The 57671-nt window shown below is 45.7% G+C and carries 62 protein-coding genes (2 of these 62 cut by a window edge); 43 read left to right on the plus strand and 19 right to left on the minus strand.

The features are described 5' to 3' along the window. On the minus strand, positions 1-722 hold the beginning of the coding sequence (gene gntK / locus KHQ79_RS12895; protein WP_148982269.1) for a gluconokinase. Its footprint begins 820 nt before the window's first position; only the first 722 of its 1542 coding nucleotides appear in the window; it begins with the start codon at positions 720-722; the stop codon falls past the left edge of the window. Then, positions 715-1446, minus strand: coding sequence for a gluconate operon transcriptional repressor GntR (gene gntR, locus KHQ79_RS12900; protein WP_060399914.1), 732 nt, complete (start codon positions 1444-1446; stop codon positions 715-717). Before gntR ends, gntK begins: the two co-directional genes overlap by 8 nt. Before the next feature lie 196 nt (positions 1447-1642). Between gntR and KHQ79_RS12905 the strand changes: the two genes are divergently transcribed. After that, entirely contained in the window at positions 1643-2791 is a 1149-nt protein-coding gene (locus KHQ79_RS12905; RefSeq protein ID WP_225515463.1) for a glycerate kinase, read from the plus strand. 93 nt (positions 2792-2884) lie between these two features. Beyond that, positions 2885-3916: a polysaccharide pyruvyl transferase family protein gene (locus KHQ79_RS12910; RefSeq protein ID WP_019259976.1), complete on the plus strand. Its 1032-nt coding sequence runs from the start codon at positions 2885-2887 to the stop codon at positions 3914-3916. A gap of 41 nt (positions 3917-3957) precedes the next feature. Here the strand turns inward: KHQ79_RS12910 and KHQ79_RS12915 are convergent, their stop codons facing one another. Together KHQ79_RS12915 and KHQ79_RS12920 are read right to left on the minus strand one after the other, a co-directional pair. Next, entirely contained in the window at positions 3958-4650 is a 693-nt protein-coding gene (locus KHQ79_RS12915; RefSeq protein ID WP_003236432.1) for an LrgB family protein, read from the minus strand. Further along, positions 4620-5024: a CidA/LrgA family holin-like protein gene (locus KHQ79_RS12920; protein WP_003236431.1), complete on the minus strand. Its 405-nt coding sequence runs from the start codon at positions 5022-5024 to the stop codon at positions 4620-4622. The genes KHQ79_RS12915 and KHQ79_RS12920 overlap by 31 nt, the downstream gene beginning before the upstream one ends. Positions 5025-5247: 223 nt before the next feature. Here KHQ79_RS12920 and KHQ79_RS12925 point away from each other — a divergent pair, with 223 nt between their 5' ends. After that, positions 5248-5679: a MarR family transcriptional regulator gene (locus KHQ79_RS12925; RefSeq protein WP_003236430.1), complete on the plus strand. Its 432-nt coding sequence runs from the start codon at positions 5248-5250 to the stop codon at positions 5677-5679. Positions 5680-5727: 48 nt separating this feature from the next. On the opposite strand, the gene KHQ79_RS12930 is transcribed toward KHQ79_RS12925, so the two are convergent. Further along, entirely contained in the window at positions 5728-6801 is a 1074-nt protein-coding gene (locus KHQ79_RS12930; RefSeq protein WP_225515465.1) for an SDR family oxidoreductase, read from the minus strand. A 129-nt stretch (positions 6802-6930) separates the two neighbouring features. Here KHQ79_RS12930 and yxaF point away from each other — a divergent pair, with 129 nt between their 5' ends. From yxaF to KHQ79_RS12945, 3 genes are all read left to right on the plus strand, one after another. Beyond that, positions 6931-7506 (plus strand): transcriptional regulator YxaF, encoded by a 576-nt coding sequence (yxaF, locus tag KHQ79_RS12935; RefSeq protein WP_003236428.1) that lies wholly within the window; start codon positions 6931-6933, stop codon positions 7504-7506. Between the two features lie 92 nt (positions 7507-7598). Further along, positions 7599-8612: a quercetin 2,3-dioxygenase gene (locus KHQ79_RS12940; RefSeq protein WP_003236427.1), complete on the plus strand. Its 1014-nt coding sequence runs from the start codon at positions 7599-7601 to the stop codon at positions 8610-8612. Between the two features lie 107 nt (positions 8613-8719). After that, positions 8720-9928, plus strand: coding sequence for a DUF418 domain-containing protein (locus tag KHQ79_RS12945; RefSeq protein ID WP_225515467.1), 1209 nt, complete (start codon positions 8720-8722; stop codon positions 9926-9928). A gap of 29 nt (positions 9929-9957) precedes the next feature. Here the strand turns inward: KHQ79_RS12945 and KHQ79_RS12950 are convergent, their stop codons facing one another. Next, a complete protein-coding gene (locus KHQ79_RS12950; protein ID WP_003236425.1) occupies positions 9958-10413 on the minus strand; it encodes an RDD family protein in 456 nt (151 codons plus the stop codon). 155 nt (positions 10414-10568) lie between these two features. On the opposite strand from KHQ79_RS12950, the gene KHQ79_RS12955 reads away from it, so the two are divergent. From KHQ79_RS12955 to KHQ79_RS12965, 3 genes are all read left to right on the plus strand, one after another. Continuing rightward, positions 10569-10949, plus strand: a complete 381-nt coding sequence (locus KHQ79_RS12955) for a MerR family transcriptional regulator (RefSeq protein WP_225515469.1) — start codon at positions 10569-10571, stop codon at positions 10947-10949. Between the two features lie 79 nt (positions 10950-11028). After that, entirely contained in the window at positions 11029-11970 is a 942-nt protein-coding gene (locus KHQ79_RS12960) for an aldo/keto reductase (RefSeq protein WP_225515471.1), read from the plus strand. A 122-nt stretch (positions 11971-12092) separates the two neighbouring features. Continuing rightward, on the plus strand, positions 12093-12518 hold the full coding sequence (locus KHQ79_RS12965; RefSeq protein ID WP_225515473.1) for a DUF5391 family protein: 426 nt from the start codon (positions 12093-12095) through the stop codon (positions 12516-12518). Between the two features lie 416 nt (positions 12519-12934). Here the strand turns inward: KHQ79_RS12965 and KHQ79_RS12970 are convergent, their stop codons facing one another. Further along, positions 12935-14272 carry an aldehyde dehydrogenase family protein gene (locus KHQ79_RS12970; RefSeq protein WP_225515475.1) on the minus strand — a complete coding sequence of 446 codons (1338 nt, stop codon included), beginning with the start codon at positions 14270-14272 and terminating at the stop codon, positions 12935-12937. Positions 14273-14414: 142 nt separating this feature from the next. Here KHQ79_RS12970 and KHQ79_RS12975 point away from each other — a divergent pair, with 142 nt between their 5' ends. Continuing rightward, positions 14415-15557, plus strand: a complete 1143-nt coding sequence (locus tag KHQ79_RS12975; protein ID WP_225515477.1) for a TetR/AcrR family transcriptional regulator — start codon at positions 14415-14417, stop codon at positions 15555-15557. A 28-nt stretch (positions 15558-15585) separates the two neighbouring features. Here the strand turns inward: KHQ79_RS12975 and KHQ79_RS12980 are convergent, their stop codons facing one another. Then, complete coding sequence (locus KHQ79_RS12980) at positions 15586-16407, minus strand: SDR family oxidoreductase (protein WP_225515479.1); 822 nt, start codon at positions 16405-16407, stop codon at positions 15586-15588. A 117-nt stretch (positions 16408-16524) separates the two neighbouring features. On the opposite strand from KHQ79_RS12980, the gene KHQ79_RS12985 reads away from it, so the two are divergent. Both KHQ79_RS12985 and htpG read left to right on the plus strand, forming a co-directional pair. Then, positions 16525-16776, plus strand: coding sequence for a hypothetical protein (locus tag KHQ79_RS12985; protein WP_032731840.1), 252 nt, complete (start codon positions 16525-16527; stop codon positions 16774-16776). A gap of 167 nt (positions 16777-16943) precedes the next feature. Then, positions 16944-18824 carry a molecular chaperone HtpG gene (gene htpG / locus KHQ79_RS12990; protein ID WP_060399897.1) on the plus strand — a complete coding sequence of 627 codons (1881 nt, stop codon included), beginning with the start codon at positions 16944-16946 and terminating at the stop codon, positions 18822-18824. Positions 18825-18865: 41 nt separating this feature from the next. Here htpG and KHQ79_RS12995 read toward each other — a convergent pair whose 3' ends face one another. From KHQ79_RS12995 to iolR, 7 genes are all read right to left on the minus strand, one after another. After that, complete coding sequence (locus KHQ79_RS12995; protein ID WP_225515481.1) at positions 18866-20251, minus strand: sugar porter family MFS transporter; 1386 nt, start codon at positions 20249-20251, stop codon at positions 18866-18868. Positions 20252-20369: 118 nt separating this feature from the next. Next, positions 20370-20858, minus strand: coding sequence for an HPP family protein (locus KHQ79_RS13000; protein ID WP_225515665.1), 489 nt, complete (start codon positions 20856-20858; stop codon positions 20370-20372). A 133-nt stretch (positions 20859-20991) separates the two neighbouring features. Further along, positions 20992-21558, minus strand: coding sequence for a CGNR zinc finger domain-containing protein (locus KHQ79_RS13005; protein WP_084994139.1), 567 nt, complete (start codon positions 21556-21558; stop codon positions 20992-20994). Between the two features lie 198 nt (positions 21559-21756). Continuing rightward, on the minus strand, positions 21757-22062 hold the full coding sequence (locus tag KHQ79_RS13010; RefSeq protein ID WP_003236405.1) for a DUF2653 family protein: 306 nt from the start codon (positions 22060-22062) through the stop codon (positions 21757-21759). Positions 22063-22065: 3 nt separating this feature from the next. Beyond that, positions 22066-22716 (minus strand): hypothetical protein, encoded by a 651-nt coding sequence (locus KHQ79_RS13015; RefSeq protein WP_225515483.1) that lies wholly within the window; start codon positions 22714-22716, stop codon positions 22066-22068. Positions 22717-23026: 310 nt separating this feature from the next. Next, positions 23027-23959, minus strand: a complete 933-nt coding sequence (locus KHQ79_RS13020) for an aldo/keto reductase (protein WP_084994143.1) — start codon at positions 23957-23959, stop codon at positions 23027-23029. Between the two features lie 53 nt (positions 23960-24012). Beyond that, on the minus strand, positions 24013-24768 hold the full coding sequence (gene iolR, locus KHQ79_RS13025; RefSeq protein WP_084994145.1) for a myo-inositol utilization transcriptional regulator IolR: 756 nt from the start codon (positions 24766-24768) through the stop codon (positions 24013-24015). Between the two features lie 417 nt (positions 24769-25185). Here iolR and iolA point away from each other — a divergent pair, with 417 nt between their 5' ends. The 15 genes from iolA to KHQ79_RS13100 all read left to right on the plus strand — a co-directional run bounded on the left by iolA (position 25186) and on the right by KHQ79_RS13100 (position 41379). Next, positions 25186-26649: a methylmalonate-semialdehyde dehydrogenase gene (iolA, locus tag KHQ79_RS13030; protein ID WP_060399889.1), complete on the plus strand. Its 1464-nt coding sequence runs from the start codon at positions 25186-25188 to the stop codon at positions 26647-26649. Positions 26650-26723: 74 nt separating this feature from the next. Then, positions 26724-27539, plus strand: coding sequence for a 5-deoxy-glucuronate isomerase (iolB, locus tag KHQ79_RS13035; RefSeq protein WP_225515485.1), 816 nt, complete (start codon positions 26724-26726; stop codon positions 27537-27539). A 23-nt stretch (positions 27540-27562) separates the two neighbouring features. Beyond that, positions 27563-28540, plus strand: coding sequence for a 5-dehydro-2-deoxygluconokinase (iolC, locus tag KHQ79_RS13040; protein ID WP_225515487.1), 978 nt, complete (start codon positions 27563-27565; stop codon positions 28538-28540). Positions 28541-28572: 32 nt separating this feature from the next. Next, the gene (gene iolD, locus KHQ79_RS13045) at positions 28573-30486 is read left to right on the plus strand and encodes a 3D-(3,5/4)-trihydroxycyclohexane-1,2-dione acylhydrolase (decyclizing) (RefSeq protein ID WP_225515489.1); all 1914 of its coding nucleotides are present in this window, start codon (positions 28573-28575) and stop codon (positions 30484-30486) included. A 15-nt stretch (positions 30487-30501) separates the two neighbouring features. Then, positions 30502-31395, plus strand: coding sequence for a myo-inosose-2 dehydratase (iolE, locus tag KHQ79_RS13050; RefSeq protein WP_010790454.1), 894 nt, complete (start codon positions 30502-30504; stop codon positions 31393-31395). Positions 31396-31409: 14 nt separating this feature from the next. Then, a complete protein-coding gene (gene iolF / locus KHQ79_RS13055; protein WP_225515491.1) occupies positions 31410-32726 on the plus strand; it encodes a myo-inositol transporter IolF in 1317 nt (438 codons plus the stop codon). A gap of 22 nt (positions 32727-32748) precedes the next feature. Next, positions 32749-33783: a bifunctional inositol 2-dehydrogenase/D-chiro-inositol 1-dehydrogenase gene (gene iolG / locus KHQ79_RS13060; protein WP_225515493.1), complete on the plus strand. Its 1035-nt coding sequence runs from the start codon at positions 32749-32751 to the stop codon at positions 33781-33783. A gap of 18 nt (positions 33784-33801) precedes the next feature. Beyond that, positions 33802-34671 (plus strand): sugar phosphate isomerase/epimerase family protein, encoded by an 870-nt coding sequence (locus tag KHQ79_RS13065; protein ID WP_003236377.1) that lies wholly within the window; start codon positions 33802-33804, stop codon positions 34669-34671. An 86-nt stretch (positions 34672-34757) separates the two neighbouring features. Beyond that, a complete protein-coding gene (gene iolI / locus KHQ79_RS13070) occupies positions 34758-35594 on the plus strand; it encodes a 2-keto-myo-inositol isomerase (RefSeq protein ID WP_225515495.1) in 837 nt (278 codons plus the stop codon). A gap of 20 nt (positions 35595-35614) precedes the next feature. Continuing rightward, positions 35615-36487 carry a 6-phospho-5-dehydro-2-deoxy-D-gluconate aldolase gene (gene iolJ / locus KHQ79_RS13075; RefSeq protein ID WP_225515497.1) on the plus strand — a complete coding sequence of 291 codons (873 nt, stop codon included), beginning with the start codon at positions 35615-35617 and terminating at the stop codon, positions 36485-36487. Between the two features lie 107 nt (positions 36488-36594). Continuing rightward, the gene (yxdJ, locus tag KHQ79_RS13080; protein ID WP_003236371.1) at positions 36595-37284 is read left to right on the plus strand and encodes a two-component system response regulator YxdJ; all 690 of its coding nucleotides are present in this window, start codon (positions 36595-36597) and stop codon (positions 37282-37284) included. After that, positions 37281-38258 (plus strand): two-component system sensor histidine kinase YxdK, encoded by a 978-nt coding sequence (yxdK, locus tag KHQ79_RS13085; protein WP_225515499.1) that lies wholly within the window; start codon positions 37281-37283, stop codon positions 38256-38258. Before yxdJ ends, yxdK begins: the two co-directional genes overlap by 4 nt. Before the next feature lie 143 nt (positions 38259-38401). After that, positions 38402-39175, plus strand: coding sequence for an ABC transporter ATP-binding protein YxdL (yxdL, locus tag KHQ79_RS13090; protein ID WP_003236367.1), 774 nt, complete (start codon positions 38402-38404; stop codon positions 39173-39175). Next, positions 39150-41018: an ABC transporter permease YxdM gene (gene yxdM / locus KHQ79_RS13095; RefSeq protein ID WP_225515501.1), complete on the plus strand. Its 1869-nt coding sequence runs from the start codon at positions 39150-39152 to the stop codon at positions 41016-41018. Before yxdL ends, yxdM begins: the two co-directional genes overlap by 26 nt. Before the next feature lie 13 nt (positions 41019-41031). Next, on the plus strand, positions 41032-41379 hold the full coding sequence (locus KHQ79_RS13100) for a YxeA family protein (RefSeq protein WP_225515503.1): 348 nt from the start codon (positions 41032-41034) through the stop codon (positions 41377-41379). Between the two features lie 40 nt (positions 41380-41419). Here KHQ79_RS13100 and KHQ79_RS13105 read toward each other — a convergent pair whose 3' ends face one another. Then, positions 41420-42385, minus strand: coding sequence for an iron-hydroxamate ABC transporter substrate-binding protein (locus KHQ79_RS13105; protein ID WP_225515505.1), 966 nt, complete (start codon positions 42383-42385; stop codon positions 41420-41422). A 176-nt stretch (positions 42386-42561) separates the two neighbouring features. Between KHQ79_RS13105 and KHQ79_RS13110 the strand changes: the two genes are divergently transcribed. Further along, the gene (locus KHQ79_RS13110) at positions 42562-42960 is read left to right on the plus strand and encodes a hypothetical protein (protein ID WP_003236358.1); all 399 of its coding nucleotides are present in this window, start codon (positions 42562-42564) and stop codon (positions 42958-42960) included. Positions 42961-43003: 43 nt separating this feature from the next. Here the strand turns inward: KHQ79_RS13110 and KHQ79_RS13115 are convergent, their stop codons facing one another. Continuing rightward, complete coding sequence (locus KHQ79_RS13115; protein WP_003236356.1) at positions 43004-43357, minus strand: hypothetical protein; 354 nt, start codon at positions 43355-43357, stop codon at positions 43004-43006. 246 nt (positions 43358-43603) lie between these two features. After that, positions 43604-43969 (minus strand): inner spore coat protein CotNE, encoded by a 366-nt coding sequence (cotNE, locus tag KHQ79_RS13120; protein ID WP_003236354.1) that lies wholly within the window; start codon positions 43967-43969, stop codon positions 43604-43606. A 158-nt stretch (positions 43970-44127) separates the two neighbouring features. On the opposite strand from cotNE, the gene KHQ79_RS13125 reads away from it, so the two are divergent. From KHQ79_RS13125 to yidA, 3 genes are read left to right on the plus strand one after another with little or no spacing between them, the layout of a single operon-like run. Next, entirely contained in the window at positions 44128-44496 is a 369-nt protein-coding gene (locus tag KHQ79_RS13125) for a DUF3255 family protein (RefSeq protein ID WP_088112531.1), read from the plus strand. After that, the gene (locus tag KHQ79_RS13130) at positions 44486-45046 is read left to right on the plus strand and encodes a hypothetical protein (protein WP_225515506.1); all 561 of its coding nucleotides are present in this window, start codon (positions 44486-44488) and stop codon (positions 45044-45046) included. The genes KHQ79_RS13125 and KHQ79_RS13130 overlap by 11 nt, the downstream gene beginning before the upstream one ends. A gap of 39 nt (positions 45047-45085) precedes the next feature. After that, positions 45086-45898 carry a sugar-phosphatase gene (yidA, locus tag KHQ79_RS13135; protein WP_225515508.1) on the plus strand — a complete coding sequence of 271 codons (813 nt, stop codon included), beginning with the start codon at positions 45086-45088 and terminating at the stop codon, positions 45896-45898. Positions 45899-45943: 45 nt separating this feature from the next. Here the strand turns inward: yidA and KHQ79_RS22245 are convergent, their stop codons facing one another. Further along, complete coding sequence (locus KHQ79_RS22245; RefSeq protein WP_268280840.1) at positions 45944-46072, minus strand: hypothetical protein; 129 nt, start codon at positions 46070-46072, stop codon at positions 45944-45946. A gap of 136 nt (positions 46073-46208) precedes the next feature. Here KHQ79_RS22245 and KHQ79_RS13140 point away from each other — a divergent pair, with 136 nt between their 5' ends. The 12 genes from KHQ79_RS13140 to deoC all read left to right on the plus strand — a co-directional run. Further along, positions 46209-47195 carry a choloylglycine hydrolase family protein gene (locus KHQ79_RS13140; RefSeq protein WP_225515510.1) on the plus strand — a complete coding sequence of 329 codons (987 nt, stop codon included), beginning with the start codon at positions 46209-46211 and terminating at the stop codon, positions 47193-47195. 442 nt (positions 47196-47637) lie between these two features. Then, positions 47638-48963: an LLM class flavin-dependent oxidoreductase gene (locus KHQ79_RS13145; protein WP_225515512.1), complete on the plus strand. Its 1326-nt coding sequence runs from the start codon at positions 47638-47640 to the stop codon at positions 48961-48963. Between the two features lie 13 nt (positions 48964-48976). Further along, a complete protein-coding gene (locus KHQ79_RS13150; protein ID WP_003236337.1) occupies positions 48977-49474 on the plus strand; it encodes a GNAT family N-acetyltransferase in 498 nt (165 codons plus the stop codon). 24 nt (positions 49475-49498) lie between these two features. Further along, on the plus strand, positions 49499-50293 hold the full coding sequence (locus tag KHQ79_RS13155; protein ID WP_225515514.1) for an amino acid ABC transporter substrate-binding protein: 795 nt from the start codon (positions 49499-49501) through the stop codon (positions 50291-50293). Between the two features lie 22 nt (positions 50294-50315). After that, positions 50316-50990, plus strand: coding sequence for an amino acid ABC transporter permease (locus tag KHQ79_RS13160; protein ID WP_003236334.1), 675 nt, complete (start codon positions 50316-50318; stop codon positions 50988-50990). A gap of 12 nt (positions 50991-51002) precedes the next feature. Beyond that, the gene (locus KHQ79_RS13165) at positions 51003-51752 is read left to right on the plus strand and encodes an amino acid ABC transporter ATP-binding protein (RefSeq protein WP_003236332.1); all 750 of its coding nucleotides are present in this window, start codon (positions 51003-51005) and stop codon (positions 51750-51752) included. Positions 51753-51768: 16 nt separating this feature from the next. Continuing rightward, positions 51769-52911 (plus strand): N-acetyl-sulfur-metabolite deacetylase SndB, encoded by a 1143-nt coding sequence (gene sndB, locus KHQ79_RS13170; RefSeq protein WP_225515516.1) that lies wholly within the window; start codon positions 51769-51771, stop codon positions 52909-52911. Next, positions 52908-54245, plus strand: coding sequence for an MmgE/PrpD family protein (locus tag KHQ79_RS13175; RefSeq protein ID WP_225515518.1), 1338 nt, complete (start codon positions 52908-52910; stop codon positions 54243-54245). Before sndB ends, KHQ79_RS13175 begins: the two co-directional genes overlap by 4 nt. Before the next feature lie 69 nt (positions 54246-54314). Next, positions 54315-55433, plus strand: coding sequence for an ethanolamine utilization protein EutH (gene eutH, locus KHQ79_RS13180; protein ID WP_003236325.1), 1119 nt, complete (start codon positions 54315-54317; stop codon positions 55431-55433). A gap of 64 nt (positions 55434-55497) precedes the next feature. Beyond that, the gene (locus KHQ79_RS13185; protein ID WP_225515520.1) at positions 55498-56325 is read left to right on the plus strand and encodes a DUF1206 domain-containing protein; all 828 of its coding nucleotides are present in this window, start codon (positions 55498-55500) and stop codon (positions 56323-56325) included. Positions 56326-56461: 136 nt separating this feature from the next. After that, positions 56462-57403 (plus strand): DNA-binding transcriptional repressor DeoR, encoded by a 942-nt coding sequence (deoR, locus tag KHQ79_RS13190; protein ID WP_060399869.1) that lies wholly within the window; start codon positions 56462-56464, stop codon positions 57401-57403. A gap of 105 nt (positions 57404-57508) precedes the next feature. After that, on the plus strand, positions 57509-57671 hold the beginning of the coding sequence (gene deoC, locus KHQ79_RS13195; RefSeq protein ID WP_060399868.1) for a deoxyribose-phosphate aldolase. The gene runs 506 nt beyond the window's last position; 163 of the gene's 669 nt are visible here — the first part of the coding sequence; it begins with the start codon at positions 57509-57511; its stop codon lies off the right edge, out of view.

Here is a 57671-nt window from a genome sequence, read left to right on the forward strand (position 1 = left end):
ACGCCGTCGCTGGCGCCGATGACAAAAGGTGTTTCCGGATCGATGCCCATCTGGATCGCTAACTCCGGGCTGCAGTGCTGAAAGATTTGAGTCGTCGGCACAAGTTTTGATAAGTGATCAGGCGTGATGCCTGCGATGCGCAGTGCTTCTTCGTCCCAATCCAAGCTTTTCAGATTCATCATGCCTGTCGCTGAGGCCAAGGAGTAATCGATGACATACTCATTGAACAGCTGTTTAAAAATGTACTCTTTGATACCGATATATTTTTTGGCTTTGGAAGCGATTTCTTTTCGTTCATTTGTGATCCAGGCAATTTTGCTTAACGGTGACATCGGATGGATCGGTGTCCCTGTCCGTTTGTACACCTCATGCCCGTTCAATTCCTCTTTAATCTTATGTGCCCAGCCTTCGCTCCGGTTGTCGGCCCACGTGATGCAAGGCGTCAGCGGCTGATCATGTTCATCGATTGCGATGACGCTGTGCATGGCGCTGCTGAATGAAATGAATGAGATCTGTTTGTCTGGATGCTGTTTTGTAATTCTCGCTGTTGTGTGGATGACTGCCTGAAAAATCTCTTCCGGGTTCTGTTCAGCCGTAGAGATGTCCGGTGTATAGAGCGGGTAGCCGATGCTTTCTTTCTGTACCACGTCTCCATTTTCACTGAACAATACAGCTTTTGTGCTTGTCGTGCCGATATCGATTCCTAACATATAACTAGTCATTGTTGTATTCAGCTCCTTTTGCCAGCATTTGTTGTGAGAGCCACAGGTCTTCTACCTTTTCTTGCACATCATCAAAGTTTTGGTGAAGAGACTGAATCATCAGCGCCCTGTCCTTTGCTTTAATGGCCTGAATATAAAGCTCATGGTTATCTAAAATCCTTGTGAAATCTTCATATTTTTCCTTTAACCGTACCCGCATGGACAACAGAATAAAGCTTTCCATGACGGGTTTTAGATTGTGCCAGATCATCTGAATGTATGAATGATCAATGGCGCGGACAATCGTTTCATGGAACAGCACGTCTTGAAATGAAAATTCGTCAGCATCCTCGTATTTGATGGAGACTTTCATCATTTCAAGTATTTTGCTGAGATCTTTAACTAAAGGCTCAATGTCTATTTTGACAAGCCGTTCAAAGACAAATGTTTCTAATAGTAATCGCACATCATAAATTTCCGCGACTTCCTTTTCAGTTAACCCAATCACAACCGCTCCCATTCGTTCTAAGCGGATGATTTTTTCGGATGCGAGTATTTTTAACGCTTCGCGAACCGGCGAGCGGCTTACTGAAAACTCGGCGGCGATCGTATTTTCTGATAAAATGGTACCGCTTTCAATCATGCCTGAAATGATCCGCATTCTCAGCTCGCATGCGACACGAACACCAGTTGACGCTTTTGAGAGCCATTTTGCAGGATACAACAGGTCCTTGGAGTCTAGCATACAACTCACCTTCCTCACTAAAGGAGTATACTTGTATACAAGTATGATAACGTGAATATTTCATTTATGCAAACACTTTCATTTCTAATTTTTAATAAAATTTTTCCCAGATAGAATGGTATTTATTTCTAAACAGGATATGGTACATTGGAGATAGATAGCGTAAGTGAATCATGTTTTGAAAGAGGCGATTTGGATGAAAATCATCATTGCACCTGATTCTTTTAAGGAAAGTTTATCAGCTCTGGAGGCCGCTGACGCGATAGAAAGAGGTTTCAAATCGGTTTTTCCTGGTGCCGATTACAGAAAACTGCCGATGGCGGATGGCGGTGAGGGTACCGTTCAGTCACTGGTTGATGCTACAAACGGATGGATCAAAGAGCAGGTTGTCACGGGGCCGCTGGGGGAGCCTGTGAAAGCGTTTTTTGGCATGATGGGAGATGGGACAACAGCTGTGATTGAAATGGCTGCCGCCTCAGGGCTTCATCTCGTGCCTGTTGAAAAGCGCAATCCGCTCATCACTACAACAAGGGGAACGGGAGAATTAATCGCAGCGGCAATTGATGCGGGCGCAGAGCGTTTGATCATCGGGATCGGCGGAAGCGCCACGAATGACGGAGGAGCCGGGATGATTCAAGCATTGGGCGGAAGGCTTCTTGATGACTCAGGCCGTGAGATCGGGCCCGGGGGCGGCGCGTTATCTCAGCTCGCATCCATAGATGTAAGCAGGCTTGATTCCAGATTGCGGACTGTCAAAATCGAAGTCGCCTGCGACGTGGACAATCCGTTAACAGGGGCAAGAGGAGCTTCAGCTGTTTTCGGGCCGCAAAAAGGCGCGACAGACGACATGGTGCGTGTACTGGATCAGCACCTGACCCATTTTGCGGATGTGGCAGAAAAAGCGCTCGGAACAACCTACAGAGAAACAGAGGGCGCCGGCGCAGCAGGCGGTCTTGGGTGGAGCCTGCTGGCTTTTCTTCATGCTGATCTGAAAAGAGGCATTGATATTGTCCTTGAAGCGGTTGATTTTGAAAATGAAGTTCAGGATGCAGATCTTGTGATTACCGGTGAGGGACGGATTGACAGCCAAACCATCTATGGAAAAACGCCGATCGGCGTGGCCAAAGCAGCTAAATCATATGATGTGCCCGTCATTGGCATTGCAGGTTCAGTGTCACGAGATAGTGATGTTGTCTACAAACACGGAATCGACGCGCTTTTCAGCATCGTTCCCGGAGCTGTTCCTCTTGAAGACGCGTTTGAGCATGCTGCGGAATATATGGAAAGAACGGCTCGAGACATTGCAGCATCCATCAAATTGGCGAAAACGATATTTCTGATATAGCCGGCGCACACGCCAATGCATAGCCATCCTCCCTTTGGGGTAAAGACAGTTAACTACACAATGAAGCATTCATCCCAGAAGGAGGACGCAGACATGACTGTACAAGAAATCAAAGGCAAAAAACTCGTAAAAGGCATTGCGCCAAACGTTGAACCAGAAGCTCTGTTAAATGATAAACGAAAAGTATTTTTGTTTGGTTCTCCGAGTTACACAAACATTGGCGACCAAGCGATTGCGTATGCGGAAGAGAAATTTATAAAAAACCGTTTTCCGTATTATGAATACATTGAGATTATGGATTATGCGACGGATGAGGGCATTGAACTGGTGAAGGAGATCATCCGTGAAGACGATATTGTCTGCTTTACCGGCGGAGGGAATTTAGGAAACCTTTATCTCGATATTGAGGAAGACAGAAGAAAGGTCTTTTCGGCGTTTAAGGACTACAAATCGATTTCTCTGCCGCAATCTGTGTATTTTGAAGATACAGAGGAAGGAAATAAAGAAAAGAAAAAAACACAGGATGCGTACCATCAAAATCCTAACTTAACGATTGCAGCGCGTGAGACGCAGACGTTGGATGTTGTAAAAGAGACATTCGATTCCAATGTGATCTTTACACCGGATATGGTGCTCTCCTTGGATATTGTGCCGAAAGAGCTCGAGCGGGACGGCGTTCTCTTTATTTTAAGAGCGGATAAGGAGAAAGTGACAGACGAAGACTTTATTTCACAGATGATGAAATGGGCAGAAAAAACAACCTATGCGGAGCGTACCGATACGGTGCTGGATACGGTCGACACCATTGATTACGCTGATCGTGAAAAGCATTTTATGGAGATGCTTGACCGCATCGGTTCCAGTAAATTGGTGATTACCGACCGCCTTCACGCGATGATTTTCTCGATTATCACCAAAACACCTTGCCTCGTCTTTGGAAACAGCTACGGCAAAGCCAAACATTCGTACCGGGATTGGCTTGAAAGCTTAAACTTCATTGAATATACGGACAAGAATGATGTTGAGGAACTGGAGCGCATGATCGACCGCCTGCTTCAAGTAGAGCCGAATGAAGTTGATTTGTCTAAGGATTTTCAGCCGTTGGTTGATTTTTTTGCATCGTGAAGATAAAGAAAGACTGCCCTCCTGTAGGCAGTCTTTCTTTGTTAAATATGAAACAGCCAGACGACGAGCGGCCCAAAGAATGAGCCAAGCACCGCACAAAGCGTCATGGAGACTGAACTCATGGATACGGCAAGTTCCCCATATTCAAATGCTTTTGAGGTGCCCAGTGCATGGGAGGCGCTGCCTAATGCGATGCCTTGGCCAAGTGAGCTGCGTATGCGGAGCCATTTTAAGACCATCGGCCCGAGGATGACGCCTGAAAAGCCCGCAATCATCACAAAGACGACTGTCATGGAAGGAACACCGCCAAGACCGGCGGCGATCTGAATAGCGACAGGGGTTGTGATCGACTTTGGCAGAATGGATAATAAGAGATCATGATGAATCCCGAATGCTTCTGCGAAGATCAGCCCGCTGATCATTCCCATGCATAATCCGACCAGCACGCCGCCTATAATGGGAACACAATGTTTTACAATGATATGCCATTGTTTATAAAGCGGATAGGCCAGTGCCACAACAGCCGGCCCAAGCAAAGAATTGATCCATTTTCCCCCGATCATATAGCCTTCATACGAAACATGGAACAACACCAAAACCGCGACAATCAATATTGTCGTTGTCAGAACAGGGATAAGAAATGGTAACGGGAATCGCTTATAGAGTTTGACCATCGCTAAATAAGCGGCAACTGTTAAAAGAATTATAATGATTGCGATACATGCTTGCTGCATTTCTCTTTCTCCTCACGCTTTTTTGCTTTTTTCTCTAATAGCTGGCTGACGAATCCAGCCGCAATGATCGTGACGATGGTGCTCAGAACGACTGTAATCAGCAGCATCAAACCATTTAATGAAATGAGAGACGGGTATTTCATCACTCCTGTCATTGCCGGGATGAACAACAATGGAAGAAAGGACAATAAAAAACCTGCTCCGTCTTCAATAATGGAGACCGGAACAATACGGAGACCTAAACAGATCAGCAGCAATACCAGTCCGACTATGCTTCCTGACACTGGTAAATGAAACAGATGCTGAAGGGCTTCCCCAATCATAAAAAATACATATAAAATCAACACTTGCAAAATAATTCGTATGACTTTCACATCGAGTGCTGCTCTCCAATTAGAACAGCCTCCTCCTTTCTGGTGACTTGCTTTGACGATTGTTCTGAGGAATCACTTTACTTTCTTTTTGTATGATTGTACTATACAAGTATAAAAATGATTTAGTTATATAACTTGTATTAATGCAGTTAATATACATTTGTATTATACAAGTATATGTGGTGTTGTCAATGTCGGAGATTGGAATGGGGAGCGAGAGCGATTGCAAAAACAAAATCCAGTTGAATTAATTGAATATGAGCTGACGACTTTTATCAGGAGAGCTGTTTATCTGGATCAATCAGAGAAAAGAACAGGGAATTTGGAGAGATCATCCTACTTATTGTTAAGACAATTGGATGAATTTGGGCCTGCCCGCGTAAAGGAGCTGGCCGATTCGTTTAAATTAGATATCTCTACTCTTTCAAGACAAGCAGCTGCATTAGAGGCGAAGGAGCTCATCTATCGTTTCTCAGACCCTTCCGATGGCAGAGTCAGTCTGTTTACTATTACAAAGCTTGGCAAACAAGCATTAAAAGCCGATAAGCAAAAGCGCCTTGAACGTTATGAACAGATGCTGAAAGAGTGGTCAACAAATGAAAAAGAAATGTTTGGCGAACTTCTGCAGCGTATGAACAAGGCCTTTATCGATTAATAGCCAAAAAACCCATGTGTTCGCATGGGTTTTTTATGCCATTCAGGTTTATCTGCTTCGTTTGACGGCAGCCCATGCACAAGCAAGCCCGGCAAGAACAGCCGCCGATACAATCGGGCGCTTCGTGGCTTTCGTGTAGTAGCTTCTTGACCGCATCCATCCTTTATTTGTGCCTCTGTCATGCAGGCCGTAGCCCGCTTCATAAAGCGCACTTTTTTCTCGGGGGTTCGACGGTCTTTCGGCATGCTGGCTGCAGTACATAATTTTTTCCATCAGTCTGTCGGTCAGCCGGGGGAAAAGAGCACCCAGCATGGCGATGGCTTTTGCCTGTGAGCCGATGTACATGTCACGCTTCGGGTGTTCGGCGGCAAACAGGATGGCTTCGGCGGCCGCTTCCGGCGGGTAGATCATAGAGCGGTAATGAGCCGGCTGTTTGTCGAGGTAGCTGCGCGCGTGTTCGTTGTAAGGCGTGTCAATTCTGCCCGGATGAATGAGCGTAACCGAGACGGGTGCCTGTTCTTTTTCGAGCTCCATTCGGATGCTTTCCGTCCATCCGTGAAGCGCAAATTTGGCTGACGCATATGCGGATTGAATGACCGTGCCCCTGTCGCCGAACAGGCTTCCTACATTGATGAGGGCACCCGGCACGCCTCTGCTGGTGTAGTGTTTGACGGCTGCTCTTGTTCCGTAGACAGGTCCCCAGAAGTTTGTGTCGAACATTCGCTTCATGTCGTCGACGGTGACGTCCATGGCGTGTCCGAAAATCGAGACGGCGGCATTGTTGACCCATGTGTCAAAGCGGCCGAATGTGCTGATCGCGGTTTCTGCGATGCGGTTGACGTCTTCTTCTTTTCCGGTATCCGCTTTCACCCATATGGCATCGTGCCCTTTTTCCTTTAGTTCATCAGCGAGCTCCTTCAGCGCGTCTTCATTTCGTGCTGCTGCCACGACCTTTGCCCCTTTTTTAGCTGCCATTCTCGCAGTGACAAGACCGATTCCGCTTGAAGCGCCGGTAATGACAATCACTTGATCCTTAATTTGTTTCAGTTTGAGCTTCGTTTTCATGCCGGGGTTCTGTTGTTCAAGCTGTTCTGTATTTGTGACTGCATCATCGTTTGCCATTAAGAATCCCTCCTGAACGCGTTTTTGTACCTTTACCCCATCCAGGAGGTTCTTAGCCCTTTTGACAATCACAGGGTTCTTTTTTATATTATATAAGTCGCTCTACCATACCTAGGAGGGAATGTTTTAATGACTAGCAGAGGAGATTCACGTGAAAAAATCCTTCACACGGCGTCACGTCTGTTCCAGCTGCAAGGATATCACGCGACAGGTTTGAACCAGATTGTGAAAGAAAGCGGTGCTCCTAAGGGATCGCTTTATCACTTTTTTCCGAATGGCAAAGAAGAATTAGCAATTGAAGCGGTTACATATACCGGAAAATTGATTGAACATCTGATACAGCAAAGCATGGATGAATCCTCTGATCCAACAGAAGCGATTCAGCATTTTATCAAAAAAACAGCCAGCCAGTTTGACAATACAGAAAGCATTCAAGGCATTCCAGTCGGTTTGCTGGCGAGTGAGACAGCGTTAATCAGTGAACCGCTGCGGACGGTTTGCATGAAGGTGTTTAAAAGCTGGGAAGCGGTTTTTGCGAAAAAATTAATGGAAAACGGATTTGCAGAAGAAGAAGCAAATCAGCTTGGAATGCTGATCAATTCGATGATTGAGGGCGGTATCATGCTTTCGTTAACGAATAAAGACAAAACGCCCCTTCTTCTCATTGCCGAGCAAATTCCAGTGCTGGTGAGAAAAAAAGGGTAGCATTTTGTTATCCTTTCTCCTACAATTATATAGAACGGTCTAGTCAGATAAACTATATTATATAGACTGGTCTAAATTGGAGGAAACGATATATGAAAACATTATGTGAAAACTCATTACCTAAAGAAAAAATGCCTTATTTGCTCCGCAGCGGAGAAGGTGAGCGCTATTTGTTCGGCAGACAGGTCGCCACGGTAATGGCGAATGCGAAGAGCACAGGCGATCTGTTTGAGATCGTGCTGCTTTCCGGGGGAAAAGGAGATGCCTTTCCGTTTCACGTCCACAAGGACACACATGAAGGGATTCTCGTTTTGGACGGTAAGCTTGAGCTGACACTTGATGGAGAACATTATTTATTAGTATCAGGCGATTATGCGAACATTCCGGCCGGAACACCGCACAGCTACCGGATGCAGAGCCACAGAACACGACTGGTGTCGTATACGATGAAGGGAAATGTGGCGCACATGTATTCCGTTATTGGGAATCCATATGATCACGCTGAACATCCGCCGCACGCAATCGAAGAAGTGTCAAACGAGCGATTTGCAGAAGCGGCCGCTGTGGCGGACATTGCCTTTCTGGATGATGAAAAGCCAGCAGGTGCGGCAACATTAGCGGAACTTACAGAGCTTCCGGATAGAGCCGTTCCATACGTGCTTGAGTCTGGGGAAGGCGACCGTCTGTTGACGGGGGATCAGCTTCACCGCATTGTGGCTGCACAAAAAAATACAGACGGCCAATTTATCGTCGTATCATCGGAAGGCCCTAAAGGTGATCGGATCGTTGATCACTACCATGAACACCATACCGAAACATTTTATTGCCTTGAAGGGCAGATGACGATGTGGGCGGATGGCCAGGAAATTCAGCTGAACCCGGGAGATTTTCTGCATGTCCCTGCGCACACCGTTCACTCCTATCGTCTGGATTCTCATTATACAAAGATGGTGGGCGTACTGGTTCCAGGCTTATTTGAACCGTTTTTCCGGACGTTAGGTGAGCCGTATGAAGGCCACATCTTCCCAAGTGAGCCTCAGGCTCTGCGCTTTGATCGCGTCCTGCAGAATATCGAAGCATTAGATTTAAAGGTAATGAAACCATAAAAATGACAAGATTGTAAGGTTCCCATGCCTGCCTGACACCTAAATCGATGTTTGCTCGCTCCTTTTTTTCATACCCTTAAGGTACAGAAAAAAGGAGCGTGATGGATGTGGTTTCATTACAGCCGACTTTGGCAAATGAGCGGATCAGCGTGCTTGATGTGCTAAGAGGATTGGCGATTTTCGGCATCTTATTTGTCAATCTGGCACATTTCAGTTATCCGGATATGTACTTGTCTATGCTTGGAAAAGAGAACTTTTTTACAGAAAAGTGGTCTGCAGCAGACTTTGCAGCAGCAGACATACTGACATTCTTCATCCAAACAAAATGTATTTTGTTATTTTCCTTTTTATTTGGATTTGGCATGGTTGTCATGATGGAGAGAGCCGTAAGCAAAGGGAAGCGGTTTGTTCCGCTGTATGCGAGAAGGTTAGCGGCGCTTCTCTTGTTTGGAACGGTTCATGCCTTTTTGATTTGGGACGGGGATATTTTAACGGAATACGCCCTGCTCGGCTTTGTCCTGCTCTTATTCCGAAAAGCAAAGCCGAAAACACTGCTGATATGGGCGGTCTCTTTGTATCTTTTGTTTTCCATTCCGTTTATTTTGACCAGCTTTTATCAATCAAACGGACAGGAATGGGTCCAAGCGGCAACTCAGCAAGCAAAGCAAGCACTTCATGTTTACGGAAGCGGCAGCTTGAAGGACATTGCGGAACAGCGGATCCACGATCGTCTTGTTTACATGTCTTCGAATGGCATGCTTACGTATAACCCGCTCAACTTCTTCTTTGCATCGATTCCTTATTTCAGCATGTTTTTGCTGGGAGCTGCGGCGGCGAAATCACGGTACTTGCACGATCCGGGAAAGTATCGCAAAGGATTGAAACGAGTGTGGATGGCTGGTCTTGTCATCGGCATGAGCGCCCAAGTGCTGTACACTGTAACAGATAAGGAAATATTCTTGCTGATTGGCGCGCCTTTCTTGATGTTTTTCTATGTCACAACGGTTGTCTATCTTTATCATAAAACAAGAGTGAGAACAGTGCTCCAATCCTTCTCCGCTGTTGGACGGATGGCATTTACCAATTATCTGATGCAGTCTATCGTGTGTACGTGGATTTTCTATCATTACGGCTTGGGGTTGTATGGGAAAGTGTACCCTGCTGCTGGTGTGCTCATCACGATTGCGGTTTGTGCCATTCAAATGGTCTTCAGCCACCTTTGGCTTCGTGTCTTTCGGATGGGGCCGTTTGAGTGGCTGTGGAGAAGCGCTACGTATATGGCGTGGCAGCCTATTGTAAAGAAAACAAAAGTCTAGATGCCTATTGGCGTCTAGACTTTTTTCTATTATTTATACACGACACGTGTTTTGCAAATGATGTCATGCAGGCCTTTTTTCTCTCCAAAGGCGATCATGATAAAACCGATATAAAAGATGATTCCTGATAAGATATATGCAAAGTAACGGCCAATTCCTTGTCCGACGGAAACCCGTTCGCCTTGTTCATTGACCACTTTCAGGCCAAGAATTTTTTTGCCGAGTGTGCCCTGCATTTTAGAAGATGTGAGCAGACCGTAATATAATACACTGATGACGATCGTGATCAGCATGGTAGGCAAAAATGCAAGCGTCATGTATTTCACTAAATACTCTTCTTCCGTCATGTAAGGGTCTGCTGCCACAGATCCAGCTACAAAAACACCATTGATAATAAATAGAATAATATAACTAGGAACAGATACAATAATGCCATCGATAAAATAAGCTAAAAAACGAATCCAAAATCCTGCCGGTTTTTCCATGTATTTTTCTCTCTCCTTTGAATTAATCTGGAATAGTATACTTTGAAAAAAAAGCACATGCAATATGATATGGTGATAAAATCCTGATATGCCTGAAAAATGAGTCTTTTATCCTTCTGTTTTTACTATATAAATCTACTAGCAGGTGATAAAAAATGTCTTATACATTAAAAGAAATGATGGAACATTGCCAAATGACCGAAGATGCCATCCGTTATTATGAGAAGATCGGACTGCTTCCGCCAGTCAAACGAAAGGCAAATGGGCATCGAGCGTTCAGTGAGGACGATAAAAAACGGCTCATCTTTATCAGATGTCTGAAGAAAACGGGTATGGCTTTGGAGGAAATGAAGCCCTTCCTCAGCCTGCAAGAGCAGACTGACAGGTTAGATGATCATCAGCGCGCGCTGCTGAAAAACTATCAGGATAAGTTGAAACAGAAACAGAAAGAATTACAAACAATTTGGGAGCTGATTGAAGAAAAGCTGGAGAGCGGAGAAGGATTTGGGCCCCCGCTGCAAAAAAATAGGTATTGACCTGGTGTTTACACCAGGTTTTAGCATAAAACACAACCCTGGCAGCAGGGAATCATGCGAATAGGGAAGTGTTTTATACATGAAAAACGTAAATATTGGAAAGACCGGGCTGAACGCCTTCAACATTGGTTTAGGTGCAGGTGTTGTCGGTAATGCGATGATGTATCCCAATGTGACGGAAGAGATGGGAAAAGATCTGATTCATGCTGCATTTGATGAAGGCATTGATTTTATTGATACAGCATATTTATACGGCTTGGGCAGGTCTGAGGAGCTGATTGGAGAGGCCGTTAAGCAGCGCGGCAATCGGGAAAAGATCGTGATTTCAACAAAGGTTTCCCCTTCTCCCGAGTTTGTGAATGGAGCTGTGAAGACAGACATTCGACCGTCAGCGCTGCGCAAGGCTGCTGATGAAGCGCTTATTCGATTGCAAACCGATTATATTGATATCCTTTTTTTGCATTTTCCTGACAGCCGAACACCATTAGGGGAAGCGGCGGACGCGCTGGCTCAGTTAAAAAAGAAAGGCAAAATTAGAGCTGTTGGCGCATCTAATCTGGACTTTCATCAGCTGCAGGAGTTTAATGCTGAAGGCCATTTGGACGTGTTTCAAACTGAGTACTCTTTACTTGTACGGCATGCTGAGGAGGACATTCTGCCATACTGCAGAGAAAAAAGCATCTCTGTTATCCCGTTTTATCCTCTCGCTTCCGGATTGCTTGCCGGGAGGTACAAACACGATGATGTTTTCACTGATGTATCAAGATCGAATCACCCGCTTTTTCAGCGTCAGGCATTTCTGGAGAACCTTGAGAAAGTGGAGAAATTAAAGCAGTTTGCTGGACAAAAACAAGCGGAACCGGCGCAAATTGCATTGGCGTGGCTGTTACACAAGCCGGGGATTGATATGATTATTCCGGGAGCCACTCGGCCTGAGCAGCTGAGGGCTAATCTAAAAACAGCAGATATTCATTTATCAGAAGATGACCTGAAACAAATGGATCGGATGTTTGGCTCATAACATATCGCAGAGATATACCCCAGATTGAAGAAAGGGTATATCTTTTAGTTTGGATCGCTTTTTCCGCTGTTTTTGTTTTATGATATAAAGGGAAAATTTTCTATTTTGAGAGGTGTCTGTTTATGTCTAGAAAAAACAGCGTGGCGATCGTAACAATCATTTCTGCGTTCCTTTTTTGTGCCATGATTGCCGCTGCTTCACTTTCGCCGCTGGCCGGAACGGGAGGGGCGGCCAATCAATTTAACTCAGTCGGCATGTGGTCAGCTATCGGTATGATCCTAGTGTTGTATTTCATTCCTTTTCTCATTTATATGCTTGGAGTAGATGCGATGAGGTATGTAATGGCCGTGCTTTGCGGTTTTGGACTGCTGATTCATTTGTCTTCGGCCGGTTTTATCTTGATGTTTAGTTTGTTCAGTGACCATCTTCTTTCTGAGGTGACCTTTGTAATTGGGGTTAATCTCGCTGCGGCTGCTGTCAATGTCATTTGGTTTTTTGCTGCTTTTCGTTCTGCATCAAAAAAGCCCGTTACAAGAAGTATTACATAGTTTCCTAGACTTGTAATTTTACTGCTCATACAATTATAAAATGGACAATATGCTGTACCTATTGCGATCTCATTTATGGTCAAATCATTTCATATGAAAGCTTTGATTTGCTGAGGACGTAACGATTTATATCAGAATCTATCAGAAACTAGTAGATTTTGGGAAATAATTGAATGTGAGAAAAGGCTGGCGAGAAGATCTCGGCAGCCTTTTTTGCTTTTCTATGTATAAATTTTGATATTATACGTTAGAGGCTGTACGGTTTCATTTACTAGAGGAGTATTGTCTTGTAACATATTTTATAACTAGTCATTTCTTTATTTTCCCTTTTAGTTTTCAGGTTTATAGAATGATAGAAAGGTTGGGTGAAAAGCAAAAGAGAACCTGCAAGATGATGCAGATTCTCTTCACTATGATTATTTAGAGGCTTGAATAAATACACCTTTCTCATGAGAAAACTCTTTAAATCCATATACCCCATGATAGGACCCGATTCCGCTTGTGTTGACGCCGCCGAATGGCAGGTTGACGTCACTGAAGTGAACGACAACATCGTTGATGGCTGCGTTGCCTGATGTCGTATGCTGAAGGACGTTGTCGATCAGGTCTTGATTGTGGCTGAATACATAAAGCGCAAGCGGTTTATCGCGGTCATTTACGTAATCGATGACCTCGTCGATGTCTTCATAGTTCATCATCGGCAGGATCGGTGCGAAGATTTCCTCCTGCATGATTTTCATGTCGGGCGTGACGTTTTTCAAAACGGTTGGCGAGATCGTGCGGTCGCTGGCATCAAAAACGCCTCCGAATACGACTTCCGCCCCTTTTTCGATGGCGTCGTCGAACAGGTCTTTGACGCGGTTAAAGTTGCGGTCATTGACGATCTGCGTAAATTTGCTGCGGTCTGGGTTGTGATCATCCTCCATAAATCCTGCGTTGACGATTGTTTGTAAAATGCCCGCGAACCTGTCTTGCACGTCTTTATTAATGAACAGATAATCAGGGGCGATGCAGGTTTGGCCGGCGTTTACGAATTTGCCGACGGCGATCTTTTTCGCTGCGTCCATGAGATCGTATTCACTGTCGATGATCGTTGGGCTCTTGCCGCCTAGCTCAAGTGTGACAGATGCCAAGTGTTTGGCAGCGGCTGTCATAACGATTTTTCCGACATTTGTGCTTCCAGTGAAGAAAATGTGGTCGAACGGCTGATCTAGAAGCTCGGTTGCCACCTCAACCTCTCCTTCAAAAATCGCGACTTCTTTTTCATCAAAAGCATCTCGAATGACTTTTGCGGCAATGTTGCTCGTATTCATCGTAAAATCGGACAGCTTCACAATCGCGCTGTTTCCGGCTGCGAGAGAAGCGGCAAGCGGCGCCATCGTCAGCATAAACGGATAGTTCCACGGGCCGAGGATGAGTGTTACGCCTTTAGGCTCGTACATGAGAATCCCGTTTGCCTCAGGGCTTAACGATGAACCGACTTCTTTAGGCGCCATCCATTTTTCCAGGTTGTTCATATTATCTCTGATCGCTTTTTTCGTTCCTTCGATTTCCGCTTTTTTGACCTCGTGATATGGTTTGCGGACGTCTTTGCGAATCGCTTCGATGATTTCTTCTTCATAGGCGATGACGGAATCTAAAAAGCGTTGAAGCTTCTCTATGCGCTGTTCCGCTGTTGAAGCGCGCAGTGCTTTTTGCTGTTTTTTCTGAAGCTGAAAGACACGCTGAATGTCGTCTTTTACTTGCTGTTCCATTGTAAAATCCCCCTCATTTGCTTTCTTCTTTTCTCGGACCTATTATAAAGTGGTACCTTTTCTGTAAGGAAGACAACGGTGAACCATCTATACGTTACCGTACATATATCGAACATCTGTCTAATGATTGGGGGTGTCTTTTGTGCCGGAATCTGCTGAAGCTCAAGCGAAACAGGCGCTGCTGGCCTTATTGGAAGAAAGGGATATTCAACATATCACAATGAAAGAAATTGCCGAAAAGGCCAAAGTGAGCCGCGGGACGCTCTACCTTTATTATGAAGACAAGTTTTCAATCATTGAGGATGTGATCGAAGACATGAAGGAAGGGTTGGGTAAAGCGCTCTATGACGCCTTCAAGCATATGGATACCCTTCATTTGAACAAAAAACGGCAAACGGTGCATCCGACTCTGTCTTTTGTTCACGAGCATCGATCCTTTTTTGGTACGATGATGAACAGAGAACATTTTCATCGGTTTTTTAAGGATGTGTTTCAGCAGGATGTCTTGCTGGCTCCGATCCATGTAAATTTAACGCCGATCGAACAGGAAATTTACGGACATTACCGGGCTTTGTACACGTACGCGATTATCCTGTATTGGCTGAATGAGGATGCGGCCGCGACTCCGGAAGCCATCAGCCAAGAGGTATGGGAGCTTGTTTCTCAAAAGCGGTTTTATTGGCTGTTTGGGCAGACTGCGTCAGGGGAGCGGCAGGAAGACAGGCAAATCGACAGGCGTGTGGTTCGAACGAGAGAGGCGCTTCAGAAGGCTTTGATGGATGTATTGGCGGAGAAAAAAGACTACGCGGCCATCACGATTTCAGACATTACCCGGAAAAGCAATATCCGCCGCGCAACCTTTTATGATCACTATTCCAGTAAAGAGGAATTGCTGCAAACCATGATTCAGCAATCATGTGCGAAAATCATTGATCACCTGACGGTTGCCTCCAGTCCGAATGCGCTTTCCTTAGAGGAAGCGGAGGAGGCGCTCGCCAGTCTGCTTTCTGCTTTAGACCGCATGCCCATTGTCCATTTTCTCAATCGGGACTGGGATGTTCCTCATGTGATACCTGAGATGTTTAAAGTGCTGGAATCGTTTTACCTGCATCAGCAGACTGATATTCATGCGGGGAAAAAGCTTTATGCCTATTATGTATCCGCGATGATTATCGGGTTGATTATGTATCGGCTGGATGAAGGAAAGATGCATGCGCCGGAAGTGCTGGCGAGGGAGTTTTTGCAGTTTTTGGATGTGAAGAAATATAAGGTTGTATTGCTTTGAAAGACAAAAGAGAGGGACATCCCCTCTCTTATTTCGTTTCTTCCTTCCATTTCTCATCAATCAGCATCTTCCCAGGCCATGTGTACGCCATGATGCCGCCGTCTGCGGTGATGTCCTCTCCTGTAACGTATGAGCTGTCGTCTGAAGCGAGAAACAGTGCCACTGTCGCCATTTCCTTCGGCTGGCCGAGGCGTCCGAGCGGCGTGATCCATTTGTTGGCTTCACGGAATTTTTTGCCCATTTCCTGTTCTTTGGTGCCGGCCAATTTATTAATCAGCGGTGTTTCGATTGTGCCCGGTGAAATGGAATTGACGCGGATGCCATTTCGTGCGTAATCAATCGCCATCGCTCTTGTCAGGTTGGTAATGCCGCCTTTTGCGGCGTTGTAGCCGGAACGGTCAAGATCTGCGGCCCGGCCTGACATGGAGGAGGTGTTGATGATGGAGCCTCCGTTTTCGAGCATGAGCGGAATCAGGTATTTGCTGCAAAGGAACGTGCCGCGCAGGTCGACGGCGATAATGCGGTCAAACAGGTCAACCGGATATTCGTGCACTTTTCCGCCTTCCTGGTCGACGCCGGCGTTATTAAAGAGAATATCAATCGTTCCGCAGGCGTTCTTGATTTGATCAGCAAATGCTTTCACACTGTTTTCATCTGACACATCGAGGTGAAAGGCGTCCGCCTGTCCTCCGTTTTGTCTGATCGCCTCAACTGTTTCTTTCATTTGATCTGTATTGATGTCTCCAATTATCACACGCGCGCCTTCATTGGCAAAAACCTCTGCCGTCGCTTGTCCAATGCCTGTTGCGGCGCCTGTGATGACTGCGGTTTTGTTTTCAAGTCTTCCCATTGTACAAGTCCTCCTTTTTCTATTTGTCTTCCCTCTGTGTACAGTGATAAACATGTGAGAAAAGAACTGCCAACATATGTTAAGATGGACTAGAAATTGTTGGGAGGTTTTTGTGTGTTGAAGGTGCAGCATAAGAAGGAGCTCAAGTTTTATTGCCTCGTCACGATTCCGTCCGCGTTTGTCGTGCTGACTGTCATCTCTTTTTTATTCCAAGAGATTACGTTTCCGGTCACAGCAAGGGCATTTCTGAATGCTTCATGGCATAATCTATTGTTTCTGATACCGTTCGGTTTGTTTTTCTACCCGGTGCATATATGGATGAAGCGGGAGTTTGGCCGCTGGAATGACGCAGAAAAAAAGAGAGGGTGATGACCTCTCTTTTTTCGAGAATAAATAGTGAAAGCGCATCTAAATCATGTTAAATTTACATATATATGCATCTATCAATCTAATTGACAATTGTCACCGCATGTGATAAATAGATGCTGTAAAGAGTTTACATAACCTAACAACCTATCAAAAAGGAGCGATCCAGAGTGGCGAAAAAAGAGTTTAAAGCAGAGTCCAAACGACTGCTGGATATGATGATTAACTCGATTTATACCCAAAAAGAAATTTTCTTGCGTGAGTTGATCTCCAATTCGAGTGACGCAATTGACAAAATCTATTACAAAGCGCTGACGGACGATACGCTTACGTTTGATAAAGACAGTTACTACATAAAGATCGCAGCTGACAAAAGTGCGAGAACATTAACAATCTCTGATACGGGGATTGGGATGACAAAGGACGAGCTTGAGCAGCATCTTGGAACAATTGCAAAAAGCGGTTCCCTCGCGTTTAAAAAGGAAAACGAGCTGAAAGACGGACATGACATCATCGGCCAATTCGGTGTCGGTTTTTACGCGGCGTTTATGGTTGCCGATGTCGTGACAGTCATCAGTAAGGCGCTCGGCAGCGAAGAGGCGTATAAATGGGAGTCTGCGGGTGCCGATGGCTATACGATTGAGCCGTGTGAAAAGGATTCTGTCGGTACAGACATTATCCTGAAAATCAAAGAGAACACAGAAGATGACAGCTATGACGAGTTCTTAGAAGAATATCGGTTAAAAGCGATCATTAAAAAGTACTCCGACTTCATTCGCTACCCGATCAAAATGGACACAACCATTAATAAGCCGAAGGAAGGCAGCGAGAATGAATTTGAAGAGGTGCAGGAAGAACAGACGGTCAACAGCATGGTGCCGATCTGGAGAAAGAACAAAAGCGAGCTGACAGATGAGGACTACGAAAAGTTCTATGCTGAAAAGCATTACGGATTTGATAAACCGCTCACACATGTTCATATCAGTGTAGATGGAGCCGTGCGCTACAACGCGATTCTATTCATCCCTGAAAACATGCCGTTTGACTATTATTCCAAGGAATATGAGAAAGGCTTGGAGCTGTATTCCAATGGCGTGCTGATCATGAACAAATGCGCGGATCTGCTTCCGGACCACTTCAGCTTTGTGAAGGGGATGGTCGATTCTGAGGATCTGTCGCTGAACATTTCCAGAGAAATGCTCCAGCATGACCGCCAGCTGAAGCTGATTGCGAAAAACATCAGCAAAAAAATCAAAAGCGAGCTGCAAAGCCTGCTCAAAAAAGACCGAGAGAAATACGAGACGTTCTACAACTCATTCGGCAGACAGCTGAAATTCGGTGTGTACAATGATTTTGGCGCGAATAAGGATCAATTGAAGGATCTCTTATTATTCTACTCTTCTAAAGAGAAAAAACTGGTCAGCTTAGACGAGTACGTTTCCAGAATGCCTGAGGAGCAAAAATACATTTATTACGCGACCGGTGATTCATACGATCGCATTGAGAAATTGCCGCAAACGGAAATGGTAGCGGACAAAGGCTATGAAATTCTTTACTTCACTGAGGACATCGATGAGTTTGCGATTAAAATGCTGGCATCTTATCAGGAAAAAGAGTTCAAATCCGTATCAAGCGGAGATCTTGGCATAGACACGGATGAGGATCAAAAGCAGTCCGAGGAAGAGGAAAGCAAGTACAAGGATCTGTTTGAGGAAATGAAAAACATTCTGTCAGACAAAGTGAAAAACGTCAGAATCTCAAAACGACTCAAATCACATCCGGTCTGCCTTGCCGCTGACGGCGAATTGACAATCGAGATGGAAAAAATCTTAAACGCGATGCCGGACAGCCAAAATGTAAAAGCGGAAAAAGTGCTGGAAATCAACCCGAATCATGAGGTGTTCCAAACGCTGCAGGACGCATTTGAACAAGATAAAGAAAAGCTGAGCCTGTACACAAATCTTCTGTACAATCAGGCGCTTCTCATCGAAGGCCTGCCGATTCAGGATCCTGTGGAATTTACGAACAATATTTGCAAGGTTATGGTGTAATAGAAAAAGGAATCGTCCCGTGAGGAGACGATTCCTTTTTTTTATAATGTGCGCTCATTCAGCACGTGGCTTTGGCTGCTTTTCTTCTTTTTAAAACGGTTTTTTAGGCTTGCTTCAATTTCCTCCAAGCTTTTCCCTTTGGTTTCCGGAACCATGTAGAAAGCGAAGAAAAATGAGAGAAGACAAATAACCGAGAAAATCATAAAGACCCATGCGATGCCCATGGCGCTGAGCATCAGCGGGAAGACGAGCGACACGATCAGGTTGGCTGCCGATAGCACCAAAGTGGTGAAACCTGTCGCGGCTCCGCGTGCTTTGGACGGGAAGAGTTCAGGCATGAGCACCCAAACCACCGGCCCCCATGTCGCCTGGTAAAATACGATATAAACGCCGAGAAAGACAACTGTCATCCACGCTGTTGATGCTGAGAGTCCAAGTGTCAGAAGCACGCCTGATAATGCGGCCAGACTCAGTGTGATGCCGACACTTCCCCAGATCAGGAGCTTTTTGCGGCCGACACGGTCAATTAAGATCATGGCGGTGATGCACATGATGACGTTGAGGACGCCGATCCCCATCGTGCCGAGCGCAGAAGCTGACGTACCAAGGCCAGCCTTCGTAAAAATGGTCGGCGCGTAGTAGATCACCGTGTTAATGCCGACAGCCTGCTGAAAAATGGCAAGGCCGACACCAATCAGAAGCATAGGGCGAATCCATTTGGCTTTCAGCACGCCGAGTGTCGTTTCTTTTTTCTCTGCTTCCCCTTGCTTCATCTCTGCCAATTCCATTTCAATATCCTTGGGATCATGAGTGATGTTCATGATTCGTTTTGCTTCTTCTTCACGGCCTCGCTTCACGAGCCACCTTGGCGATTCCGGCATAAACGCAATGCCGATCAATAAAAGCACGGCAGGCACCGCAGCCAGACCGACCATCCAGCGCCACGCTTCAAACGGTGTAAACAGATAGTTTACGATATAAGCGAGCAAAATCCCGGTGACAATCATTAGATTGTTCATTGTGCCAAGTGTACCGCGGATTTTCGTCGGCGCCATTTCAGACAGGTACACAGGCACAAGCGCTGTTGAACCGCCAACGGCCAACCCGAGAATCACCCGAGACGCAATCAGCATGCCGACTGTTTGAGAAAACGCGCAAGCGAGTGCGCCGACAATAAAAATGATGGAAAGGACAAATACAACTTTTCTCCTGCCCCAGCGATCAGAGCATGTCCCGCTTAAGGCAGAACCGAAAATCGCGCCAAGGAGCAGCATGCTGACAACCAATCCCTCTGTCAGTGTCGTTAAAGGAATATCGTTGTTGATAAACAGCAGCGCTCCAGAGATGACGCCCGTATCGTAACCGTAAAGCAGCCCTCCTAAAGCGCCGAAAAAGTAGATCATATATTTCCTTGTGTTTGTCTTCACAAATGTTCCCCCTCAGTTGTTAGGCCAATGAGTATCTCTTATGTTTAACAAAGTTAATAGATTAGTACCCTTTTCCTATCTGATTTGAAACATTTGTTTTGAAAAAACGGACATTGCTTTAAAACCAAAACGCGGGGTATTGGCGATTTTTGCGCAAATTATTGATAACAAGAGCGATGATCACGATGACGACAGATCCAATGAGTACGGGAAATACTAAATAACTCCAAGCGTATGCACCTTGAATGACGACAATCGGGTCTGCGCCAGCGGGAGGGTGAGTGGTTTTGGTCAGCATCATCAAGCAAATGGCAAGCCCTGTCCCCAATGCAAAGGTCCATGGATGGGCGCCGAATACGTGAAGGACAACAATCCCTGTAAGCGCGGAAATAAAATGGCCGCCAATCACATTTCTTGGCTGTGATAATGGAGCACTCCAAGCGCTAAATACGAGCACACAGCTTGCTCCAAAAGGCGCCATTAACCATAAGCTTGATGTATAAGCGGTCAACGAAGCGAGTGTCAGTATGGTGATAAATCCTCCTATAAGCCCTGTAACAGCGTCTTTGCCGTTTACCTGTAAAGGTGTTTTTCCTTTTCCTTTCATTTTCAAAAGAAGTTGTTTTCCAAATTTATCCCTCCAGTATGTATAGAATAATAGTTAAAAACTAACCTGTCAATTTTATTTTTAATGGTTAGTTTTTCGTTTCAATAAAAAACCGTTCGCAGGGAACGGATTTTTACTCATTATTGGTTTTTTTCTGATGGCGTGAGACCTTTTGTCTGTTGCCGCATATCTTCATGGAGCACCATTTTCGCCTTCCTGTTTTATCAAGAAAAAGCAAAATGCACTTTTCGTTTGCGCACCGTTTCAGCTGTTGGATTTCTTTTGTATGAATCAGCCATAACGCATCGTAAGCGATAAGCGATAAAATGGCATCATCTGGTTTTCCATTCGGAATGCGGGCGAGTTTGTCATCTATGACTTGATAAGAAAAGGGAGCGGCGGCGATTTGGTTTTGCAGGAAGGAGATAAAAGCAAGAGAAGGTTCATTGCCTTCGGCTATACGCTCAAAGTGTTTTCTTAGCTCAGCCCGGAATTGATGAATCCGTTGCAATTGTTCTTGGACTTGCGGTAGCGTAAAAGAACTGAGAAAAGGAGCTGTTTCTCCCATTATTTCTAACCACGCCATCAGATCTTTTTCTGACTGGATGAGATCGTGCCGTTTATCATAGCTTATGATTTCAGTATTAACGAGATCGAGAGAAAGGTTTTGTGTGATAAGAGGGAATTGAGCATTTGCCATTTTGATCATTCCTTTCAAACTCATTGTAAGCGCCAAAACCTTTTTCACGCAAGGATATGAGTAAAAGGAGTCTTTACAGTTTATCCTTCAGGCGGGCTGCTGATGATAGGGGCGGTGCTCTTCCTGTTTACAAGAAAAGTGCCGGAGGAGAAAACATCATAAAAAAACCTTACTCACGCGGAGTAAGGTTTTGTTTTTTTATTCTCCCTCATTGACGAAAACCAAGGCGGAGAATCCTTTTTTCTTATCAAATTGCAATTCAACGACTGTAACGTCTGGATTGAAGTTGTGGTATTCCTCTAAGAACTGAATAATGCCTTCTGAAATGTCATCTGAATCAAGCTGCTTGTGGTGCAGGCCATATTTGGCTTCAGCGAAGAATCCTGTACGCTTGTTGTAAGACAGCTCTTTTACTTCAACGTCCTCAGGGTAAATCTCTTCTTCATTAGATATATACACACAAATCCCGTCTACAATTTCTTGCTCATTTAATACTAATTTCATTCCCTAAAAGCTCCTTCTGTACGTCTTCGGTGATTTGAATGCGCGAATCAGAGCGATGACAATGAGTAAAATAATGATCAGAACGATGACATCAACGATCCAGGCAATCGGCGAAGCGCCATAAGAAACATAGCCCGGGCCTCCGACTGGATGATAGGTGTAACCCCAAGGGTGCATCATGCTGATCATAAACATGCCCGTTGTGAATCCGCTATAATAGCCAAACCACCCAGATGGCGAGAATCCTGCATTGTAGTAATGATTGACTGAAACATAACGTCCGCCCACATAAGCTTTAGACGTTTTTCCGCTGTATGTCTTTCCGCTTACTTTTGATGTGGCGCCGGAAAATGTGCCTGACGATTTTTTAGGGCTTGATGAGCTCGAATTTTCCGAAGATTTCTTTTTCAGCGAAATCGACGATGATGAATCGTCAGATGTCTTGGACTTTTTGCTTGAAGAGCTTGATCCTGAACTGTAGCTTGATTTCGGGCTGGATTTATAGCTTCCGCTGTATGACGAGCTTGAACTTCGGCTGCTGTAACTGGATGATGAGCGGCCGCTAAAACTTTTGGCATGAGAAATGGTTGATGGCAGCAGTACACCTAAAGCAACGGTTACTGCGACTAAGGCTTTTACATATTTAAGTTTCATTCTGTTTCCTCCATAGACCGCCGGAACGGCCCGTTGTTCTGAGCAGCAAATAAAAGAAGCTTTTTTATTCATATGAGTCTCTTATTCCCATCTAACGTTTCATATCTTGTTTTGCTTTTTCAATCACTTTCTTTCTGAGATAATCTACCTTTATTTTATCGGATTTATGGCTCTTTTTGTAAGCTTTTGCTTAAAATTAGTTAGATTTGGAGCTACTAAAGGGCTTTCTTATCATGCAATCATAGAATGATAGATCAATTTTGCCCAAATAAAAACAGCCTTCCCAATGGAGAAGGCTGTTTTATTCTTCTTATGCGAACAGCTTATCAATAAACGAAATATCTTCCTGAGAAAGCATCACGTCTGCTGTTTTGATGTTATCAACCAGCTGATCGGCACGTTTCGCTCCCGGGATGAGAATATCAATTTCCGGTCTTGCCAAATACCAAGCCAATACGATGTGAGGGATGTCCACGTTGTGCTTTTCGGCAATCGGCGCAAGCTTGTTGACCTTTCTGATATTTTCTTTGAAACGCTCGCCCTTGAAGTTTTCCATTTCGTTTCGGAGGTCACCTTCAGGGAACGTTGTATCTTCTGTATATTTTCCTGCCAATAATCCTGATACGAGCGGGAAGTAAGGGATAAACGAGATATTATGCTCCTTCGTATACGGGAAGAATGTGTTTTCCGCTTCACGGTTTAACAGGTTGTATTCGCCTTGCAATACATCTACCAAGCCGTCTCTGTTTGCTTCTTTCAGCTGCTCTAAAGAGAAGTTGGAGACACCGATGGAACGGATTTTTCCGGCTTGCTTCATTTCATTTAGTGCGTTAACTGCTTCATCCTTCGGCGTATGTTCGTCCGGGAAGTGAATGTAGAACAAATCGATATAATCCGTATTCAAACGCTTCAGGCTTTCATCAACTGATTTCTTAAGAAATTCTGGTGAATTATCAAAGACAAAATCATTTCCTTGTTTTCTGTGCGCGGCTTTTGTTGCGATGACAACATCTTCACGGTTAAATTCGCGCAGCACTTCACCAATTAATTCTTCGGAACGGCCGATCCCGTAAATGTAAGCGGTATCTAACATCGTCACGCCATTACGGATTGCCTCGCGCACCAATTCTTTTCCGGTTTCTTCATTCAGGTTCGGGTAGAGGTTGTGTCCTCCGACAGCATTTGTTCCTAATCCGATAGGGAATACCTGCAAGTCTGATTTTCCGAGCTTTGCTTTTTTCATGATCTGCCTCCTAGAATAAAATGGATGAAAGACTCTCAACACTATTGTAAACGTTAGGCCAGATGAATGCTGATTTGGTGCTCATTGCAGTACTGTGTGTACTCGTCATCTAATGGCTGAGATGTCACAATGCAATGCAGCCTGTCAAACGGCGCATACGTCAGAAGTGTTGATTTTCCGAATTTTGAATGGTCAGCCAATAAATACACTTCTTTTGCTTTTTCCGAAATCCTCTTTTTAATTTCGTACTCCAGCAGATCCGAATTGGTTAATCCGTGTGTCAGCGTCGTTCCGGTAGCGGACATAAAGGCTTTGTTGATATTGTACTTATCAAGCATAGCCGGGTCGTCCATGCCGACAAAGGAGCGCGTTTTTCTCTTATAGTTGTTTCCGATAATGATTAAGTTGATATTCTTCAAAGCTGAAGCCGCATTGATAATGTCTAAACTGTTGGTTAAAATGGTGACATTTTTGGCCGGATCAAGCGTATCGAGAATAGACTTTGTTGTTGTTCCTGAATCAATGAAGATTAAATCGTGATCTTCAATAAACCGGGAAGCATAATGGGCAATTTTTGTTTTTTCATCTTGGTGCTGAATGGTGCGATTCTCAAAAGGAACTAATGCGGTTTTCTCAATAGATGTTACGCCGCCGTATACTTTTTCAATCGCACCCTTTTCTGTTAACTTGTTGATATCACGTCTGACTGTGTTTTTGGAGACATTGAACACTTGGCACAGCTCATCTAAGGAAACAGTGCCATGCGATAAAATGTACTCTTCCATTTCCTGAATCCGCATCAGTTTCATATTAAAAAACTCCTTCTTGAATCTTTACGTAACATAAATATATAATAAAAACCAAAAGTTGATCAATAGTTGCTAAAAAAATGATAACATCGGTGTATATCTTTTGCAAGATTCGACGGACTTCTCGTGACTCTCTTAATTGATCAGAAGATTAATATAATAAAAATAATGAAAAAATTTAGTGTTTATGATTGACTTATGGGTATTATGCGATTAGAATATAACCAAGAAATGACCAAAAAGTAACCTGATGTGTATGAAATGGTTGCTTGTATCTAAAATTGCATCACCATTTATTTTTTTGGTTTTTTTGAAAGCGTTTAATTCTTGGCTTACTGAAACAGTGGATATTGATATGAATCTATCCTGAACCACCCATACAAGTGTATGTGTTTACTAATGAAGGAGGCAATAAGAATGGCAGAAATCAGAAAATTAAAAAACTACATCAACGGTGAATGGGTTGAAAGCAAAACAGATAAATATGAAGACGTTGTGAATCCGGCGACGAAAGAAGTGCTGTGCCAAGTGCCGATTTCAACAAAAGAGGATATTGATTACGCTGCGCAAAAAGCGGCTGAGGCATTTAAAACATGGTCAAAAGTGGCGGTTCCGCGCCGTGCCAGAATTCTATTTAACTTCCAGCAGCTGCTGTCTCAGCATAAAGAAGAACTTGCTCATCTGATTACGATTGAAAATGGAAAAAACACAAAAGAAGCTCTTGGAGAAGTAGGACGCGGAATTGAAAACGTAGAATTCGCAGCTGGAGCACCTTCCCTGATGATGGGTGACTCACTTGCTTCCATCGCAACAGATGTTGAAGCTGCCAACTACCGCTACCCAATCGGAGTTGTCGGCGGAATCGCGCCTTTCAACTTCCCGATGATGGTTCCTTGCTGGATGTTCCCGATGGCAATCGCGCTCGGCAACACATTTATTTTAAAACCATCTGAGCGGACACCGCTGTTAACAGAGAAATTGGTTGAGCTTTTTGAAAAAGCGGGCCTTCCGAAAGGGGTATTCAACGTCGTATACGGTGCGCATGACGTTGTGAACGGCATCCTCGAGCATCCTGAAATTAAAGCGATCTCATTCGTAGGCTCCAAGCCAGTCGGCGAGTACGTCTACAAAAAAGGAAGCGAAAACTTAAAACGCGTTCAATCTCTGACAGGCGCGAAAAACCATACGATTGTCCTGAACGATGCGAATCTCGAAGATACGATCACAAACATCATCGGAGCAGCCTTCGGTTCGGCTGGTGAACGCTGCATGGCTTGTGCGGTTGTAACAGTTGAAGAAGGAATCGCTGATGAGTTTATGGCGAAGCTGCAGGAAAAAGTGGCTGACATTAAAATCGGTAACGGCCTTGATGACGGCGTATTCTTAGGACCGGTTATTCGCGAAGACAACAAGAAGCGCACGCTCAGCTACATTGAAAAAGGGCTCGAAGAAGGCGCGAGACTCGTTTGTGACGGACGTGAAAATGTATCTGACGACGGCTACTTTGTCGGCCCGACGATCTTTGACAATGTCACGACAGAGATGACGATCTGGAAAGATGAAATTTTTGCTCCGGTCTTGTCAGTCATCCGCGTGAAAAACCTGAAAGAAGCGATCGAAATTGCCAATAAGTCTGAGTTTGCGAACGGTGCCTGCCTGTTCACATCCAACTCAAACGCAATCCGCTACTTCCGTGAAAACATTGATGCGGGAATGCTCGGCATCAACCTGGGTGTGCCTGCTCCAATGGCATTCTTCCCATTCTCAGGCTGGAAGTCTTCATTCTTTGGAACGCTGCATGCGAACGGAAAAGACAGCGTTGACTTCTATACGCGTAAAAAAGTGGTTACGGCAAGATATCCAGCACCTGATTTCAACTAAACGACGAACAGCCGAACGGCGTCTATGTGCGCTGTTCGGACTCATTCTACCAATAGAAAGAGGAGGGCTTCACTATGAGTTATTTGTTGCGTAAGCCGCAGTCGAATGAAGTGTCTAATGGGGTCAAACTGGTGCACGAAGTAACGAAATCCAACTCTGATCTCACTTATGTAGAGTTTAAAGTGTTAGATCTCGCTTCCGGTTCAAGCTATACAGAAGAATTGAAAAAACAGGAAATCTGTATTGTCGCGGTAACGGGAAACATTACAGTGACCGATCAGGAGTCGACTTTTGAGAATATCGGCACGCGTGAAAGCGTATTCGAACGAAAACCGACAGACAGCGTCTATATGTCAAATGACCGTTCCTTTGAGATCACAGCGGTCAGCGACGCAAGAGTGGCGCTTTGCTATTCTCCATCGGAAAAACAGCTTCCGACAAAGCTGATCAAAGCGGAAGACAATGGCATTGAGCATCGCGGGAAGTTTTCAAACAAACGTACTGTTCACAACATTCTTCCGGATTCAGACCCTTCAGCTAACAGCCTATTAGTAGTTGAAGTCTATACAGACAGCGGCAACTGGTCCAGCTATCCGCCTCATAAACATGATCAAGACAATTTGCCGGAGGAATCTTTTTTAGAAGAAACGTACTACCATGAGTTAGACCCGGGACAGGGCTTTGTGTTTCAGCGTGTATACACAGATGACCGCTCGATTGACGAGACAATGACTGTAGAAAATGAAAACGTTGTCATCGTTCCTGCAGGATACCACCCGGTAGGCGTGCCGGACGGATACACATCCTACTATTTAAATGTCATGGCAGGGCCGACGCGGAAATGGAAGTTTCATAATGACCCGGCGCATGAGTGGATTTTAGAACGTTAACAAGTGAGGAGTGGCTGTTTACGATGAAGTATACATTCAATGAAGAGAAGGCTTTTGATATTGTTGCCATCGGCCGGGCATGTATTGATCTGAACGCAGTCGAATACAACCGCCCAATGGAAGAAACGATGACATTTTCGAAATATGTCGGTGGTTCACCTGCGAATATCGCGATCGGCAGCGCGAAGCTTGGCTTAAAAGCGGGCTTCATCGGCAAAATTCCGGATGACCAGCATGGAAGATTCATAGAGTCCTATATGAGAAATACCGGCGTTGACACAACACAGATGATTGTGGATCAAGATGGCCACAAAGCAGGCCTTGCATTTACAGAAATTCTCAGCCCAGAGGAATGCAGCATCTTAATGTATCGCGATGATGTGGCGGATCTTTATCTTGAGCCTTCCGAGGTAAGCGAGGACTATATCGCAAATGCGAAAATGCTGCTTGTTTCCGGGACAGCGCTCGCCAAAAGCCCATCACGGGAAGCGGTGTTAAAAGCTGTTCAATATGCGAAAAAGCATCAGGTTAAAGTGGTGTTCGAACTGGATTATCGCCCGTATACGTGGCAGTCAGCGGATGAAACAGCCGTTTACTATTCTTTGGTCGCCGAGCAGTCTGATATCGTCATCGGCACACGTGATGAATTTGATGTAATGGAAAACCGCACAGGCGGGAGCAATGAAGAATCCGTCAATCATTTATTTGATCATTCAGCCGACCTCGTTGTCATCAAACACGGCGTTGAAGGCTCTTACGCATACAGCAAATCCGGCGAGGTATTCCGCGCCCAAGCGTACATGACAAAAGTGCTGAAAACCTTTGGAGCCGGTGACTCCTACGCGTCAGCCTTTATCTATGGCCTTGTCAGCGGAAAAGACATCGAAACGGCATTGAAATACGGCAGCGCTTCAGCCTCCATTGTGGTGAGCAAGCACAGTTCGTCAGAAGCGATGCCGACTGCAGATGAAATCGTACAGCTTATTGAAGCACAGTCATAATTGAAAAAGATCGAGTAAAGGTGGGATCGTTTGTGGGTAAGAAAATTCGCTTAACAACAGCACAAGCGCTGATTAAATTCTTAAACCAGCAGTACATCCATGTAGATGGAAAGGAAGAGCCTTTCGTTGAAGGGATTTTCACGATTTTCGGTCATGGAAACGTATTAGGGATCGGCCAGGCGCTTGAGCAGGATGCAGGCCATTTGAAAGTCTATCAAGGGAAAAACGAACAAGGAATGGCCCATGCCGCAATGGCGTACAGCAAGCAAATGCTGAGAAGAAAAATATATGCGGTCTCTACATCCGTCGGACCGGGAGCTGCTAACTTAGTGGCGGCAGCCGGCACTGCATTGGCAAATAATATCCCAGTTCTCTTAATTCCGGCAGATACATTTGCGACAAGACAGCCAGACCCTGTACTGCAGCAAATGGAGCAAGAATACAGTGCGGCGATTACAACAAACGATGCATTGAAACCTGTATCGAGATACTGGGACCGCATTACGCGCCCTGAGCAGCTCATGAGCAGTTTACTGCGCGCGTTTGAAGTCATGACTGATCCGGCAAAAGCAGGTCCGGCAACGATTTGCATTTCTCAGGATGTTGAAGGAGAAGCATACGACTTTGATGAAAGTTTCTTCGTCAAACGGGTTCACTATATTGATCGCATGCAGCCGAGCGAGCGCGAGCTTCAAGGTGCTGCGGAGCTGATTAAAGCCAGCAAAAATCCTGTGATCCTCGTCGGCGGAGGCGCAAAATACTCCGGCGCGCGCGATGAATTGGTTGCCATTTCTGAAGCGTATAACATTCCGTTAGTTGAAACGCAGGCAGGAAAGTCGACAGTTGAAGCTGATTTTGCGAACAACCTCGGCGGAATGGGTATCACAGGTACACTTGCGGCAAATAAAGCGGCCCGCCAAGCTGATTTGATTATCGGTATCGGTACAAGATATACGGATTTTGCGACATCCTCTAAGACCGCTTTTGATTTTGATAAAGCGAAGTTCCTGAACATCAATGTCAGCCGAATGCAGGCGTATAAACTCGACGCGTTCCAAGTGGTAGCGGATGCGAAAGTGACGCTTGGCAAACTGCATGGTTTGCTTGAAGGCTATAAGAGCGAATTCGGCTCCACGATCAAGGAGCTGAAGGATGAATGGCTCGCTGAACGCGAACGCCTCAGCAAAGTGACGTTTAAACGGGAAGCGTTTGATCCGGAAATCAAAAATCATTTCTCTCAGGAGATTCTAAATGAATACGCTGACGCGTTGAACACTGAGCTGCCGCAAACAACGGCATTGCTGACAATCAACGAGACGATTCCTGAAGACAGCGTGATCATCTGTTCAGCAGGTTCCCTTCCAGGAGATTTGCAGCGTTTGTGGCATTCTAATGTTCCGAATACGTATCACCTGGAGTACGGGTATTCCTGCATGGGCTATGAAGTGTCCGGCACACTGGGGCTTAAATTGGCCCACCCTGACAGAGAAGTGTATTCCATTGTCGGAGACGGCAGCTTCCTGATGCTTCACTCCGAGCTGATCACGGCGATTCAGTACAACAAGAAAATCAATGTGCTGCTCTTTGACAACTCTGGTTTTGGATGTATCAACAACCTTCAAATGGATCATGGCAGCGGCAGCTACTATTGTGAGTTCCGCACAGATGATAACCAAATTTTGAATGTTGATTACGCGAAAGTTGCTGAGGGATACGGTGCAAAATCCTACCGTGCCAACACAGTAGAAGAGTTAAAAGCGGCGTTAGAGGATGCGAAGAAACAGGACGTATCAACGTTAATTGAAATGAAGGTTCTGCCAAAAACAATGACTGACGGCTATGACAGCTGGTGGCATGTCGGCGTAGCAGAAGTGTCTAAACAAGAAAGCGTTCAGAAGGCATACGAAGCAAAAGAAAAAATGCTGGAATCTGCGAAGCAGTATTAGAGGGGAGGCTCATAGATGGGCAAAGATAAAATCCTGTGGGGCATTGCTCCTATTGGGTGGCGGAATGATGACATTCCTGAAATCGGAGCGGGAAACACACTTCAGCATTTGCTGAGTGATATCGTTGTCGCACGTTTTCAAGGTACGGAAGTCGGGGGCTTTTTCCCCGAACCGGCCATCCTGAACAAAGAGCTGAAACTTCGAAATTTAAGAATCGCGGGAAAATGGTTCAGCAGCTTTATCTTGCGTGACGGACTCGGTGAAGCGGCAAAGGCATTTACCCTGCATTGTGAGTATTTGCAACAAGTAAACGCGGATGTCGCAGTTGTCTCTGAACAAACACACAGTGTGCAAAGCTTGGAGAAAAATGTGTTCACAGAGAAGCCGCACTTTACGGATGATGAATGGGAACGGCTTTGCGAAGGGCTGAATCACCTTGGCAAAATTGCTGATCAGCATGGCTTGAAGCTTGTGTATCATCACCATCTTGGCACTGGCATCCAAACAGCAGAAGAAGTGGACCGCCTGATGGAAGGAACAGACCCTGCGCATGTACACCTCCTCTATGATACAGGGCATGCGTATATCTCTGACGGTGACTACATGGGAATGCTTGAGAAGCATATCGGCCGCATTAAGCATGTGCACTTTAAAGATGCCCGCCTGAATGTCATGGAACAATGCAGGCTTGGAGGGGAATCGTTTCGACAAGCATTTTTAAAAGGCATGTTCACGGTTCCCGGTGATGGATGCATTGACTTTAGAGAAGTATATCAGCTGCTGTTGAAGCACGATTACTCCGGATGGATTGTCGTTGAAGCTGAACAGGACCCCGATGTAGCTAACCCGCTTGAGTATGCATTGATCGCGAGAAACTATATTGATGAGCAGTTGTTGGATCTGGCTTAATGGGGACTGGATATATGGGCAATACCAATGCAGATTCGGCCTTCAATAAACGGACAATCGCGGCAGCATTGGCCAACTATATTGATGCCGGTTCGATTGTGGCTGGATCTGCCGGTTTATCGTTATGGGTCAGTTATCTAAAGCTATCTGATACACAAATCGGGCTGCTCGGCGCGCTAAGCGCAAATGCAATTTCTGCCGCTGTCGGCGCCCTGCTTGGCGGGTATCTGGCTGATAAAGTCGGGCGGAAGGCTGTTTATACCAATAGCATGCTGGTTTATGCATTAGGGATTTGTTTGGTTCTGTTTGGGGTTAATTTCCCCATGTTGTTAAGCGGTTACATGATTATCGGTTTATCAGTGGGAGCTGACATTACCGCATCATGGACCATTATTGCAGAAAATGCGCCAAAGAAAAATCGGGCCCGCCATTGCGGCGTGGCACAAGTCGCCTGGGCCGCGGGCGCTGTCGTTGTGCTGCTTCTCTCCGTACTGGTCGGTGATTTAGGCCTCTTGGGGAATAAAATCGTATTTGCCCATCTGCTTGTCATTGCGCTGATTACGTACATCCTGAGAATCAGGCTTCCCGAGTCAGATGCGTGGCAGCAGAAAAATCATCCCGCAGACATACAAACAGAGAAGCCGGCCGTACTGGACAAAACATCGTATTTTGATTTGCTCAAGCCAATGTATCTAAAAAGCATACTGTTTTTGATGGGTGTGTACTTGGTTTGGAATTTAGCCGCCGGTGTGATGGGCTTCTTTATGCCATACATTTATCAGCAGGTCGGCGGTGTATCTGCCAACATGGCAAACCTTTTGCAAATGGGACTGTTTATCTTCACAGGGTTGGGGGTCGCTTTCATCTTCATGCCCTTTGCCGACAAATATAGAAAAACCGTATTCGGAATCGCCGCTTTTATGGCGGTGATCGGATGGACGCTGTTTCTGCTGCCGGTTGAAGGCCTGCCGATTCTGCTCCTGTTTATTGTCGTGATCGGCATCAATAACGGAGCCGGGCAGCAAGCCAACTATCAGTTATGGGCCAGTGAAATCTTTCCTACGCAATATCGTGCTTCTGCACAAGGACTAATGTTTTTCCTCGTACGTATTTCAATAGGGATTTGGAGTCTGTTTGTCCCAATGATTATGACCAATTTCGGCATTGGAACGATGGCTGCAATTCTCCTCGGATGTGTGACGGCCAGTATGATCATCGGGCTTCTCTTCGCGCCGAATACGTCTGGCAAGTCGCTTGAACAAATTCAAGAGGAACTCTACGGATCTCCTCAGAGCCAAGTAAAGCAAGGAACAGAAAGCAAAATGATGTAACCAACAGAAGGAGTGGCTGTCAATGAGTTTACGTATGGGCGTAATTGGAACTGGAGCAATCGGAAAAGAACATATTAACCGCATCACGAACAAGCTGTCCGGCGCAGAAATCGTTGCTGTAACGGATGTCAATCAAGAAGCTGCACAAAAGGTTGTTGAGCAATATCAATTAAACGCGACGGTTTATCCGAATGATGACAGCCTGCTTGCAGACGAAAATGTAGATGCTGTCTTAGTGACTAGCTGGGGGCCTGCGCATGAATCGAGTGTGCTGAAAGCTATTAAAGCCCAGAAATATGTGTTCTGTGAAAAGCCGCTCGCGACAACGGCTGAAGGATGCATGCGCATCGTCGAAGCGGAAATGAAAGTGGGCAAACGCCTTGTTCAAGTCGGCTTCATGCGCCGTTATGACAGCGGTTACGTACAGCTGAAGGAAGCGCTCGACAACCATGTCATCGGCGAGCCGCTTATGATTCACTGCGCACACCGCAACCCGACTGTGGGAGATAACTACACAACGGATATGGCCGTAGTTGATACGCTTGTTCATGAAATTGATGTGCTGCACTGGCTCGTCAATGATGACTACGAGTCCGTTCAAGTTATCTATCCGAAGAAATCGAAAAATGCGCTTCCGCATTTAAAAGATCCGCAAATTGTATTGATTGAAACTAAAGGCGGCATCGTCATCAATGCTGAAATCTATGTGAACTGTAAATACGGCTATGACATTCAATGTGAAATCGTCGGAGAAGACGGCGTCATCAAGCTTCCTGAACCATCAAGCATCAGCATGAGAAAAGAAGGAAAATTCAGCACAGATATTCTGATGGATTGGCAGAGACGCTTTGTGGCTGCGTACGATGTGGAAATCCAAGACTTCATTGATTCGATTCAAAAGAAAGGCGAGGTCAGCGGCCCGACGGCATGGGACGGCTACATTGCTGCCGTTACGACTGACGCGTGTGTCAAAGCCCAGGAATCTGGACAAAAAGAAAAGGTTGAATTGAAGGAAAAACCGGAATTCTATCAATCTTTTACAACAGTAGAAAACTAAAAAAAGAGGAGTGAAAACATGAAATTAGCATTAGATCCATCAATGTATCGAGATGATTTAACGTTAGAGGAAATGGTCTATAAAACGGCAGAGCTTGGCTATGAATATATCGAGTTGTCGCCGCGTGAGGATTTCTGTCCATTTTATAAATATCCGAAAGTCGATTCAGCAAAGATCAAACAATTAAAGCGGCTTTTAAGGGATACAGGTGTTAAGCTTTCATCGCTCCTTCCTCTTTACCACTGGGCGGGTCCTGAAGAAGACCGCCGTCAGGCTGCAGTGCGCAATTGGAAACGGGCGATTGAAATTGCGGTTGAACTTGAAGTCGATTTGATGAACAGTGAATTCAGCGGTTCAAAATATGATCCTTTAACAAGTGAAGAAAAATTTATTAAATCCATGGATGAGCTTCTCCCAGTCTTTGAGAAAGAAGGCATTAAACTCAATCTTCAAGCCCACCCATACGATTTTATCGAAACGCACAAAGGTGCGATGGATATGATCCGCGCGCTTGACAAGGATTGGATCAATCTTGTCTACTCGACTGCGCATACGTTCTTCTATGATGACGGCAAAGGCGACATCGAGACCATGTTTGACGAAGCCGGCGACCGCCTCACACACGTTTTATTTGCAGATACCTTTAATCATAAAGCGGCTCACGGCCTGCGCTACATCGTCAATCCGCCTGACGCGAAAGTAACGGTTCACCAGCATTTGGACATTGGCCAAGGCGAGGTTGATTTTGAGACGATTTTCAGAAAGCTGAGAGAGATGAAGTTTGACGGAATTGCGACGAATGCCGTTTTTGCTTGGGTCGACGAAAGAGCGGATGAATCAAGCCGATTTATGCTTCGAAAAATGAAAGAAGAATTAGGTCTGGCATAAGCTGAGCATGGAGTTCGGCGGGATATGGCGAACAGCCTTCCTGCCGAACTCCCTTCATATCTAAAACGCAGATGGGGGAGTCTGACATGAAACTTTGTTTTAATGAAGCAACAACATTGGAAAACTCAAATCTTAAACAGGATTTAGAACTATGTGAAAAGCATGGCTATGATTATATTGAAATCCGCACAATGGATAAGCTGCCGGAGTACTTAAAAGACCAATCATTGGATGATCTTGCGGAATATTTTCAAACCCATCACATCAAACCTCTTGCCTTAAACGCACTCGTGTTCTTCAACAACCGTGATGAAAAGGGCCACAATGAGATCATCGCTGAATTTAAAGGCATGATGGAAACCTGCAAAACCCTCGGTGTGAAATATGTCGTGGCCGTTCCGCTTGTGACTGAGCAGAAGATTGTAAAAGAAGAGATCAAAAAGAGCAGTGTAGAGGTGCTGACTGAGCTTTCAGATATCGCGGAGCCGTACGGCGTAAAAATCGCGCTTGAATTTGTCGGCCACCCGCAATGTACGGTCAATACGTTTGAACAGGCGTACGACATCGTAAACACAGTCAACCGTGACAATGTCGGGCTTGTTCTTGACAGTTTCCACTTCCATGCAATGGGTTCAAATATTGAAAGCTTAAAGCAGGCGGACGGAAAGAAAATTTTCATCTATCATATCGACGATACCGAAGATTTCCCAATCGGCTTTTTAACGGATGAGGATCGTGTATGGCCGGGCCAAGGGGCGATTGACTTAGATGCCCACTTATCAGCCCTCAAGGAAATCGGCTTCTCTGATGTTGTATCGGTTGAGCTCTTCCGGCCTGAATACTATAAGCTGAGTGCTGAGGAAGCCATTCAAACAGCGAAAAAAACAACGGTTGATGTCGTATCAAAATACTTCAACATGTAATGGATAAAGGAGGGGTGAACATGGCTTTCGTATCGATGAAAGAGCTTCTTGAAGATGCAAAGCGGGAGCAATACGCAATTGGCCAGTTTAATATCAACGGCCTGCAATGGACGAAGGCGATTTTGCAGGCGGCGCAAAAGGAGCAATCACCGGTCATCGCCGCGGCTTCCGATCGCCTGGTTGACTATTTAGGCGGATTTAAAACGATTGCCGCCATGGTCGGCGCGTTAATGGAGGACATGGCGATTACCGTTCCGGTCGTGCTTCATCTCGATCATGGAAGCAGTGCGGAACGCTGCAGACAGGCTATTGATGCCGGATTCAGCTCAGTGATGATTGACGGCTCCCATCAGCCGATTGACGAGAATATCGTGATGACAAAAGAAGTCACCGATTATGCCGGAAAGCACGGCGTGTCAGTAGAAGCTGAAGTCGGCACGGTCGGCGGAATGGAAGACGGACTGGTCGGCGGGGTCCGCTATGCCGATATCACGGAATGTGAGCGGATCGTCAAAGAAACCAATATCGACGCGCTGGCCGCGGCCCTCGGCTCTGTACACGGCAAATATCAGGGTGAGCCGAATCTCGGATTTAAGGAAATGGAGGCTATCTCCCGCATGACTGATATTCCCCTCGTTCTTCACGGGGCATCCGGGATTCCGCAGGATCAGATTAAAAAAGCCATCACGCTCGGTCACGCGAAGATCAATATCAATACGGAATGTATGGTAGCCTGGACAGATGAAACACGCCGCATGTTTCAGGAAAACAGCGATCTGTACGAACCGCGCGGCTATATGACACCCGGCATTGAAGCTGTGGAAGAGACAGTGCGAAGCAAAATGAGAGAGTTCGGATCAGCCGGTAAAGCAGCTAAGCAGCAGGTCGGCTGAAGAGACCAGAAACCGCCGAGATGGCGGTTTTTTTGTGCGGTGTTGCGTCCATACGCCCAAAACGATTATGATGATGGCAGCAGTGTAAGAAACGGGAGTGGTTCAGTTTGAATAAGATCATGATTGTGGAAGACAGTGAAGACATTCGTGGACTGTTGCAGAATTACCTTGAAAAATACGGATATCAAACAGTGGTCACCGCGGATTTCACGGCTGTTCTTGATGTTTTTTTGCGGGAAAAGCCTGATGTAGTGCTGCTTGATATCAATTTGCCGGCATATGACGGATATTATTGGTGCCGCCAGATCCGCCAGCACTCCACAAGCCCGATCATTTTTATTTCAGCCAGAAGCGGGGAAATGGATCAGGTGATGGCGATTGAAAACGGGGGAGACGATTATATAGAAAAACCGTTTTCCTACGATATTGTGCTGGCGAAAATCAAAAGCCAGATCCGCAGGGCGTACGGGGAGTACGCCGCAAAGCAGGGGGAGAAAGTGGTTGAATATGCCGGCGTTCAGCTCTTTGTAGAACGGTTTGAACTGCGTTATCAGGATGAAAAAAGCGAGCTTTCTAAAAAAGAAAGTAAGCTTTTGGAAGTGCTGCTGGAGCGGGGAGAAAAGGTGACGGGTCGGGACCGTCTCATGGAAAAGACGTGGGACACCGACATTTTTGTCGATGATAATACACTTAACGTGTATATCACGCGGCTCAGAAAAAAACTGCGGGAGCTGAATGCGCCTGTTTCTATTGAACCGGTGCGGGGCGAAGGCTACCAGCTGAGGGCGCAGTCATGAAGCTGTTTCTCCGCTCTCATACAGTGCTGATTCTGCTTTTTCTCCTTCAAGGGCTGTTTGTCTTCTTTTATTACTGGTTTGCGGGTCTTCATTCTTTTTCTCACTTGTTTTACATATTGGGCGTGCAGCTTCTTATTTTGGCGGGCTATCTTGCCTACCGCTGGTACAAAGACCGCGGCGTGTATCATTGGCTCAGCTCGGGGCAGGAAGGGACGGATATCCCGTATCTTGGTTCTTCAGTGTTCTGTTCAGAGCTGTATGAAAAGCAGATGGAGCTGATCCGGCTGCAGCACCAAAAGCTCCATGAGATCGAAGCCAAGCTTGACGCGCGGGTGACGTATATGAATCAATGGGTGCATCAAGTAAAGACGCCGCTGTCGGTCATTAATTTAATCATTCAAGAAGAGGATGAGCCCGTTTTTGAACAAATCAAAAAAGAAGTCCGGCAGATTGAATTCGGGCTGGAGACGCTTCTTTATTCTTCAAGGCTCGACCTGTTTGAACGGGATTTTAAAATTGAAGCGGTTTCTCTGTCCGAGCTTCTTCAATCAGTCATTCAAAGCTATAAACGATTTTTTATTCAATACCGCGTTTATCCCAAAATGGACATTTGCGACGATCATTCGATTTACACCGATGCAAAATGGCTCAAATTTGCGATCGGCCAAGTGGTCACAAATGCGGTCAAGTATTCAGCAGGCAAGAGTGACAGACTTGAGCTGAATGTCTTCCGCGATGAAGACAGGACGGTGCTTGAAGTCAAAGATTACGGTGTCGGGATTCCCTCCCAAGATATCAAGCGGGTATTTGACCCTTATTACACCGGTGAAAACGGGCGGCGTTTCCAAGAATCTACGGGAATCGGCCTCCATCTCGTCAAAGAAATTACAGGTAAGCTCAATCATACAGTAGACATCAGCTCATCTCTCGGTGAAGGGACATCAGTTCGATTTTCATTTCTTACAAAAATGTAAGGCTGCGTTAAGAAAACAACATAGCTCGCTTTGATTCCCCTTGATAACATGGATGTATGTCAAGGGGATTTTTATGTTGAACGTCCCGGCACTACATGAAAGCAGCCCAGATCAACAAGAATAAAAACATAAGGAGGATTCTCATGGCGAATATGCTTGAAGTCAAACATATAAATAAAACCTATAAAGGACAAGTGTCCTATCAAGCCTTAAAGCAAATTTCATTTTCAATTGAAGAAGGCGAGTTCACGGCGGTGATGGGGCCGTCCGGGTCCGGAAAAACAACGCTTTTGAATATCATTTCAACGATCGACCGTCCGGATTCAGGCGATATCCTGATTCACGGAGAAAACCCGCATCGTCTGAAGCGGACAAAGCTCGCTCATTTCCGCCGCAAGCAGCTCGGATTTGTGTTTCAGGATTTCAACCTTCTGGACACGCTGACAATCGGTGAAAATATCATGCTGCCGTTAACGCTTGAAAAAGAAGCACCGTCTGTAATGAAAGAAAAACTGCAAGGCATCGCGACAAAGCTCGGTATCGAAAATCTGCTCAACAAACGGACGTTTGAAGTATCCGGAGGACAGCGCCAGCGTGCCGCCATCGCAAGAGCGGTCATTCATAAGCCGTCACTCATCCTGGCCGATGAACCGACGGGCAACCTTGATTCCAAAGCATCAAAAGACGTCATGGAAACGATGCAGAGCCTGAATCAGGATGATCATGTCACGGCTTTGATGGTGACCCACGATCCTGTTGCGGCAAGCTACTGCCGCCGCGTCATCTTTATAAAAGACGGCGAACTGTTTAATGAGATTTACCGCGGGGAAAACCGCCAAGTATTTTATGAACAAATTCTCGATGTGCTGTCTATGCTGGGGGGAAACGCAAATGACCTTTCTTCAGTTCGCTTATAAAAACGTCACGAGAAACAAAAGGGCCTATCTTGCATTCTTTTTAAGCAGCGCCTTTTCCGTTTTGATTTTCTTTACCTTTGCGATGTTCCTGTTTCATCCGGCATTAAAGGAAGGCTACCTGAATAACATCGCCAAAAAAGGCTTAACCGCTGCGGAATGGATGATCTTTGTTTTTTCTTTCTTATTTGTTCTGTATTCGGTTAACGCATTTTTGAAATCGAGAAATAAAGAATTCGGCATCCTGCTCATGCAGGGCATCACGCCGGGGCAGCTGAGAAAGCTCATTACTGCGGAAAATATGATCATCGGCGTCATGTCAATTGCAGCCGGTATTATCGGAGGATTCATTTTTTCAAAGACGTTCTTTACGGTCGGCGCTTATATTTTAGAAATGGACGCGCTGCCTTTGTATATGCCTTGGAAAGCGCTCGGTATTACGGCCGGCGGATTTCTGCTCTTATTTTTCCTTTTATCGCAGTTTACGATCCTTTTTGTCAGATCAAATACGGTTATCAAATTAATAAAGGGCACTGACAAGATTAAGCCGGAGCCTAAGCCGTCCGTGCTTCTGTCCTTATTCGGCATTGCCTGTCTGTGCGGCGGGTACGGTATGGTCCTTAAAGGCAATGTCCACGGGGCCGAACCGTTTATCATTTTACTGCTCACCGTCATCGGAACATATTTCTTTTTCAGCCAAAGCAGCATATGGGTTCTGCGCGCGCTGAAGAAGTGGAGAACCTTTTATCTGCGCGGGAAAAATGTCATTTGGGTTTCTGATCTTGTCTATCGTTTAAAAGACAACGCCCGCCTGTTCTTTATTGTCAGCATTATTTCAGCGGTTGCGTTTACTGCGACAGGCGTGCTCGCAATGTACAAATCGACCGTCGGAGCAGAAGAGTCCGCTTATGAGATGGAGTATATATCTTTTAGCAACAATCCAAAAGAACAGACTCATTTGAAAGATATTGACCATGAACTGAAAACACACGGCTTTACGTATAAGAAAGACAAAATAGATGTTTCCTATGTCCGCTATCAGGAAGGAGAAACTGTTCCCCCTGTTTACATGATCAGCAAATCGGATGTATCAAAATACTTCCATGTTAAGCTGAGCGGCCTGAAAAATGATGAGGCTGTCTACTTCCCGGGCACGTATGACCGCAATTTCAAAAACAAAGCGCCGGATCAGCTGAAGCTGCTGAACCAAAAAGGCAAGCTGTCTGGACAAAAACTGTCAGTAAAAGAAGTTAAAAAACCGCTGATTTCATTGAATGCCATCATCGCGGTGAACGATCAAACCTTTGATCAGCTTAAATCACTCGGTGATAAAGCGTCATTATACGGCTACAGCTACGATCATTGGAAAGACAGTCTTGGGATCAGCCAATCCTTGAAAAATGAGATTTACGGCAACTATATCGACGTTCATTCTGATTTTATGGCAAAAGCCGGGACTTACTATGATACAGTGCAGTTGCCGAGCCTGAGTTTATTTATCGGCCTGTTTATCGCAATTGTATTCTTTGTCGCGGCAGCAAGTTTCTTATATTTCAGGCTGTTCACTGATTTAGATGAAGACCGGGAGCGCTACCGTTCACTGGCCAAAATCGGCCTGAGTGAGCGTGAAATGGCACAAAGCGTGACAATACAATTGGCAATTCTTTTCTTCTTTCCATTTGTCATTGCCGTCATGCATACACTGTTTGCCTTGAGAACATTGGCTGTGGAAGGCTATTCCGATGTAGCGGGGCCGCTCAGTCTCACCATCGGAGGGTTTTTCATTTTTCAGCTTCTATTCTTCCTCGCGGTGCGGTCAAGCTATTTGAAAAAAATGAACAAGTAAGGGGAGTGCAAAGATGAAAAAAGCAATGGCAATCCTGGCCGTCTTGGCGGCTGGTGCCGTAATATGCGGGCTTCTCTTTTTTCATAACGATGTTACAGACAGATTTAATCCGTTTATTCACCAGCAAGATGTCTATGTGCAGATTGATCGAGATGGCAAACATCTTAGCCCAGGCGGTACTGAGTATACATTAGACGGATACAATGCATCCGGAAAAAAAGAAGAAGTGACCTTTTTCGCCGGCAAAGAGCTTCGGAAAAACGCGTATTTGAAGGTGAAGGCGAAAGGAAAGTATGTCGAGACTTGGGAAGAAGTCAGGTTTGAAGATATGCCGGACTCCGTACAGTCAAAATTAAAGTGAATCATAAAAAACGGCACAGCGTCATGACTGTGCCGTTTTTTTATTTTTTATTTTCTTCGGCCCGTTTGATCAGCATGTCGGTGATGATATCCACCTGTTTGCTGACAGAAATCGGATCGTACGGGTAGAACGTGTCAAAGTCATTGATAAACACGCGATTATGTTTGACAGCGTCTAGGTTTTTCCAAATAGAGGATTCCTTCAGCTTGTCGAGTGTTTTGCTTTCGCCTTTCGGATTGTAGTCCGTAATGAACATATAATCTGCGGCATACTCAGGAATCACCTCTTGAGAGAGCTGTTTCATCTCTCCTTTTTTGATGACATCTTGCTCAATTTTTTCAGGCGCTTTTAACCCAAGCGCGTTGTATACAGCTTGGCCGCCGCGTCCGCCATTGTCATTGAACACCCAGAATTCGCCTTTGTCCGTGTTTTCATAAATGCCGAAGGTCGCATCTTTGTCGATGACGCCGGCAATTTTCTTTTTGGCTGCTTCTGCTTTTTTGTTAAAGTCAGCCATAAATGATTTTGCTTCGTCTTTCGCTCCGGCGATATCCCCGAACATGCTGACTGTGTCTTCTACGTTTTTCGCTGTGTTATAAGGTATGACAACAGTCGGAGCGATTTTCTTTAATTTATCGACATTCTCTTCATTCATGACAACAATTAAGTCAGGCTGAAGCTCCATCACTTTTTCAACACTGATCGGATCACCGACATCCTTCACATCTTTCAGCTTTGATTTTAAAAACGGATTATCAAATGACCATGAGCCTGAGCCGACCACATTGGCCCCGACAGACAGCAATTCACCGGCATAAAAATCAGTGACGATGCGCTTTGGATGTGCAGGAATGTGGACGTTCCCTTTTGGTGATTTGTATGTTCTCATTTCTGTCTTTTCGGAAGCTGAATCACTTGAGCTACCTTTTGAAGCCGTGCCGCTGCAAGCACTGACAAACATGAGTAGAAGCACCAGCATGCCCACGAGCAATGTGTTCTTTTTCATCAAGAACCCCCCAATATGTATTTTTGGTTCATTAGTAATGATTATCATTATCAACTAATAATATAGCAAGAAACCCGTGCCCCGTCTATCACTATTTTAAAGAGGGAAAGTTTTTTCGTTTACAGGTGACGCGATTTGCGTAATCGATTATTATAGGTAAATAGGAGGAGAAAAATATGGGAATTACAAAAAGAGGTGCCGCTTGGGAATGGCTGCATAGCTGGTGGATGCTGTTTATTTTCATGCCTTTTGCCATTACCAGTTTTTTTGCCTTTTTATTTATTGGCATCAAGGTGAGAAATAGAAAGTGGATTATGTACGGAATCATTTATTTTTTCGTATTTGCGTTTGGTTTTGTGCTGCCCGATCTGCCCGGTGTTTTTATTGTGGTCCCGTTGTGGGCTGTAACCATTATTCACGGTTTTAAAGTGCGTCCGCTGTATTTGATTCAGCTGGATGTCTACAAAGATCATGTAGAGGCACGAGCTTTTGCCGAGGCAAGAAGTGAAGCCGAGAGCAGATTTCATGCACCAAAACAGTCAATTCAAGATATACATATTCGAAAAGAACAGTAAGAAAAAAAGCTCAACACTAGCATTGTGTTGAGCTTTTTATATGTTACTGCTGATAGGATTGCTGTTGGAATGGCGTGTTTTGGCCGAATGGAAGTGTAGACACATTCGTATTCATCACGCTGGATTGCCCAGTGAGTTCCTGCTGCATTTGGTTGCACATGTTGACAACCTGCTGGCATTTTTGAATCGCCATGTCATGTCCGTGCAGCGCTTGCTGAATGGTATGTGCAGCTTGTTGTTCGTGGTTTAGAATCTGCTGCAGCATTTGGATGTTTTGCTGCTCCTGATGAAGCATTTGGCGATATTGCTGGCTGCTTTGCTGTGTTTGCTGAATGAGCTGCTGAGCAGTCTGGCGGCATTGGTTTAGCTGCTGCAAGCCGTGTTGTGTATTATGCATGAATGATCCCTCCAGTATCGATTGACGTGAGTCGGTATTATCATGCAACCTGATTGAAAAGAAATTCTGCAAATGAGGAACTACAATTATTTTCCTTACCCCCTCTATCTTTGAATGAAAACGGTAAAGATTGTATACTTGTACAAACCCTTTTTATGTAAATGGTGCGCTTTAATACCATAAGAAGTGCGGAAAACGAAACCCTGAAATCAGGAGAATCGTATTCCGCTTTTTTCTGTGCCTGCTTCAAAAACCGCCTTCGCCTGCAGTAAATGGGATATTCAGCCTGTTTTCTACTGTACGGAGGCGCTGATTGAGCCGGTTTAAGCGGCGTGTATGGCGTTCAACAGCCTGGCTTAGCTGATTGACCTGTTCGGCAATCCGTGCAATTTCCCGATTTTGACGGCGGTCTTCGTTTGTCAGACGGGTTAATTCTCTCGACTGCTGTTCATTTTGCCGTTCAAGTGCTGCGATTCTTCTTTCCAATGCCGGCTGTCTGTCCATTTGGTATGGATCGTATACATCCTGCTGCGGATAAGAATTGTACTCATAGTGGCTATAGTAAGGTTCCTGCTGAGGCAGCTGAGGGCTGTAATATTGATAAGGGTTCATGTGATCAGTCTCCTTAAAAAATGTAAATGTGGGTGAATTCCTTATAACTTATGTAGTCATTGGCACAGTGCCACGGCATTCGCCCAAAAAGAGGAGGAAAGGATGTGATCTCCTTGAGAAACAAATATAACATTTTGCTTTTAACTGCTGTATTCATCATGGTATCGGGCTGCCAACAACAAAGGGAGGAGACGCCGTTTTATTACGGAACGTGGGATGAGGGAATTACTCCCGGGCCCATGGACGGCGTGAAATCAGCAACAGTCACATTTACCAAAGACGAGGTAGTGGAGACGGAAGTCATTGAAGGAAGAGGAGAGGTGCAGCTGCCATTTATGGCGTATAAGGTGATTTCCCAAAGCACTGACGGGTCCATTGAGATTCAGTATCTCGGCTCCTATTATCCGCTCAAAAGCACGCTGAAAAGAGGAGAAAACGGGACGTTGATCTGGGAGCAAAATGGCCAGACAAAAACGATGACAAGAATCGAATCAAAAACAGGCAAGGAGGAGAAAGATGAGAAATAAAAAAGCAGAAAGACTGGTGGTAACAGGACTTATTTTACATATCATTCAGTGGCTATTTATATTATGGGCTTTTCTCAAGATCAAACACTTATTTAGTGACTATACGATCTATAACCCTAATGTCATCAGCGGATCGATGCAGTCCTTATCGTTTATACAAATGCTGCGCGCTATGATCTACTCAGGGGCAATCGTGAATTATGTATTGTTTATTGCGCTTCTATTGCTTATTTATTGTGTTGTGCTTCATGCCATCTTGATTGTTCTGGAAATGGCCGCTTACGTCATGATCAGACGAAACCCCGCATCTTCATGGGTATTCTTTTTGATGGCAGCGGGAGTAAAGCTTGCCATCTTGAATATCACCGGCATTCCTTTTTTAGCTGCCGGCTTCCTGCTGATGAAACAGGAAAAAGCAGAAAACGGCGGCATGGAGACGGAAAGAATGCGGAAACCGCGCACGCGTATCCGAAGACAAGGCCGGCGTCTAAACAGAATCCGGAGAAAATCATCTCTTCAGGTTGAATATCAAAAAGAAAAAACGATATGATGGGACTATAGCCTGAAAACGACATGAAGGAGATGCAGGATGTACAAACTAATTGCAATTGATATGGACGGAACACTTTTAAATGATCATCATGAAGTAACAGAGGAGGTCCGCAACGCGCTTCACGCGGCAAAAGCGGAAGGTGTCAAAATTGTGCTTTGCACCGGCCGGCCTATCGGGGGCGTGCGGAGATATTTAGATGAATTAAATTTAATTGAAGAAGGTGACTATGTCATCGCGTATAACGGAGCGCTTGTTCAAAATACGCATACAAATGAAGTGGTCACGGAGCTGTCTCTCGGATATGATGATTTGGCTTCATTATATGACCTGAGCTTAGAGCTGAAGACGCCGATGCATTTCTTTGACTCATCTAACCTGTATACGCCTAACCGGGATATCAGTGAATTTACTGTATACGAATCCTATGTGACACAAGTGCCGCTTCATTACCGCAAGATTGACGAGGTGCCAAAAGATATCCTCATCCCGAAAGTGATGTTTATTGATAAACCGGAGAACTTAAGCCGCGTCATTACATCAATTCCAAAAGACGTGAGAGAAAAATATACGATGGTCAGAAGCGCGCCTTTCTTTTATGAAATTCTTCATCCTGAAGCCAGTAAAGGAAATGCCGTACGTCAGCTGGCGCAGCTGCTTGGAATTGAACAGGAGGAAGTTATGTGCATAGGCGACAACGGGAACGACCTGACAATGATTGAATGGGCGGGCTGCGGCGTTGCCATGGCAAACGCCATCCCAGAAGTATTGGAAGCCGCAAACTTTCAAACACGTTCCAACAATGAACATGGTGTTGCGCATGCCATTCACGAGCTTGTTTTGGCGAAATAATGAAATCCAGCCTCTTAGAAGGCTGGATTTTTTGTTATCTCGGCTTTATTGTGCCAAGTACGGTCTGTCTTTTTGCGGAATGGACGCTAAGATTTCTTTTCCTGCTGCAGAGGCCTGTAGAAATAAAAAGGAAGCAATCACCATAAACATCAGCATAGTACATTTTTTTCTCATGAACGAATCTCATTACCTTTCTTTTGGAAGGTAATGTTAATCTTTTGACGAACCTATTTGACTTTCGTTATGCTGATAAAACAAGTTGTTCACAAAATGTATGATTTTATCCTGAATTGAAAGGGGACTGAATCAGATGTGCACAAGTCTTACATTGCAAACTGCTGACCGGAATCATTTATTAGCGAGGACAATGGATTTCGCATTTCAGCTGGGGACGGAGGTCATTCTCTATCCGCGCCGTTACAACTGGAAGAGTGAAGCTGACGGAAAGGTGCATCAAACACAGTACGCGTTTATCGGTATGGGGAGAAAACTTGGAAATATATTATTTGCCGACGGTGTTAATGAAAGCGGTTTATCTTGTGCGACGCTTTATTTTATGGGATATGCGGAGTACGAAAAAACGATACGGGGAGACGGCGTTCATATTGCCCCGCATGAGTTTGTAACATGGGCGCTGTCAGCCTGCAAGTCTTTGGAAGACGTAAAAGAAAAGATCCACTCTTTAACGATTGTGGAGAAGAAATTAGATCTATTGGATACAGTTTTACCGCTGCACTGGATATTGTCAGACCGGACGGGACGCAGCCTGACGATAGAACCGAGAGCAGACGGCATCAAAATCTATGACAATCAACCAGGTGTCATGACGAACAGCCCCGACTTTTTATGGCATGTGAGCAATCTTCGGCAATATATAGGAATAAGGCCGAAACAATTCGAGAGCAAGGAGATGGGCGGATTAACGCTGTCCGCTTTTGGCCAAGGCTCGGGTACTGTGGGTCTGCCGGGAGATTATACACCGCCTTCACGGTTTGTCAGAGCTGTTTTTCTGAAAGAACATCTAGAGACGGCGGCAGATGAAACGAAAGGAGTATCAGCAGCTTTTCAGCTTTTGGCAAACATGGCGATACCAAAGGGTGCTGTAATAACGGAAGAAGACGAAATTGATTATACGCAATATACTTCTGTGATGTGCAACGACACGGGAAACTACTACTTTCACCACTACGACAATCGGCAAATCCAAAAAGTAAGTTTATTTCATGAAGACCTTGACCGTTTGGAGCCTAAAGTGTTTTCCGCTAAAGCAGAAGAAAATATTCTAGAGCTTAATTAAGATTCAATTAGCTGATTCCCGTATGATTCGGGGTCAGCTTATTTTTTTTGTACAATGTCACAGTTTCTGAATGACAACGCCGATCACGCGCGTTTATTTGCAAAGAGAAAAAACAGCGGCAAAACAGATGGCGAAATCAAAAATGCGGACGGTCGGAAGCACAGATAAGGTGCAAGCTGCATTTATATAAAAAACTTTGGATCAAAACTGAGTCTCAGCATCATCAGACTCAGTTTTGATCGAATATACAGGTTGCACTAATGCCGCCCCATCATGATCCCGCGAGGTTCTTTTCAGGTAGAAAAGAAAAATTTTTTCTCAATTCATTGACAAACTCACAAGACAAATGTACATTTTGATTTATTCATATTAAACAACTAGGAATATAGTAGTTTATTTTTCGGATTTTTCAGCCTAAAACATAATAAAAGGAGAAAACGTCATGACAAGCCAAAAGAAACAAATCAAATTAGGGGTTTTCCTTGCGGGGACAGGACATCATGTGGCGTCTTGGCGGCACCCTGACGCGCCTTCAGATGCGAGCATGAATTTGGATTATTTTAAAGATCTTGCAAAAACAGCGGAGCGAGGCAAGCTGGATATGCTGTTTTTAGCGGATAGCCTTTCAATTGACAGCAAGTCTCACCCAAATGTGTTAACAAGGTTTGAGCCATTTACCTTGCTCTCTGCTTTGGCGCAGGTCACATCAAGAATCGGATTGACAGCAACAGCTTCTACCACATACAGCGAGCCATTTCACATTGCCAGACAGTTCGCTTCACTGGATCATCTGTCCAACGGCCGTGCCGGATGGAACGTCGTCACTTCATCTATTGAATCAACAGCGCTTAATTTCAGCGGTGAAAAGCACCTTGAACACCATTTGCGTTATCAGCGGGCAGAGGAATTTGTCGAGGTTGTAAAGGGACTTTGGGATTCATGGGAAGAGGACGCCTTTATCCGCAATAAAGAAACAGGTGAATTCTTTGAGAAAGAAAAAATGCACGAGCTTAACCATAAAGGAGAATATTTCTCGGTTCGCGGGCCTCTGAACGTTTCAAGAACGCCGCAGGGACAGCCGGTGATTATCCAGGCGGGATCATCAGGAGACGGAAAAGCGCTGGCTGCCAGAACAGCAGAAGTGATCTTCACAGCGCAAAACCATCTGGAATCGGCTCAAGAATTTTATCAATCGATCAAAGAGCAGGCAGCTGAATTCGGGCGTGATCCAGAAAAAATTGCAATCATGCCGGGGATTTTCCCGATCATTGCTGATACCGAAGAAGAAGCACAAGCCAAGTATGAGGAGCTTCAAGATCTGATTATTCCATCCGTCGGTCTGCAAATTCTCCAAAATTATTTAGGCGGAATTGATTTGTCTTCGTATCCGCTTGACGGGCCGCTGCCGAAGCTTGACGCGGATGCTTCCAATGCGGTGAAGAGCAGGTTCAAGCTTGTTCAAGAAATGGCTGAACGAGACAATATGACAATACGCGAGCTTTACAAATATGTTGCAGGCTCCAGAGGCCATCATATCTTCGTCGGTACGCCGGAGCAGCTCGCTGACAAGATGCAGGAATGGGTGGATAAGAAAGCGTGTGACGGGTTTAACATCATGCCTCCGCTTCTTCCGGAAGGAATTGAAGTGTTTGTTGATAAAGTGGTTCCGATTTTACAGGAGCGTGGCGTGTTCAGAAAAGAATATGAAGGCACAACATTAAGAGAGCACTTCGGTTTGGAAAAGCCGGTAAACCGTTATGCAAAGTAAGGAGGAACGCTAGATGAAGGCACAATATCGCCTTGCAGTTGAACGTGATGCCGAACAGCTTCTCGAGCTGACATTACGGGCTTATGAACCGATTCGAAAGCTCGGTATTCGTTTTGCAGCCGCTCATGCGGACTTGGATTTGGTGTTAACTAACATCAGGAAAAACGCCTGCTACGTCATGGAAGAGGACGGGCGGATCATCGCAACCATCTCCTTAAGAATGCCGTGGGGACAGCAGCCGGGACCTTATGGCGTTCCGCATATCTGGTGGTTCGCTGTTGACCCTGACACCGGTCAAAAAGGAATCGGAACAAAGCTGCTTCAATGGCTTGAGGAAACAATCCTCCGTGATACGTTAAAGGTTCCGTTTGTCTCACTCGGAACAGCGGATAAGCATCCGTGGCTGATTGAGATGTACGAACGAAAAGGCTATGTCCGCGCGGGTGAACAAGACCTTGGCAAAGGGCATATGACAATCTATATGAAAAAACAATTGCGAAATGATCTATAAAAGAGAAAAGGCGGGGAAATCAAAATGAAAAAGAAAAAGTGGACTGTGCTGTTAGTTGCCGCATTATTAGCGGTGCTCTCAGCTTGCGGCAATGGTAACAGCAGCAGTAAAGAGGATGACAACGTACTTCATGTCGGTGCAACCGGGCAGAGCTACCCGTTTGCTTATAAAGAAAACGGAAAACTGACAGGTTTTGATGTGGAAGTGATGGAAGCGGTCGCTAAGAAAATTGACATGAAGCTGGACTGGAAGCTGCTTGAATTCAGCGGGCTGATGGGGGAGCTTCAAACAGGAAAGCTTGACACCATTTCCAACCAGGTAGCGGTGACAGATGAACGCAAGGAAATGTATCACTTTACTGAACCATACGCTTATGCGGGAACACAGATTGTCGTCAAAAAAGACAATAATGACATCAAATCAGTTGACGATTTAAAAGGGAAAACGGTCGCTGCCGTTCTCGGTTCAAATCATGCAAAAAACCTTGAAAGCAAAGATCCTGATAAAAAAATCAATATCAAAACATACGAAACACAAGAAGGCACGCTGAAGGATGTTGCTTACGGCCGTGTAGACGCTTATGTCAACAGCCGAACTGTGCTGATGGCGCAAATTAAGAAAACCGGCTTGCCGTTAAAGCTTGCAGGAGATCCGATTGTTTACGAACAAGTTGCATTCCCATTTGCCAAGGACGACGCGCACGACAAGCTCCGCAAAAAAGTCAATAATGCGCTTGATGAATTGCGTAAAGACGGAACACTGAAAAAGCTCTCCGAAAAATATTTTAATGAAGATATCACAGTAGAACAGAAGCATTAAGAAACGGCGGTGAATCACCAGAATGAACACAATTGATTGGGAATTCATGATATCAGCGTTCCCGACTTTAATTCAGGCTCTTCCGATTACCTTGTTTATGGCTGTAGCAGCTATGATTTTTGCCATTATCGGAGGACTTATTCTTGCACTCATCACAAAGAACAAAATCCCAGTGCTTCATCAGCTGTCAAAGCTGTATATCTCTTTTTTCCGGGGCGTGCCGACACTTGTGCAGCTGTTCTTAATCTACTACGGGCTGCCGCAGCTATTTCCGGAGATGAGCAAAATGACAGCTCTCACAGCTGCCATCATCGGGTTAAGCTTAAAAAACGCAGCTTATTTAGCAGAAATCTTCCGTGCCGCCCTCAATTCTGTTGATGACGGGCAGCTGGAGGCGTGCCTGTCTGTCGGCATGACAAAACTTCAGGCATACAGACGGATTATTCTGCCGCAGGCTGTCCGAAATGCGATTCCGGCAACGGGCAATACATTTATCGGACTACTCAAAGAAACGTCATTGGCCTTTACATTAGGGGTTATGGAGATGTTCGCCCAAGGGAAGATGTACGCATCAGGAAACCTCAAATATTTTGAGACGTACTTGGCGGTTGCGATTGTCTATTGGGTTCTTACCATTATCTACAGCATTTTGCAGGACTTGTTTGAACGCGCCATGAGCAAGCCATACCGGACTTAGAGGTGAAATCAGTTGATAACAGTAAAAAATATTCGCAAAGCGTTTAAAGATCTCGTCGTGCTCGACGGAATCGATCTAGAAGTGAAACGCGGAGAAGTAGTGGCGATCATCGGTCCGTCCGGTTCTGGAAAATCAACGCTTCTCCGGTGCTTGAATTTACTAGAGCGTCCGGATCAAGGCCTCATTGAAATAGGGGAAGCCAAGCTGAACGCGGAAAAGTTTACACGCAAGGAAGCACACCGGCTTCGCCAGCAAACGGCCATGGTCTTTCAAAACTACAATCTGTTTAAAAATAAAACCGCTCTGCAAAACATTACAGAAGCTTTAATCGTGGCTCAACACAAATCACGTGATGAAGCAAAACGCATTGGAATGGATATTCTGAAACAAGTCGGTCTAGAGCATAAAGCTGACAGCTATCCGATCACAATGTCCGGCGGCCAGCAGCAGCGAATTGGCATCGCGCGGGCACTTGCGGTCAATCCGCATGCGATTTTGCTGGATGAACCAACTTCTGCGCTTGACCCTGAGCTCGTCACAGGGGTGCTTCAGGTTATTAAATCCATCGCGGAAAAACAAACAACGATGATCATCGTGACACACGAAATGGCATTTGCAAAAGAGGTCGCTGATAAAGTGATATTTATGGCAGATGGCCATATTGTCGAGCAGGGAACGCCGGAAGAACTGTTTGACCATCCGAAAAATGAGCGGACGAAGAGATTTATCAAGCAGGTGGGAGAGCCTGCAGAGCTTATATAAGAAGGGGAGAAGAACAATGGCCGACAAAACGTTTCATACTCGTTTAATCAATATGCGGCGTGATCTTCATGAACATCCTGAACTGTCATTTCAAGAGGTTGAAACGACGAAAAAAATCCGCCGCTGGCTTGAGGAAGAGCATATCGAGATTCTTGACGTTCCTCAATTGGAAACAGGCGTGATCGCGGAAATCAAAGGACAGGAAGACGGCCCCGTGATAGCAATACGAGCGGACATTGATGCGCTCCCGATCCAAGAACAAACGAATCTGCCGTTTGCATCAAAGATTGACGGCACGATGCATGCGTGCGGACACGATTTTCATACTGCTTCCATTATCGGCACGGCCATTTTGCTGAATCAAAGAAGAGCCGATCTGAAAGGTACTGTCCGCTTTATCTTTCAGCCAGCGGAAGAAATAGCCGCAGGAGCAAGAAAGGTAATAGAAGCCGGCGTACTTGATGGCGTTTCCGCGATTTTCGGCATGCACAATAAGCCGGATCTGCCTGTCGGGACCATAGGTGTAAAAGAAGGTCCGCTCATGGCAAGTGTTGACCGATTTGAGATCGTCGTCAAAGGGAAAGGCGGACACGCCGGCATCCCGAATAACAGTATTGATCCAATCGCTGCAGCCGGACAAATCATCAGCGGCCTGCAATCTGTGGTCAGCCGCAACATCAGCTCATTGCAAAACGCGGTCGTTAGTATTACAAGAGTTCAGGCGGGCACTTCGTGGAATGTGATTCCAGACCAGGCTGAAATGGAGGGCACCGTTCGAACCTTTCAAAAAGAAGCGAGACAGGCTGTTCCGGAACATATGAAACGAGTGGCTGAAGGAATTGCCGCGGGCTATGGGGCACAAGCAGAATTCAAGTGGTTTCCTTATTTGCCTTCCGTTCAGAATGACGGCACATTTTTGAACGCGGCATCTGAAGCTGCGGCACGGCTTGGCTACCAAACCGTTCATGCTGAGCAGTCTCCGGGCGGAGAAGACTTCGCTCTGTATCAAGAAAAGATCCCGGGATTTTTTGTCTGGATGGGAACGAACGGTACAGAGGAGTGGCATCATCCGGCCTTTACATTGGATGAAGAAGCCCTGACGGTTGCCTCTCAATATTTTGCTGAGCTGTCTGTTATTGTACTGGAGAGCATCAAATGAGCAGACAAGGGCTGACAGCAGGGCTTGCAGAGGCTGTGAGAACGTCACAGCCTGAGCATTCAATTGACGCGATGCGTGAAGCAAAAAAAGGATTACTCGACTTTACAGCCGCTTCATTCGCAGGAAGAAAAGATAAAGGAATTCAAAAGCTCCTCCGCCTGATTGAGGATGAAGGAGGAACGCCCCTTGTCCCTATTATCGGGCAAGGAAAAAAAGCCGCGCCATTACAATCCGCGATGCTCAATGGTTTTATCGCCCATGCATTGGATTTTGATGATGTCCATTCCGATGTAAGAGGGCATCCCAGTGCAGTCATCGTGCCGGCTCTTATGGCTTCTGCCGCTCGCGGACATGACGAGCGGCTTCTTGGCGCTTATATTGTCGGTGTTGAAGTGATGGCAAGGCTGGGCGAATCAATTGGGAGCCGCCACTATGAAAAGGGCTGGCATAATACAGGAACGCTTGGCGCGATCGCTGCTGCCTGCGCCGCAGGTTACGCAGAGGAACTGACTCAAGAAGAGCTGGAAAAAGCCATTGGTTTTGCAGCTACGCAATCTGCCGGGATGAGGGCGCAATTTGGAACAGAAATGAAACCGCTGCACGCCGGGCTGGCAGCTCAGGCTGGCGTGCTAGCTGTTAAGCTGGCCCAATCAGAATTTGGCGGGTCCCGCACGGCACTTGATGGAGAAGCTGGTTTCTTCGGTCTGTACGGCGATTTGGAAAAAGCACAAAACACTTTGCTAAACCGTTGGGGCGCACCATGGAGAATCGTGAAGCCGGGTCTATGGTTTAAAATTTATCCATTTTGCTCCGCGGCACACCATGCCGCAGATGCGATACGCAAACTTGTCTCCGAGCAAGCCATTTCTGCCGCCAATACCGAGCGGGTTGAAGTGATTTTTCCGCCAGGCGGAGATGCTGCATTAACGGAAAGATCGCCGAAAACTGGAGAGGAAGGCCGTTTCAGCGTTGAATATGTCATTGCCCTTGCTTTGCATGGACATGAGCTGACCGCTGAGCATTTCAACAGCCAGCCGATCCCAAGCGGCATTCAATCGACAATAGAACATATTCAGCGAGTGTATGACAATGCCATTCAGCCGGCTCCTCATGCCGTTCCAAAAGGCCGTTTCACAATTATCCGGGCCTATTTATCAGACGGCCGCATATACGAAGCGCGTGTGGACTGTCCAAAAGGAGCTCCCGGCAATGAGCTGTCTGAAGAAGACATAAAAGAAAAATTGACATTAACGGTTCCTTATGAAAAAGCGCGAGACATCATAACAGCAGTTGAGCAAGCAGATATAAAAGAATTTTTGGCGCATATTGAATAAGATTCAGCTCTATTAACCATTTTCAGATGATATGATAAAACCAATCATACGTTTGAAAAAGGAGAAACCATGACGGTAAATGACGCGGTTGTATTCATTTTGGCTGCCTTTTTACTATGGGGAGCGGCGGATTATTGTTTAGGGAACAGATGGGGGCTTGGCGAGCGGTTTGCGGACGGCTTCAAGGCCATGGGTCCGCTGGCGCTCTCCATGATCGGAATTGTGTCGCTGGCACCCGTACTGGCGGCCATCCTGATTCCCATCGTCTCTCCGGTTTACACAGCGATTGGCGCCGATCCTTCATCCTTTGCGAATACCATCTTGGCGATTGATATGGGAGGATATGCGCTCGCTGGAGAAATGGCGAAAGATCCACAGGCCGGGCTGTTTTCATGGGTGTTTTTAGGAACGATGATGGGGCCGGCAATCGTCTTCACGATTCCCGTCGCTCTAGGCATCATCGAAAAAGAGGATCACCCGTACTTTGCAAAAGGAATATTAATCGGGCTGTGTACAGTGCCGATCGGTTGCTTCATCGGCGGATTATGCGCAGGCTTTGACATCGTCATGATAGGTAAAAACCTCCTGATTCCGAGTCTTTTGTCTGCTTTGATCGCTTTTGGGTTATGGCGGTACACCGACAGCATCATTCGTTTATTTCATCTTTTCGGAAAGGCTGTCAGTGTGATTGCGATTATCGGGCTTGCAGCTGTCTCCGTTGAAACGCTAACCGGCATTGTGCTAATACCAGGAATGGAGAACATCGAAACAGGGATACAAACAACAGGCACCATCGCCATTGCCTTGGCAGGAGCTTTTCCGATGACGGCCTTTATCACAAAAGCCTTTAAAAAGCCGCTTCAGGCACTGGGGAGATGTTTTCATTTAGATGAGACAGCAACAGCAGGCTTGGTGACCTCATTGGCTCATCATATTCCAATGCTGGCTTCATTAAAAGATATGACGCCGAGAGGAAAGGTCATCAATGTCGCGTTTGCGGTTAGCGCAGCCTTTGTGCTTGGCAGCCATCTCGGTTTTGTGGCCGGAATGAAAAAAGAAATGGCGGCTGCTATGATCATTGGAAAAATAACTGGCGGAATCACAGCTGCGGCAGCGGCTGCCTGGATGACGCCCGCACAATCAGCTGATCAGCAAAAACATGTCTCAGCCGGACATGCTGAGACATAAGCTGTTTCAACTTTGTCCAATCGGGAATGTTACAGTAAGGATTCTGTGAAAGAGGGTTGGACACATGGCCGTGAAAGACCAGTACATGTCAAAAATCAAACAGGAAACCAAGCCTTGGATCAAGCGATTCGGGAGGCTTGGTTATTTTGCATTTGGCGGCGTTTTTATCCTGCTCGGGATTTTAGCATGTATGACGGCTGCCGGGGCGGGCGGCGCGAAAGATTCGAGCGGAGCGCTCCAAACATTATCACACATGCCGTATGGGTCATTCTTGCTTTTTTTCATAGGCGTCGGTCTTATCGGTTATGTGATCTGGATGGTGCTGAGTGCACTTAAGGACACGGAGGGCCACGGGACAAGCAGGCGCGGCCTGTCGCGGAGGACGGGTAATTTTTTCAGCGCCGCCGTTTACGCATCCATTGCTTGGAAAGCCTTGCGCTTTGTATTTGGCCGAGGGGACGGGAGCACTTCAGAGCAGACGTGGTCCGCTTATGTATTGGCGCAGCCGTTCGGCCAATGGCTCACAGGGCTTACGGGAGCAGGTTTTATCCTCTTTGCGATTGTTCAATTTATAAAAGGTGTGCGGGCTGCTTTTATGAAAGAATTTGATACGTCAAAAATGAACAAACACATGATATGCATTGCAAAAAACACCGGACGCGCAGGCAATATCGCCCGTGCCATTATTTTCTCGGCTATCGGCTATTTTCTTATCAAGACAGCCATGACCGCTGACCCTGACGACACAAGAGGCTTTGACGGCGCGCTCGCCGAACTCGCGCAGCAGCCGCATGGCAAAATGATTCTATCTTTTTTGGCGTTTGGACTGATCCTATATGGACTGTACGCCATTATGAAAGGGATTTATCAGCATATGACATGGAAGAAGTAAGCTCTGGGCGCAGATTCGCGTGCAGAGCATTTTTCAGTTTCTGAGAAATCAGGTGGATGAAAGCCGGCGCCAGCCTGTATAATAAAAGCAAATCGAAAGCAGTTGCATCATGAACTGATCCACAGGGAGGTGCGGAATGGATCGGGAAAAACAACAATTAAGCATAGAAGCGGCAAGGCTTTACTATCAGTCTGACTACAGTCAGCAGCAAATTGCTGAGCAGCTCAACATTTCAAGGCCGACCGTTTCCCGGCTGCTGCAATATGCAAAAGCAAAAGGATTTGTCCAGATTCGCGTCATGGATCCTTTTGAGGATTTGGATGCGCTCGGTTCCATGCTTGAAGAGAAATATGGGCTTCTCGAGGCGCATGTTGTGTTTTCTCCGACACCCGATTATGCAGGAATTACACATGACCTCAGCCGCTATGGTGCAGAATATATGCATGAAACGGTAAAAGACGGCGACATTGTCGGTGTCAGCTGGGGAACCACCATGTATCAAATCGCGCAAAACATGCAGCCGAAGCAGGTAAAAGGCGTCGAGGTCGTCCAGCTGAAAGGCGGCATCAGCCATTCCCGGGTAAACACGTATTCCGCTGAAACAATTCAGCTGTTTGCGGAGGCTTTTCAAACGATGCCGCGCTATCTCCCGCTTCCCGTCGTGTTTGATAATGCGGATGTGAAGCGAATGGTGGAGAAAGACCGTCATATTGAGCGAATCATCGAGATGGGCAAGCAGGCGAATATCGCTCTCTTCACGGTGGGCACTGTCCGTGACGAAGCGCTGTTATTCCGGCTCGGTTATTTTAATGAAGAAGAGAAAGCCCTGCTGAAAAAACAGGCTGTCGGGGATATCTGTTCACGCTTTTTTGATGCGAAAGGGAACATTTGCAGCGCCGCCATCAATGACCGGACCATCGGCGTCGAGCTTGAAGATCTCAGACTGAAGGAACGCTCCATTTTAGTGGCCGGTGGGAGCAGAAAAGTGACCTCCATACACGGTGCGTTAACGGGGAAATATGCCAACGTTTTAATCATTGACCAGCATACCGCAAGGGCGCTTGTTAATGTTTTGTGACACGTTCAAACCGTTTGCTGAACAAAATTTCAATTACCAATTTACATATGTTCAAAAGTCGGTTATGCTAAAAAATATCTTAACAAAAAAGGAAGTGTGCGAAGGATGTCATTAGCTAACATAATTGATCATACAGCTTTGAAACCGCATACACAAAAAGCGGAAATTCTAACATTAATCGAAGAAGCAAAAACATACAAGTTTGCTTCTGTATGTGTAAATCCCACATGGGTGCAGCTTGCTGCAAAAGAGCTTGAGGGAACAGGAG

The sequence above is a fragment of the Bacillus sp. TSO22 genome (assembly GCF_020223595.1).
Classification (GTDB): domain Bacteria; phylum Bacillota; class Bacilli; order Bacillales; family Bacillaceae; genus Bacillus; species Bacillus inaquosorum.

Excerpts from the sequence above, each read along its gene's own strand:
- gntR (WP_060399914.1), bottom strand. The coding sequence starts at position 1,446 with ATGCTAGACTCCAAGGACCTGTTGTATCCTGCAAAATGGCTCTCAAAA.
- KHQ79_RS12905 (WP_225515463.1), top strand. The coding sequence starts at position 1,643 with ATGAAAATCATCATTGCACCTGATTCTTTTAAGGAAAGTTTATCAGCT.
- KHQ79_RS12910 (WP_019259976.1), top strand. The coding sequence starts at position 2,885 with ATGACTGTACAAGAAATCAAAGGCAAAAAACTCGTAAAAGGCATTGCG.
- KHQ79_RS12915 (WP_003236432.1), bottom strand. The coding sequence starts at position 4,650 with ATGCAGCAAGCATGTATCGCAATCATTATAATTCTTTTAACAGTTGCC.
- KHQ79_RS12930 (WP_225515465.1), bottom strand. The coding sequence starts at position 6,801 with ATGGCAAACGATGATGCAGTCACAAATACAGAACAGCTTGAACAACAG.
- yxaF (WP_003236428.1), top strand. The coding sequence starts at position 6,931 with ATGACTAGCAGAGGAGATTCACGTGAAAAAATCCTTCACACGGCGTCA.
- KHQ79_RS12940 (WP_003236427.1), top strand. The coding sequence starts at position 7,599 with ATGAAAACATTATGTGAAAACTCATTACCTAAAGAAAAAATGCCTTAT.
- KHQ79_RS12950 (WP_003236425.1), bottom strand. The coding sequence starts at position 10,413 with ATGGAAAAACCGGCAGGATTTTGGATTCGTTTTTTAGCTTATTTTATC.
- KHQ79_RS12955 (WP_225515469.1), top strand. The coding sequence starts at position 10,569 with ATGTCTTATACATTAAAAGAAATGATGGAACATTGCCAAATGACCGAA.
- KHQ79_RS12960 (WP_225515471.1), top strand. The coding sequence starts at position 11,029 with ATGAAAAACGTAAATATTGGAAAGACCGGGCTGAACGCCTTCAACATT.
- KHQ79_RS12965 (WP_225515473.1), top strand. The coding sequence starts at position 12,093 with ATGTCTAGAAAAAACAGCGTGGCGATCGTAACAATCATTTCTGCGTTC.
- KHQ79_RS12970 (WP_225515475.1), bottom strand. The coding sequence starts at position 14,272 with ATGGAACAGCAAGTAAAAGACGACATTCAGCGTGTCTTTCAGCTTCAG.
- KHQ79_RS12980 (WP_225515479.1), bottom strand. The coding sequence starts at position 16,407 with ATGGGAAGACTTGAAAACAAAACCGCAGTCATCACAGGCGCCGCAACA.
- KHQ79_RS13000 (WP_225515665.1), bottom strand. The coding sequence starts at position 20,858 with ATGAAAGGAAAAGGAAAAACACCTTTACAGGTAAACGGCAAAGACGCT.
- KHQ79_RS13005 (WP_084994139.1), bottom strand. The coding sequence starts at position 21,558 with ATGGCAAATGCTCAATTCCCTCTTATCACACAAAACCTTTCTCTCGAT.
- KHQ79_RS13010 (WP_003236405.1), bottom strand. The coding sequence starts at position 22,062 with ATGAAATTAGTATTAAATGAGCAAGAAATTGTAGACGGGATTTGTGTG.
- KHQ79_RS13015 (WP_225515483.1), bottom strand. The coding sequence starts at position 22,716 with ATGAAACTTAAATATGTAAAAGCCTTAGTCGCAGTAACCGTTGCTTTA.
- KHQ79_RS13020 (WP_084994143.1), bottom strand. The coding sequence starts at position 23,959 with ATGAAAAAAGCAAAGCTCGGAAAATCAGACTTGCAGGTATTCCCTATC.
- iolR (WP_084994145.1), bottom strand. The coding sequence starts at position 24,768 with ATGAAACTGATGCGGATTCAGGAAATGGAAGAGTACATTTTATCGCAT.
- iolA (WP_060399889.1), top strand. The coding sequence starts at position 25,186 with ATGGCAGAAATCAGAAAATTAAAAAACTACATCAACGGTGAATGGGTT.
- iolB (WP_225515485.1), top strand. The coding sequence starts at position 26,724 with ATGAGTTATTTGTTGCGTAAGCCGCAGTCGAATGAAGTGTCTAATGGG.
- iolC (WP_225515487.1), top strand. The coding sequence starts at position 27,563 with ATGAAGTATACATTCAATGAAGAGAAGGCTTTTGATATTGTTGCCATC.
- iolE (WP_010790454.1), top strand. The coding sequence starts at position 30,502 with ATGGGCAAAGATAAAATCCTGTGGGGCATTGCTCCTATTGGGTGGCGG.
- iolF (WP_225515491.1), top strand. The coding sequence starts at position 31,410 with ATGGGCAATACCAATGCAGATTCGGCCTTCAATAAACGGACAATCGCG.
- iolG (WP_225515493.1), top strand. The coding sequence starts at position 32,749 with ATGAGTTTACGTATGGGCGTAATTGGAACTGGAGCAATCGGAAAAGAA.
- KHQ79_RS13065 (WP_003236377.1), top strand. The coding sequence starts at position 33,802 with ATGAAATTAGCATTAGATCCATCAATGTATCGAGATGATTTAACGTTA.
- iolI (WP_225515495.1), top strand. The coding sequence starts at position 34,758 with ATGAAACTTTGTTTTAATGAAGCAACAACATTGGAAAACTCAAATCTT.
- iolJ (WP_225515497.1), top strand. The coding sequence starts at position 35,615 with ATGGCTTTCGTATCGATGAAAGAGCTTCTTGAAGATGCAAAGCGGGAG.
- yxdK (WP_225515499.1), top strand. The coding sequence starts at position 37,281 with ATGAAGCTGTTTCTCCGCTCTCATACAGTGCTGATTCTGCTTTTTCTC.
- yxdL (WP_003236367.1), top strand. The coding sequence starts at position 38,402 with ATGGCGAATATGCTTGAAGTCAAACATATAAATAAAACCTATAAAGGA.
- yxdM (WP_225515501.1), top strand. The coding sequence starts at position 39,150 with ATGACCTTTCTTCAGTTCGCTTATAAAAACGTCACGAGAAACAAAAGG.
- KHQ79_RS13100 (WP_225515503.1), top strand. The coding sequence starts at position 41,032 with ATGAAAAAAGCAATGGCAATCCTGGCCGTCTTGGCGGCTGGTGCCGTA.
- KHQ79_RS13105 (WP_225515505.1), bottom strand. The coding sequence starts at position 42,385 with ATGAAAAAGAACACATTGCTCGTGGGCATGCTGGTGCTTCTACTCATG.
- KHQ79_RS13110 (WP_003236358.1), top strand. The coding sequence starts at position 42,562 with ATGGGAATTACAAAAAGAGGTGCCGCTTGGGAATGGCTGCATAGCTGG.
- KHQ79_RS13115 (WP_003236356.1), bottom strand. The coding sequence starts at position 43,357 with ATGCATAATACACAACACGGCTTGCAGCAGCTAAACCAATGCCGCCAG.
- cotNE (WP_003236354.1), bottom strand. The coding sequence starts at position 43,969 with ATGAACCCTTATCAATATTACAGCCCTCAGCTGCCTCAGCAGGAACCT.
- KHQ79_RS13125 (WP_088112531.1), top strand. The coding sequence starts at position 44,128 with ATGGTATCGGGCTGCCAACAACAAAGGGAGGAGACGCCGTTTTATTAC.
- KHQ79_RS13130 (WP_225515506.1), top strand. The coding sequence starts at position 44,486 with ATGAGAAATAAAAAAGCAGAAAGACTGGTGGTAACAGGACTTATTTTA.
- yidA (WP_225515508.1), top strand. The coding sequence starts at position 45,086 with ATGTACAAACTAATTGCAATTGATATGGACGGAACACTTTTAAATGAT.
- KHQ79_RS22245 (WP_268280840.1), bottom strand. The coding sequence starts at position 46,072 with ATGAGAAAAAAATGTACTATGCTGATGTTTATGGTGATTGCTTCCTTT.
- KHQ79_RS13140 (WP_225515510.1), top strand. The coding sequence starts at position 46,209 with ATGTGCACAAGTCTTACATTGCAAACTGCTGACCGGAATCATTTATTA.
- KHQ79_RS13145 (WP_225515512.1), top strand. The coding sequence starts at position 47,638 with ATGACAAGCCAAAAGAAACAAATCAAATTAGGGGTTTTCCTTGCGGGG.
- KHQ79_RS13150 (WP_003236337.1), top strand. The coding sequence starts at position 48,977 with ATGAAGGCACAATATCGCCTTGCAGTTGAACGTGATGCCGAACAGCTT.
- KHQ79_RS13155 (WP_225515514.1), top strand. The coding sequence starts at position 49,499 with ATGAAAAAGAAAAAGTGGACTGTGCTGTTAGTTGCCGCATTATTAGCG.
- KHQ79_RS13160 (WP_003236334.1), top strand. The coding sequence starts at position 50,316 with ATGAACACAATTGATTGGGAATTCATGATATCAGCGTTCCCGACTTTA.
- sndB (WP_225515516.1), top strand. The coding sequence starts at position 51,769 with ATGGCCGACAAAACGTTTCATACTCGTTTAATCAATATGCGGCGTGAT.
- KHQ79_RS13175 (WP_225515518.1), top strand. The coding sequence starts at position 52,908 with ATGAGCAGACAAGGGCTGACAGCAGGGCTTGCAGAGGCTGTGAGAACG.
- eutH (WP_003236325.1), top strand. The coding sequence starts at position 54,315 with ATGACGGTAAATGACGCGGTTGTATTCATTTTGGCTGCCTTTTTACTA.
- KHQ79_RS13185 (WP_225515520.1), top strand. The coding sequence starts at position 55,498 with ATGGCCGTGAAAGACCAGTACATGTCAAAAATCAAACAGGAAACCAAG.
- deoR (WP_060399869.1), top strand. The coding sequence starts at position 56,462 with ATGGATCGGGAAAAACAACAATTAAGCATAGAAGCGGCAAGGCTTTAC.